This window comes from Ensifer adhaerens, assembly GCF_002007205.1.
Taxonomy (GTDB): domain Bacteria; phylum Pseudomonadota; class Alphaproteobacteria; order Rhizobiales; family Rhizobiaceae; genus Ensifer; species Ensifer adhaerens_D.
The window spans coordinates 54,504-111,577 of record NZ_LAZS01000005.1 but is presented as its reverse complement, the minus strand read 5'-3'; the positions used below and the strand labels follow the sequence as shown (position 1 = coordinate 111,577).

Here is a 57,074-nt window from a genome sequence, read left to right as displayed (position 1 = left end):
AGGTGACGGTGCGCACCGAAGCGCCGGCGATGTGCGGCGTCAGCGTCACGTTCGGAAGCTGCAGAAGCGGCCAGTCCTCCGGCACCGGCTCGACGGCGAAGGTTTCGAGCATCGCCGCTGCAAGATGGCCGCTCACTAGGTTGTCGTAGAGCGCGTCGTAGTCGCAGAGCGGTCCGCGCGCCGTGTTCACGAAGATCGCGCCGGACTTCATCTTCGCAAAGGTCTCGGCGTTCATCATGTTGCGCGTCTCCTCGGTCACGCGCGGATGCAAGGTCACGACGTCGGAACGGGAAAGCAGCGCGTCCAGCGAGACCTGCTCGACGCCGGCGTTGAGATCGTCGGCGGACAGCTGCACATAGGGATCATGTACGAGCACCTTGGTGCCGAAGGCGCGCAGCAGACGCACGACCTTGGTGCCGATATTGCCGTAGCCGATGACGCCGACGGTCATTTCGCAGAGCTCGCGGCCGGTGCGATCGGCGCGGTAGAGGTCGCCGCGCCATTCACCCTTGCGCAACGCCTCATGACCGGTGCGGATCAGTCGCGTCTCCGCGAGAATGGCGCCGAGCGTGAATTCGGCGACGGCGTTGGCGTTGCGGCCGGGCGTGTTGACGACGCGCACCCCGGCATCCCTTGCGGCGCCCATGTCGATGTTGACGGGCCCCCCGCGCGAGACGGCGACGAGCCTCAATCCGGGCAACGCCTCAAGCATTCCGCGCGACAGCGGCGCCAGTTGCGTCACCAGGATTTCGGCGTCACCGATGAAGTCGATAATGTCCTCGGGCTTGCCGAGATATTCCTTGAGACCGTCCATGCCCTCGACGGCATAGCCGTGCTCCATCGGCACATCCGGCCAGGGCAGTTCGAGCGTGCGAATGTCATGGCCGTTGCCGGTCGCCTCGACGATCTTGTCGCGGAAAACGTCCGGCAGCATGAACCGGTCGCCGATGATCGCTATCTTCTTCATTTCGGTCTTTCCTGTTGGTCTTCCGTGGCGGCACATTGGGAGAGTGCGTGCCAGACGGGTCTGAGCGCTGCGCGCGACTGCTGGTAGGCGGGGAAAAGTTCGTCGAAGCGGCGGGCAAGCGCCGGGTCGGGCACCTCCGCCGGCCTTTGGTAAGGGGTGACCCAGTCGCCGAGGCAATCGGCCATCGAGGGATAGATGCCGAGCGAGACGGCGGCGATCATCGCAGCACCGGCAGCCCCTGCCTCTTCCCGCTCGCTCGTCTGGACGCTGGCGCCAAGGGCAGCACCGAGGATGCGGCGGAGCGATGCGCTGCGGGCGGCACCGCCCGTCAGCCGGACGCGACCGGGAAGCGGCCCCATTTCGGCGTAACAATCGCGCGCGGCCATGGCGAGGCCGTCGAAGACCGCCTTCACCATGTCCGGAAAGCCATGGGTGACCGAGAGCCCGACGAAGGAGGCGCGCGCCGTGGCATCGACGAACGGTCCGCGCTCGCCGGCTTCCGAGATATAGGGTTGGAAGATCAGCGATGTGTCCCGGGCGTCGGCCAGCCAGCCGTCGACAAAAGCGAGCAACTCGCTCTTGGATTTCTCGACCCCCATGCCCTTCAAGAGGCCTGAGGCCAGCGACAGGATCCAGTCGATATTGAGCGTCGCCGCCATGTTCGACTGCATCTGCGCGTAGGCGCCCGGGATCGGCATGCACATGGTGTAGCCGGTCAAGTCCCGGTTGAGCCGCACATCGTCGGCGCCGTTGGCAAGCCGCATATGCATGCCGGTCGAGCCGATGATCGAGCAGCCGGTATCGGTGCCCGGATCGTAGAGCCCGGCGCCGAGCGCGGTGCAGACGACATCGACGTAACCGAGCACGATAGGCGTGCCCTCGGTAAGGCCGGTGATGCCGGCGGCCTCCGCCGAGAGCTGATGATGGGTCACCGCACCATCGACGATCTCCGGCAGCACGTGCTTGAGCTTTTCAAGACCGAGGAAAGCAATGACGTCGTCGTTGTAGCTGCGGGTGCGAAAATTGCCGAAGCTGAAATTCGCCTCGGACGGATCGGTCGCCCGCTTTCCCGTCAGCTTGAAATAGAGCCAGTCCTTGCAATGGAACGTGGTGGCGACGCCCGAGAGCATCTCGGGCGCATGGTCGCTCATCCAGCGCAACTGCGGCCCCTGCTGACAGGCGGCAAGGCCCGAACCGGTGCTTTCGAAGCGGGCGACATCGCCGCTGTCACCACGCAGCCGCTCGACGGTCTCGCCGGCGCGCGCATCGAGCCAGAGCCAGCCCTTGCCGACCGGCGCGCCGGCCTTGTCGATCATCCAGGTACCGTCGCCCTGCCCGGTCACCGCGATTGCGGCAACGCGGCCGGCGAGATTTTCTATCTTGTCCGAGAGCTGCTTCAGCGTCGTTGCCGCATCGGCCCAGGTGCGGTCGAGATCCTGCACGCTGCCGGCGCGGCCGACGGCCTCATAGGCGTTCGGCAGCGCCGCCGAGGCGAGCTGCCGGCCTGCGAGATCGAAGGCCACCGACTTGATGACCGACGTTCCCGCATCGATGCCGATGAGGATGTCCCGCATCAGGCAAGCTCCTGTCCATGGCTGATCGCCCGGCCGCTCTCGCCGTCGAAGACATGCAGGCTCGACGGGTCGAGGTGAATGCCGATCGGCTGGCCGACATCGAGCTCCGTGCGGTCATGCTCGACGAGCACCATCGTGCCGCCGGCGAAATCCGCGGCGATATGGGTCTGGTCGCCGAGCCACTGGTTGACCGCAACGCGGCCGGTGACGCCATCGGCACTGCGGCGCACCGAATAGGGCCGGATGCCGAGCACCACCTTCTGCCGTCTGATGAGTTCGTCGCGCACCGCATGCGAGAAATCCGAAGCCGCATATTCGAGCCGCACGCCATCCTTGAGGCCGAAGGCCATCCGGCTTTCCGAGCCGGTGACGCTGGCCTCGAAGACGTTCATCGGCGGCTCGCCGACGAAGGTGCCGGTGAACAGATTGGCCGGCCGCTCCTTGATCTTCTGCGGCGTGTCGAACTGCTGCAGCACGCCGCCTTCCATAACGGCGATCCGGTCGGCAAGCGCATTCGCCTCCGTCTGGTCGTGGGTGACGAGGATTGCCGTCAGCCCACGCTCCTTGATGAAATGCTTGATGCGGCCGCGAAGCAGTGCCCGAAGCTGCGGCTCGAGCTGCCCCATCGGCTCGTCGAGCAGGTGCAGGTTGGCATCGCGGATCAACGCCCGGCCAAGCGAGGCGCGCTGCTGCTGGCCGCCGGAAATCGAGCTTGGGTAACGGCCGAGAATGTCCTCGATCTCAAGCAGCTTGGCGATGCCAGCGACCTTCTCGTCGACGACACCCTGCGAGAGCTTCGAGGCCTTCAGCGCAAAGGCGATGTTTTCGCGCACCGTCAGCGGCGGGTAGAGCGAATAGCCCTCAAACGCCATGGCGACGTTGCGGCGCACCGGCGGCAGGGTCTGAACCTCTTTGCCAACAAGCGAGATTGTCCCGCGCGAAACCGCCTCGAAGCCGGCGATCATGCGCAGCGTCGAGGTCTTGCCGCAGCCCGACGAGCCGAGCAGCGCGATGATCTCGCCTTTGCGCACATCCATGTTCAGCTTCTTCACGGCATGCACGCCGTAGTCGACGGGACCGTAGAACTTGTCGACGTCCTTGATCAAAAGAGCGGTGTCGGTCATGCCGCTTCTCCATTGCGCTTGGCTGCAAGGTCGGCGCGCGGCAGAAGAGCGCCGCTCGTCTTGTCGAAGAGAAAGGCCTGCATGCCATTGACGGCAATATGGGCAGGTCCCGCGGTCGGACCAGGCGTACCGGCGGGGCGCGATACCAGGATTTCGCGGCCGCGGGCGGTCAGTGCCAGCGTCACGGTCTTTTCGTTGAGCGGCGTTTCCGCCTCGACCGTGACAGGGATCGCACCGGGTGCCGCAGCATCGACGAAGCTGATCGCCTCCGGCCTCAGCCCGAGCACGCACGGACTGCCGACAACATCGGCGCCGTAGTCGGCAAGCCGCACGCGAACGTTGGACAGCTCGACGAAAACGTCCCCGCCGCCGCGCTGCGGCGTGACATCGAGCAGGTTGATGGTGGGGTCACCGAAGAGCCGCCCGATCTCGATATCGGCGGGCGCGTTGTAGATCTCTTGCGGCGTGCCGATCTGGCGAATACGGCCGGCGGCCATGACGGCGATCCGGTCGCCGAGCGCCATCGCTTCCTTGTAATCCTGGGTGACGTAGACGACGGTGGCGCCCTGCGCCGCCAAGAGCCGCGGCAGTTCCAGCCGCATCTCGAAGCGGAGCTTCGCGTCGACGTTGCGCAAGGGATCGTCGAGCAGAAGCAGCGGCGGCGAGCCGACGAGCGCGCGGGCAAGCGCCGTTCTCTGCTTCTGGCCATTCGAAAGCGCCTTCGGGTGATGCGTCAGCACATGGTCGATCTTCAGGAGCTTGGCGACCTTCTGCACGCCGGCGGCAATCTTCTCCTTCGACGACTTCGTCGCCGTCAGCGGGCTGGCGATGTTGTCGAAGGCGCTCATATGCGGAAACAGCGCGAAGTTCTGGAAGGCCATGCCGACACCGCGGTGCTCGGCATCGACATCGGTCATGTCTTCGCCGCCGATCAGCACCCTGCCCTCGTCCGGTTCGATGACACCGGCCACCAGCCGAAGCAGCACGGTCTTGCCGGCGCCGGAGGGGCCGAAGAGCACCAGCCGCTCGCCATCTGCGACGTCGAGCGTCAGGTCGTCGAGCACAGTCTGGCTCTTGTAGCGCTTGACGATATTCCTCAGTTGCAGCGTGGTCATGAATTACCCTTTCACCGCGCCGAGCGACAGGCCTTCGACGAGGTAGCGCTGGGCGTAGAGTGCTAGTGCGAGCGTCGGCGTGACCGAGAGCACGATGGCCGCCGCGATCTGCCCGTATTGGATGCCCGAGGAGGTGACGAAGGCAAGCGCCCCCACTGTCACCGGCTGCTTGTCAGCGGACGCCAGCACCAGTGCGAAGACGAAGTTGTTCCAGGCGAAGATGAAGGCGAGCAGGCCGGCAGCGGCAATACCAGGTCCGGCCAGCGGCAGCGCGATCTTGCGGAAGGTCGCAAACCAGGAATGACCGGCGATGCGATAGGCATATTCGACATCGGCCGAGATATCCTCGAAGTAGCCGCGCACGATCCAGAGGATCAGCGGCAGGCAGATGAGCTGGTAGACCCAGATCAGCCCGAAGTAAGTGTTGGAAAGGCCGAGCCACTGGAAATACTGGGTCAGCGGCAGCAGCACCAAGAGCGGCGGCGCGAAGCGGAAGGACAAAAGCGTGAACGCGATGTCTTCCGATCCCTTGAACTTGTGGCGGGCGAAGGCGTAGGCGGCGGGCACGCCGAGCACCAGCGCTACCGCAACCGAGGCGACCGACAGGAAGATCGAGTTTCCAAGGTTGCGCATGAAGGCGATGTCGAGCGTTCCGGCGGCGGTCTGCAGCTTGCCGGTGATCAGCGCCGCGTAATTCGAGAGCGTCGGTGAGAACACGATCGACGGCGGGATCGCCAGGATCGTCTCGTTCGTCTGGAACGACATCAGGAAGATCCAGAAGATCGGGAACATGAAGAAGACGACGACGAGCGTGAGGGCAAGACCGCGCAGAACCCGTTCGAGCGGAGACATGGTGTCCATCGATCCCTCCCTTAAGCTTCGCCGCGAGCGCGTTCGCGCAGCCGCAGCCAGTTCTTGATGAAGACATTGGACAGCGTGTAGGTGATCGCCCACAGGATGATCAGAAGCGCTGCCGAACGGCCGACATTGGTCGACTGGAAGAAGTTGAGATAGGCCTCGACCTGGAACACCGTCAGCGTGTTGCCGGGGCCGCCTTGCGTCATCGCGTAGATGATGTCGAACTGCTGGATGCTGTCCAGCAGCCGGAAGAGCGTCGCCGTCAGGATATAGGGTGTGAGCATCGGAAGCGTGATGCGGAAGAAGACGAAGCTGCGCGGCACGCCGTCAAGGGCTGCGGCCTCGAAAGGCTGGGTCGGCAGTGAGCGCAGCCCGGCAAGCAGCAGGATCATGATGAAGGGCGTATAGACCCAGATATCGACGAGCACGACGGTCAAAAGCGCCGTATCCGGCGAGGACGCCCAGCGGAAGTCATGCAGCCCGATCAGGCTTGCGAGATAGCTGAGGATCCCGAAGCTCGGATTGGTCATCAGCTTCCACATCAAGGCGGCAAGCGCCGGCGCGATCATCAGCGGCAAGAGCAGCATGATCGAGATGAAGTTGTTGACCGTCGAGCGCCGCTGCAACAAGAGCGCAATGCCGAGGCCGAGCAGCAGTTCCAGCGTCACCGTGAGGCCGGCATAGAGCAGCGACACTTTTAGCGTGTTCCAGAAGGCCGGGTCGGTGATGAAGTTGAGATAGTTTTCGCCCCAGTTGAACTGGCGCGCCCAGGGCTGGCTCAGCCGGTAGCGCTGGAAGGAATAGATGACCGCCGTGAAGAACGGGATGAGGATGCCGATGCAGACGAGCAATGCCGGCAGGCTCAGCACATAGGGAAGCATCTTCCTGCTGATCCTGAAACCGGAGACCGGTCTGCGGAGGGTTTCTGTTGAAGCCATGTCGAGCTCCGTTCCTGAAGTCTTAAAGAGCACGCGGCACGCGGGAGCCTTTCAGGCGCCGCGCCAGTCCCTCGGCATCTCAGATTGATTTCGGCGCGATCTCAAACGGATCACCATGGGCCGGCTCTACCGGCATCTCGGGATCCCCGGCACTCGCAAGCGCCGGGGATCGCTTGGGAGGCCTATCAGCCGAGACCCGCCTCTTGGAGCTGGCGGTTGATGCTTTCTGCAAGCTGGTCGAGACCTTCATCGACCGGCACCTGCTTGGCGACCATCTTCTGCAGCGTCGACGCCCATTCGGTGGTCACGTCGAAGAACAGCGGCTGCGCGGTGAAGTGGATCTTGGCGCCCGGCGCCGAAACGTCGTGCATCTCCACATAACCGGGGTAGCTCTTGTTCAGCCGTTCGCGGAAGATTTCGTCCTTCCAGACCGAAGCACGGACCGGGTTGACGAAGTCCATCTTCGTCGCGCCGAAGATCGCGTGCTCGAGACCTGTCGCCCATTGCAGGAAGTACCAGGTCGCGTCCTTGTCCTTGGAAAAATTGGACATGGCGAGCGACCAGATCCAGATGTTCGGCGTCGGGGCGGACGCTGCCGGGTTGGCCGCAAACGGCGCATAGGCGAGCTTGCCGGCCATCTTGTTGTCGCCGCCGTTCATGAAATAGCCGAGGATGTCGGCGTCGTAGATCATGGCGGAGGCGCCGGCGCCGAGATCGGTGCCGACCTGGTACCAGGTATAGGTCGACCAGTCCTTCGGGCCGCTTTCCTGGATCATCGATACCCACTTGGCGTGGAAAGCCTTGGATTCGGCGGTGTTCATCGCCGCCGAAAGCTTGCCGTCGGCTCCGACGTTCAGGTCCTTCTGGCCGAAGTTGGCGTAGCCCGAGAGGAAGCCCGGATGGATCGTCGCCCAGGAGCGCGAGCCGCGCACGCCGATGCCGTAGACGCCACCACCGACATCCTTGGTGAGCTTGGCGGCAGCCGCTGAAAGCTCGTCGATGTTCTTCGGAACGGCAACGCCCGCCTTGTCGAACATCGCCTGGTTGAACGAGAGATTGTTCTGTTCGTAGCCCCACGGAATGCACCATTGCTTGGCGTCGTCGGAGCCGAGCGCCCCGCCCGGCTGGCCGTTCCAGGCGCAGGAATTCTTCACGCCCGGCAGAAAGTCGTCCCAGGCATATTGCGGGTTGGTCTTCGCCGGATCGTTGATCCATTCCTTGAGGTCGGTGATCCAGCCGGCCGGACCATAGGTCCAGGTCATGTAGGCGCCGGTCATGAAGGCGTCGTATTCGGCCGAGCCCGACGACAGCGCCGCCGTCACCTTGTCGAAATAGACGTCTTCCGGGAAGACGTCATAGGTGACGTCGATGCCGGTCAGATCCTTGAAGGTCTGCAGGTTGGCGATCATCGCATCGGCGTAAGGATGCTTGTTCAGAAGCAGCTTCAGCTTCTTGCCGGAATGCGCCTTCCAGTCGAAATCGGCGGCAAGCGTTTGCGTCGACATCATGTTGAACAATGTGCCGGCAGTGCCGACGGTCAGGCCTGCAGCGCCCAATCCCTTGAGCATGCCGCGGCGGTCCACCTCCCCACGCAGGAATGCGCTGATGAGGTCCTTCTCCTTCTCGTACATCCGTCTTCTCCTCCGTTGCGGGTATGATTGCGACTGCCGGCTACCCCACCGGTATTCCTCCCTTTAGGACCGCGGGCAGATCCTCCCTGCCCTCATGGTCCTGATGTGTCAGCGCCTCATGCGCCGTCGGCCGCAAGCGCCCGTGCCGTCCGCTCGTCGGTGATGAGCCCGCTCAAATGCCCGCTTGCCAGCACCGCCCGGATGGCCGAAACCTTGATCTTGCCACCGGCAACCGCGACCGTGCGGCGGTTCTTCAGGTCCTCGCGGCTCAGCGTAAACGTGCGGTCGGAAAGCGTGGTCTCGATCGGCCGGCCGTCTCTGTCGAAGAAGTGGCCGAGCAGTTCGCCCATCGCGCCACCCTTCTGGATGTCCTCGATCTCGCTGGTCTCGATCATGCCGGTTGAAACCAGCGACGCCTCGCGCACGGCGGTACCGATGCCGACCATCAAGAGATCGGCGGTCTTGGCGAGATCGAAGACCTCGCGCACGCCGCGCTGACTGAAGAGCACATCGCGGTCCTCGACCGTGTTGGCGAAGAACGGCACCGGCATGACATAGGCCTCCGCGCCGGTCCGTTCGGCAAGCCGGTGGATCACGTCATGCGGGTTGGCCGAAAACTTCCGGGTGAGCCCACCGAGCAGCGAGACGAAGCGGGTGTTGCCGCTCGTCATGCGCGGAAGATATTCGACGCAGGCCGCAAGCGTGCGGCCGTGACCGACGCCGACCAGTGCCGTTTCGCCGCGTTCGATCTCGCGCTTCAAAAACTGTGCGCCGGATATGCCGAGCGCCTTTAGCGGCAGATCGTCGGAATCGAAGTCCGGCACGACCTCGCAATAGTCGAGGCCATAGCGCCCCGAAAGCGTCTGCTCGAGCTCCACGCATTCGGAGACTTCGCCGTCGATATAGACCTTCACCAGCCCTTCCTGGTTGGCCTTCATGATCAGCCGGTGGGCCTTGAGCGAGGTAAGGCCGAGGCGCTTGGCGACCTCCGCCTGGGTCAGACCGCCGGCATAGTGCAGCCAGGCCGCCCGCGTCGCCATGCTGGTCTCGTCGTCACGAATGCCCGTCCCGCCAATCGTCATCGTCTCCACCCGGCTCTTGTTGCGGTGCATGATATTTTTTGCACCACGTGATATTTTTATCCGCTGATGAAAGAAATTTCATGACGTGAAAATTTTGTCAATAGCGTTTGGCAAATGAGCGATCACGTTTGTGAAGAGACGGTTGAGCAGCCGCGACGGTCGCACGCAAAGGCAGCAGCCGCCGGCGGGCGCCAGACGGCGTAGGCTTGTTGAAAGCGGAAAAGGGCAGCGCAGGCGGACGATCGAACCGACTGTTAGCGGTGCATGGATCGAGCGATTATTGCCCGAGGTTTCTCAGATAGAGCGACAGGAGCTGCGTCTGCGAGGAAATGCCGAGCTTACGATAGACGTTGCGGCGGTGGACCTTGACGGTACCGGTGGAGATGCCGAGCCTGAGGCCGATCGATTCTGACGAATGGCCCTGCAACACCAGTTCGATGATCGAGGATTCCCGGTCCGTCAGATTGAGGTGCTGCCAGACGCCGTCAGCGGGCGGGTGCGTCGCCTTGCGCCTGCTGCGCCCGGTTTTCGCGAGGGCCGCGTCAAACCGGCGAGCAAGCCCCGCCCAGTGGTGCCGCACCAGCGCGGCGACCAGCGGCTCGACCTTCTTCAACAGCGCAAACTCGGCAGCACTGAACGTGCCGGTCGCCTCCCGTCGCATCAGCGACAGAACCACGGTGATCTGCCCGTCGACCGGCACGAAGAAGCCAACCTCCTCCGCAAGCCCGGTCTGCACGTAGTAGGTGCGGTAATATTCCGAGGAAAAGAACCGGTCCGGCGCAAGCTCCCGCATCCGCCAGACGCCGGGCTCGCCCTTTATCGCCGCGTGATAGAAGGGGTCGAGCAGGTACGGACCCGCCTGATAGAGGCTGACGAAGAGCACATGATCCTTGGCGTTGAAGGTGCTGTAGAGGTCGATCGGCCGCTCCTTGCCGCGATAGGCAAAGACGACCACGTAGTCGAAGGTCATCAGCGTCGACATAAGCTGGCGATAGGCAGTGCCGACCGCCTCGTCCTCAAGCGGAGCACCCGCCACCAGCGGCGCCATGACCTGAAAAAATCCTTCGAGATCGACGCTCAATCCGCTCCCCCGGCCGATACCAACAGCTTCAAGGGTATACTCCTCACACAGAGCAATCTGCGTTGAAATACCTCTCTCGGGGTATATACCGGCAGGGCACGCGGTGACTAGGCTGCGTGTCAATGACGGTGGAGCGCCAGGGCGGGAGATTCCTGGCGACATCCGATAACAACCGCAGGGAACAGACGTGACATCCGCTTCGACGAACGACATCGAGTTCCGTTCGGTCGCCAAACGTTATGGCGCCGTGACGGCCGTTTCCGACATCAATCTTCAGGTGCCGCGCGGCGCCTTCATGGCGCTTCTCGGGCCATCGGGTTGCGGCAAGACCACGTGTCTGCGCATGATCGGCGGCTTCGAGCAGCCGAGCGAGGGCACGGTGTTCATCAGCGGCGAGCCGATGAACGGCGTTGCGGCCTACCGCCGCCCGGTCAATATGGTGTTCCAGCACTATGCGCTGTTCCCCCATCTCGATGTCGAGGCCAACGTCTCCTACGGCCTGAGGCAGATGCGGCCGCGCATCGCCGGATCGGAGATTTCCCGCCGCGCCCAGGAGGCACTGGAAATGGTGCGGCTCGGCAGCTTCGGCAAACGCCGCATCCACGAAATGTCCGGCGGCCAGCAGCAGCGCGTGGCGCTCGCCCGCGCCATCGTCAACAAGCCGAAGGTGCTTCTGCTCGACGAACCCTTGGCAGCCCTCGACAAGAAGCTGCGCACCGCCATGCAGATCGAGCTGCAGACGCTGCAGCGCGAACTCGGCATCACCTTCGTGCTCGTTACCCACGACCAGGAGGAAGCGCTGTCGATGAGCGATTTCGTCTGCGTCATGAATGCCGGCCGCATCGTCCAGGTCGGCCCGCCGCAGGAAATCTACGACCGGCCTGCAAGCCTCTTCGTCGCCGATTTCGTCGGCAAGACCAACCGCATCTCGGCGACCGTCGACGGCAACGCCTCGATCGAGCTCGCCAACGGCACGCGTTTTGCCGCCCCCGCGGTCAACGGCACACGTGGGGCGGCCATGGTGGCACTCCGGCCCGAGGCGATCCGCCTGACGCGCAACGGCGCGGCGACCGCCGAGACATTGGCCGGCACCGTCACCCACCGGATCTTCCTGGGGTCAGCGGTCGAATATTCCGTCGCGGTCGACGGTCTCGGCGACTTCCTCGTGACGGCCGACCGCCGCACGCTCGGCGACAGCGAGCTGGTCGAGCCTGGCGAAAAGGTCGGCCTCGCCTTCGATCCGAACGCGCTGCACATCTTTCCAGCCTGAAATCTCCCGGCCTTATCAAGCCGGTTCTGCCGCCTACGCATGAACGTCAAACGATAAAGGGAACAGCGTCATGAGCAAATGGTACAGAGAAAATGCCCCTATCACAGCCGATCAGCTCTCCGACGAACTGATGCGCCTGAAGCGCGGCTCGGTCACCCGCCGCCACTTCCTCGGCGTCACCGGCCTCGGTCTTGCGACCGCCGTGCTCGCGCGCCAGCCCGGCCTCTTCAATTCCACCGCCTTTGCCGGCGACCTCGGCACGCAGATGTCGATCGCCACCTGGCCGAACTACCATGATCCGGCGACCTTCGAGGCCTTCCAGGCCGCAACCGGCGTCGCCGTCGAGGTCAATGTCTTCGGCTCCAACGAAGAGATGCTGGCGAAACTCCAGGCGGGCGGCACCGGCTGGGATCTCTTCGTTCCCACCAACTACACGATCTCGACCTATGTGAAGCTCGGCCTCATCGACGAGCTCGATATGTCCAAGCTGCCGAACTACGACGCCGCGACCGAGACGGCCCGCTTCACCAACGAGGGCATCGTCGACGGCAAGACCTATGCCGTGCCGAAGAACTGGGGCACGACCGGCATCGCGGTCAACTCGGCGAAGATCAAGAAGCCGGTGACAAGCTGGAAGGAATTCTTCGAGATCGCCATGACCGAGGGCGACGGCCGCGCCATGGTGCACGACTACCAGCTCACCACCATCGGCAACGCGCTGGTCTCGCTCGGCTACTCCTTCAACTCGATCAAGCCGGACGAACTCGCCAAGGCCGAGGAACTGCTGATCAAGGTGAAGCCGCATCTCTACGCCATCAACAGCGACTACCAGCCGTCGATGCGCGCGACCGATGCCTGGATGACCATGTGCTGGACCAATGACGGCGCCCAGCTCAACCGCGACATGCCGGAAATCCAGTTCGTGCTCGGCAAGGATGGTGGCGAGATCTGGTCGGACTTCTACGCGATCCCGAAGAGTGCCGCCAACAAGGCCGCCGGCTACGCCCTGCTCAACTATCTGATGGCGCCGGAAAACGCCATGAAGGAGCACATTGCCAACGGCGCGCCGACGACCGACAGCCGCGTCATGAGGCTGCTTCCGGTCGACGTGACCGGAAACAAGATCGTCTATCCGGACGAAGCCGCGCTGACGCCGCTCGAATTCGGCGCCGCCGTGACGCTCACCGACCCCGGCCGCGCCGAGCTGATGGCGCGCTTCAAGTCGGCTTGATCTGGCATGTGACTGCCCCACGCGGTGACCCGCGCGGTCTGGGCATGGCCCCTCATCCGCCTGCCGGCACCTTCTCCCCGTTCTGACGGGGAGAAGGGACAAACGGCAGGCTCCCTGCCCCTCGCTTCTGCCGGAAGAGAGGGACCGAGCGGGCGCCACAAGTCCCCTTCGCCCCGCAAGCGGGGAGAAGGTGGCCGGCAGGCCGGATGAGGGGCTTCCCTTAGCGTGCGGATGGGGAGCTCACCTCACCGCGCGGATGACGGGCTCCCTCGCCGCCCTGAGGGAAAACCGAAATACAAGTGACACTCAAACGGATAACCACATGACCGCGGCGACGAACACGAAGAGAAACCTGGTGACGGCGGCGCTGGTGGCGCCGGCTGCCGCCTGGCTGATGATCTTCCTCGTGCTGCCCTTCATCGCCATGCTGGTCTTCGCCTTCGGCGAACGCGCACCGGAAGGCGGCTATCAGGCGGCCTTCACCTTTGCCCAGTTCGCCAACCTGCCGACGCGTGCGGCGGCTTTCTGGAACACGCTGATCCTCGCGCCGGTCGGCGCGTTCGCCTGCCTGATGATCGCCTATCCGGTCGCCTATTATCTGGCGGTCAAGGCGAACCCGCGCTACCGGCTGATCCTCGTGTCGCTCGTCGTCGTGCCCTTCTGGACGAGCCTGCTCGTGCGCACCTATGCCTGGATGTACATTCTTGGCTCGCGCGGGATCCCCAATCTGCTCTCGATGATCGGCATCGAGGACGTCAGGATGCTGAACACGCCGGGCGCCGTGCTTCTCGGCATCGTCTACGGCTACCTGCCGCTGATGATCATGCCGATCTATGTCAGCCTTGAAAAACTCGACCGCCGCCTGCTCGAAGCCTCCGCCGATCTCGGCGCCAAGCCGGTCTCGACCTTCTTCGGCGTCACCCTGCCGCTCTCCTTGCCCGGTGTCATGACCGGCGTGGCGCTGGTGACGATCCTGCTGCTCGGCGAATATCTGATCCCACAGCTCTTGGGCGGCGGCAAGGTCTTCTTCATCGGCAATGCGCTGGTCGATCTCTTCCTGCAATCGCGAAACTGGCCCTTCGGCTCGGCGATCGCCGTCACGCTGGTTGCCGTCGTCGTGGTGATCCTGATGGTGGCGATGCGCATCGCCTTCCGCGTCGCCGGCACAAGACAGGTGGATCTCGTCTGATGCGCGCCTTCATCTCCTCCGTCTATCTCTTCCTCTACGCCCCGATCGCGCTGGTCGTCCTGTTCTCCTTCAATGCGGGACGCAATGCGAGCGAGTTCACCGGGTTTTCGACCGCCTGGTACGGCAAGGCGCTTGGAAATACCTTCCTGGTTTCGGCGCTGCAGAACAGCCTGCTGATCGCCTTTACCAGCGCCACGCTCGCCGCAATCTTCGGCACCATGGCAGCCCTTGGCATGGAGCGGATGGCGCCGCGCAACCGGGCGATCTTCGATGCGCTGTTTGCAGCCGCAATCGTCGTGCCCGGCGTCGTCATCGGCATCGCGACGCTGGTCGCGCTCGTTGCCGTCTTCTCCTTCGTCAACCCGGCGCTGGCAACGATCTGGCCTGGCGACCAGCCGCCGCAGCTCGGCCTTGGCTACGGCTCGATCATCGCCGCTCACGGCCTGTTCTCGATGGCGCTGGTGACGATGATCGTGAAGGCCCGCATCGCCAGCCTCGGCCGCGATATCGTCGAGGCCTCGAGCGATCTCTACGCAACGCCGCTCACCACCTTCCGGCTGATCGTGTTGCCGCAAATCCTGCCGTCGATCCTTGCCGGCTTTCTTCTGGCCTTCACCTTCTCCTTCGACGATTTCATCATCGCCTTCTTCGTCGCGGGCTCGAAGACCACGCTGCCGATCTACGTCTTCGCCTCGATCCGCCGCGGCGTGACGCCCGAGATCAACGCGATCGCGACGCTGGTGCTCGTCGCCTCGCTGCTTCTGATCCTGACCGCCCGCATCCTGATGCGGGAAAAGAAAACGAAATCCGGGGAGTGAAACCATGATCCTGAAAGACCGGGTCGCGATCGTGACCGGAGCGGGCTCCGGGATCGGTCAGGCGGGTGCGGCCATCATGGCGCGCGAGGGCGCCCACGTCGTCGTCGTCGACCGCAGCCTTGCGGCAGCTGCAACCGCCGTCGAGGCGATCGCCGAAAAGGGCGGCAGCGCTGAGGCGCTCGCAATCGACGTCACGGATGACGCGGCTCTCTCCGATGGCGTCGCCGATATCCTCTATCGCCACGGCCGCATCGACATCCTGCACAATCATGCCGGTGCCCAGGTCGCGGGGGACCTGGAAGAGGTCGAGGTCGCCGGCTTCGACCGCTCCTGGAACCTCAATGTCCGCGCCCATTTCATGGCAGCGCGGCTGGTCATGCCGTCGATGCGCGCCGCCGGCCGCGGCGTCATCCTCAACACCTCCTCATCCTCGGGCGTGCTCTACGACCGCGAGATGATCGCCTATACGACCACCAAACACGCGGTCATCGCCATGACCAAGCAGATGGCCGGCGACTACGCCCGCCACGGCATCCGCGTCAACGCGCTTTGCCCCGGCTGGGTCGACACCCCCTTCAACGAACCCTTCATCGCCCAGATGGGCGGCCGCGGCGCAATCGAATCCTATATCCGCGAAAAAGTGCCGCTCGGCCGCTGGGCCAGCGTCGACGAGATCGCCGAGTCGATCCTCTTCCTCGTCTCCGACCGCTCCTCCTACATGACCGGCCAGATCCTGGTGGTGGATGGCGGCGAGACGGTGGTGTGATTGCCAGACTTTGGGAAGTTGATGACGAGCGCGCTGGGCATTCTTGCGATTGATTGAAAGCGATATCGGCACTATCGATCAGGTTGCACAGAAGGCGGTGCACATACGCGCAGCGACCTCCCCGTAACAACAAGGGTCTGACATGAAGATACTGTGCCTCTCGCTTGTGATCGCTGCCAGCAGCGCCACCAGTGTACTTGCTCGGGACATAGACTACCCACGCAGGAAACTTCCCGAAGACCAGTTCTTGTCATATCTGGGAACGGCAGCGGTCGCTGCTGCTGCCTGCCCAGGTTTGGCTGCCAATGAACAGTTTGCGAACGGATACGTGCGCGCGACTGGGGTTGCGCCTGAGTTTCATCGCGCATTTGGCGACTCTATGGAAAAGGCCCACGAAGAGATAAAGCGCGACCTCGACGGGTTCTGCGCTGCGGCTCGCACCTCGCTCTCTTTGCAAAGCAGAGAGGCCGCGGTCCCTCTGCTAATCGAAAGCTCCGATAAGGCGACCGCACCGCAGTGACGAACGATTGCCCTATCACACCCCGGGAACGACGCCCCGACAAGCCCAAGCCACCGCCGCAAACGACCGCGGGCCATCCGATTGGCCCGCCTGGTAGGCGGCCTTGACCGCCGCATCGAGCTTGGCCCGCAATCCCGCGTCCAGTGAGCCCACATATTTGCCGAGCGGTCCCTCGCCCGCCGCGATCGGCTGCCAGAAATCCTCGAACGACTGATAGTCCATGCGGATCATCAACGACGTTTGCACGATATCCACGAGGCCATGCGCCGCAAAGCTCTGTATCATCTCGCCCGGCCGCATCATCGGCTGGAAACAGTAGCGGCTGCGCACCTGCTCGGCATTGACGTCGAGCATGGTTGCCACATCGAGCACCATGCGCATGCCCGGCATGCCGCCGTAATGATCCCAGACGACGGCGGCAACCACCCCACCCGGCCTGGTGACCCGCCGCATTTCGGCAACGGCCTTTCCCGCCTCCGGCACGAAATGCAGCACCAGCATCGCCAGCGCCCGATCAAAGGACGCATCGGCAAAGGGCAGCGCACAGGCATCGGCCTGCTGGACCTTGATCCTGGGGTCGCTGTTAGCCTTGATCGTCGCCGCGACGAAGACAGGTGAAAAATCGATCGCGGTAATCTCGCTGAGGTTAGCCGCACGCGGCAGCGCAAATGTCAGGCTGCCCGTCCCGCAGCCGACGTCGAGCACCCGCTCGCCGTCGGCAATACCCGCAAAATCGATGAACAGCGGCGCCAGCTGCCGGCTCCACCGGCCCATCAACTGGTCATAGCCATCCGCACTCTGCACATTGAAGCTCGACGTCATGATCGCCTCCAGCCAGCAAAGGCGGCATATTAGCGCGCGGCGGGCCACGCACCAAACCACGCGCATCCGAAGCGAGTTCGTCAAGGGCTATGCGAGAGGAACGGCTGCCGGATCGTCTGCGAGAGCTGTCTGTTCCGCTGCGTTGCGTGAAACGGACCATCCGCGCCCCGATCTGAGAGTTCGCCCGAAAAGGCGGAGCGTTACCCTCCCTCATGTCTATGCTCGTCACAGAAATCCAGCCACGGCGCGTCCGCGCCGTGAATGAACTCTTCTGCTACGGTAACGGGTTCCTGGCGCCGCCGACGCGGCGCTGCTGGATTCCTGTGACAAGCACAGGAATGAGGTCTGTGAATGGGGCAACGCTGCTACACGCTGCTACACGCCCCGCACGCCAAGGCCCACAGGCACCAGCCCTAGACCTTCACATGCCCGATGCCCTTGGCGGCAATCTCCTCAAAACTATCTTCATAGCCGGCATCGGCATAGCGGATCACACCGAGAGACGTATCGTTGGTGAGCGCGTGGTCGAGCCGTTCGTCGGCCTCGACCGTGCCATCGGCAACGACCGTGACGCCGCAGCTTGTCATGTAGCCGGCATAGCCGCCACCGCCGGAATGGACGACGACGAGATCGGCCATCGACGAGCAGAGCAGCATGGCGTCGAGAAGCGGCCAGTCGGCGATCGCGTCCGACCCGTCCTTCATCCGCTCGGTCATGATATTTGGATGCGCCATGGCGCCGGCGTCGAGATGGTCGCGCGAAAAAGCAACCGGCCCCTTGAGCTCTCCTGTCGCCACCAGTTCGTTGACGCGCCGCGCCAAGGCCGTGCGCTCCCCGTGCCCGAGCCAGGCGATGCGCGCCGGCAGGCCTTCCAAGGGAATATGCTGACGCGCGAGCCTGATCCAGTTGGTGACGATCCTGTTGTGCGGAAATATGTCGAGCAGCAGGTCGTCGATGCGGGCGATGTCGCTCTCTTCACCGGAAAGCGCCATCCAGCGGAACGGACCGATGGCGCGGGCAAAGAGCGGGCGCAGATAGGCTTCGGTGAAGATCGGGATGTCGAAGGCATTGGTGACGCCGCCCTCGCGCGCCTGGGTGCGGATCAGGTTGCCGTTGTCGAAGACTTCCGCGCCCTTCGCCTGGAAGTCGAGCATCGCCTTGACGTGCTCGACGATCGAGGCGCGGCTTGCCGCCATCAACTGGCCCTGGCCGTCGTCGCGCAGCGACTTCACCTGGTCGAGGCTCATGCCCTTCGGCACATAGCCGTAGACAAGATCATGGGCCGAGGTCTGGTCGGTGACCACATGGGGCACGATGCCGCGCCGTGCGATTTCCGGATAGATTTCCGCCGCGTTGCCGACGAGGCCGACGGAGAGCGCCCGCTTCTCCTTGACCGCCGCGTCGATCATCGCCAGTGCCGCATCGAGGTCGGGCGCGATCTCCTGCAGATAGCCGATCTCCCGGCGCTTCTTCGCCCGCTCCGCGTCGATGTCGACACAGAGAATGGCAGCCCCCGCCATGCGGCCGGCAAGCGGCTGCGCGCCGCCCATGCCGCCGAGCCCCGCCGTCAGCACGAAACGGCCGGAGAGATCGCCGCCGAAACGGCGTTCGGCGATGCGCATGAAGATCTCGTAGGTGCCCTGGATCACCCCCTGGCTGCCGATATATTGCCAGGCGCCGGCCGTCAGCCCGCCCCAGCAGATCAGCCCCTTGCGCTGCAGCTCGTAGAACACCTCAGCCTTCGCCCATTGCCCGACGATGTTGCAATTGGCCATGATGACGAGCGGCGCCTTGGCATGGGTCTTCAAGAGCCCCACCGGCTTGCCGGACTGGATGAGCAGCGTCTGGTCCTCGTCCATCTCGATCAGCGTCTTGACGATGGCGCGATGCGCCGGCCAGTTGCGCGCCGCCTTGCCGAGGGCTGCATAGACGACGAGATTGTCCGGATCCTCGCCGACCGAAAGCACGTTTTCCAAGAGCCGCAGCAGCGCCTCCTGCCGCCAGCCCCTGGCACGCAGCTCCGGCCCGCCGGGAATGGGGAAACCAGGATGACGGGGATTGGCCTTGGGCATCGTCTCGTTCCTTGTTGTTGTGTTGGCGGGGTGGTTGCCCCAATCATTCACGGCGGCGGGAGGTCGCCGCCCTCACGTTTGTGGCGACGGGTGGCAAAGGCCCCTCACCCTAGCCCTCTCCCCGCAGGCGGGGAGAGGGGATGCGTTGTGCTTGCCGCGCCGGCCCAACCACCGTGGCATTTCCTCGTCCCGCGTCGGGCGAGAGAATGGCTCAGCGCTTGCCACATGCTCTGCGGCTGACCGCCAATCTCGTCCCCTCTCCCCGCAAGCGGGGAGAGGGTTAGGGTGAGGGGCAAACCACCAAACTCAAGCGTGAGGGCCAAACTTCGCAGCCCATCGCCGAGCCACCAATTCTCACTTCGGCGGCAGCGTCTCGACAAAGGCAATCGCGCCAGCGAGCAGCCGCTTGCGCAAGGCATCATCGCCATAGGCATCCGCCCCTGCCCGCACCCAGCCGTGCATCGCCCGCCCGTTCATCACCATCAGCTCGATATCGGGCAGAGCCAGCGCCCAGCCGTCATTGCCCTTGCCGAGCCGGACCAGCAGCGATCCCTCGCGCGCACCGAGCAGCAGGTTGCCGTGCAGCAGATAGGCCCAGCCGCCGAACATCGCCTTTTCCGAAAGCCCGGCGCGATCGCCGAGTTCTTCGCGGATCAGCTCTTCCAGTCCGGCATCGCGCGCCATCGTCCTCTCCCGTCAGTTCCGGCCGGAAAGCGCGTAGCGGGCAAGCTCGATGCCCATCGCCTTTTCGACCGACGGATAGACCGTCGGGTCGAGCACGCTGGACGAAAGCGGTATCACCGTCTTCGGCACATGCAGCACGAAGATCCTCATGCCCACCTGCAGCTGCCCGACACTCAAAGGCTCGCCCTCCGGCGACAGCGTGGTGATGACGTCGGGGAAGGTCGCAAGCCGCGTGCCTTCCCCAGAGTCAACCGCCATGTATTCGTTCATCACGTGCAATACCGTTGAGTCAGCGCCCTTCCCCAGCGTCACCGTGCCGATGTCGAATGCTTCCTTGGTATAGACGACCGATTTGTCGGTGATCGTGCCCTCGGCGAGGATCGCGCCATTGGTCGTCTTGACGATCGCGTCGATGATCGCGCTGCCGCCCTTCGCTTCCGCCGCGATGATCGCCTCGCCGAGCGCCAGCGCCAGCGAGATGCCGCCCAGCGCCGCATTGGCTTTCACGTAAGATGCCCTGACCGGATTGCGGCAGGAGGCAATGAAGCCGCCGGACATGTCGGAGGCGGTCCGCAAGACCGGCGAGACCTTGGCCGTGGCGCCGCGCACCACCAGCTCGATGTAGCGGTTCTCCTCGCGGTTTCCGCCGACCGCCGTCTGGATCATCGGCTCGGGCGAGCCGGCAAGGCCGATCGAGCCCATGTCGCCGGTCGGGTGCGCGCGGATGTCGCCGACCGCGTCGACCACCTTGGTGCCGAGGATCGCCGAGGGCAGCCAGCCGTTCAGCGTCGAGGACTTGCCGTTCTGGCCGATGATCAGCCCCGAAAGTTTCTCGCCGAGCGCCTCCTGCAGCAGTTGCACCGCCTTGACGTAGTCGACGCCGCGCATCTCCCAGGGCGTGGTCGATGCCGGCGCGCCGATCGCGGCCGCCGTCGCCACCCAGTCGTTGGCATCGAGCTCATCGATCGAGACGAGCTCCGGCTTGCCGATCGAGACCGCAGCGTATCCCAGCATGCGGCCGTGATCGGCCCATCCGCCGCCCCCGGCGGCATAGACGGAACCGCCCTTGACCGCTGCCTCGACGTCCTTTTCCTTCAGTATCCGGCCCATCTCACACCTTCTCCTGCAATTTCTTGTCGAGCCGCTTCACCGCATCGAAGAGAACGGCCGCGCCGAGCGCGATATCGTCGTTTTCTGCCCACTCCTCCGGCGCATGCGAGCGCCCTCCGAGGCAGGGAATGAAGATCATCGCCGAGCGGGTGATGCGTCCCATCCAGGCGGTGTCGTGGCCGGCACCGGAGGCCATGCGCCGGTGCTTGGCGCCGATCGCGTCACAGCTTTCTTCGAGCGTTGAAAGCAGGAGCGGATCGCCCGGCGTCGGGTGGTTGTCCGAGATTACATTGGCAGGCGCGATCGTCACATCAGATGCCTCGGCGACACCCTGGCAAAGGGAGCCAAGCGTTGCCAGGAACCGCTCCATTTGCGGACGCAGCTCGGCACGCGCATCGATCAGCAGCCGCACCCTCGACGGCACCACATTGGCCGCATTCGGCTCGATCGAAAACTCGCCGACGGTCGCGGTGAAGTGCCCGTCGCCGTGAGAAAATTCTGTCGCCAGCCGCTCGATCTCCAGCACCAGATGCGAGGCGGCAACCAGCGCATCGCGCCGATGCCCCATCGGAGTCGTACCGGCATGGTCCGCCTGGCCCTCGACGATGATCTCGATGCGGGTGATGCCCGAGATGGCGGTAACCACCCCGACATCGAGCCGCCCAGTCTCCAGTATGGGCCCCTGTTCAATGTGCAGTTCGAGGAAGGCCTTGATGTCGGAGCGTTTCGAGCCGGAAAGCCTGGAGGGGTCACCGCCCACCTCGACGATACCCTGCCTGAGGCTCAGATCCCCTTGCGTGCGGCTGAGCCACCCATCGGGCAGAACACCGGCCATGCCGCGGCTGCCGACGCAGGAAACGCCGAAGATCGACACTTCCTCGGCCAGGAAATCAACGATCTCCAGATCGTGGTCGAGGTCGATGCCGTTGTCGGAAAGCGCGCGCGCCACTTCAAGCGCCGCCGCCACGCCGGCGATGCCATCGAAGCGGCCGCCATCCGGCACCGTGTCGGAATGGGAGCCGAGCAGGATGGTGCCGAGCGCCGATTTTTTCCCCTTGCGCCGGCCGATCAGGTTGCCGGCGGCATCGATCCGGGTTTCGAGCCCTGCCGCGCGAAAACGCCGGTCGAGAAAGGCCCGGCCTTCGAGGAACAGCGGCGTGAAGGCGCGGCGCGTATAGGGCCGGTCCGGTTCGGTGATCCCCGCGAGACCGTTGACGATTCCTGCGATACGGCTGGCATTGACCGGCAGGTTGGCGGGAACCTTGTTGTGGGCACTTTTGCTCATCACGCTTCCTAGATCTCGACCCGGGATGCGGGCGGAAAACCGCTCTGCAGTACCAAGGTCGCAAGCGGCCGGACAAACTGTCCGGCGCCGGGCTCGGCCAAAACCTGACGACCATCGAAGGCGAGCCTGCCGCGCAGATAGGTCGCCGACACACGCCAGGGCAGCCGGATGCCGTTATAGGGCGACCAGCCGACGACGTTGTGACCGCTTGCCGACGCGTCATAGACATAGGGCTCGGGCGTCATGACGATGATATCGGCGTCCTTGCCGGCTTCGAGCGCACCCTTCTGGTGATCCAGGCGGAAATGCCGGGCCGGGTTCAGCGTCATCAGCTCCGCCGCCCGCGTCAGCGGGATGCCGCGTTCCAACGCGCCCTTGACGAAGAGCGGCACCATGACTTCGAGCCCCGGCACGCCCGAAGAATTGGCGAGCATATCCGGATTGGTCTTGCGGTCCTCCGACCAGCTCACGTGATCGGTCGAAACCATCGTCACCGTACCGTCCGCCACATGCCGCCAGAGCTTTTCCACCTCGGCGCGCGGGCGGATCGGCGGGTTGATCTTGGCCTTGCCGCCGAGACGGCGAACATCGTTTTCTTCGTCGAGCGTCAGGTAGTGGATGCAGCACTCGATCGTCGCTTTGTATCCCTGGGCGCGATAGGCGGCGGCAATCTCATAGCCGCGCCCGAGCGAGCAGTGCACCACATGCGCCGGGCAGCCGGTGGCGGCACCCGTCTCGTAGATCTGGTTGGTGGCAAGCAGTTCGGTGAGCGGCGGACGCGACAGCCCATGGGCGCGGTAGTCGGCAATGCCAGCCGCCTTGACCTTGTCGATCGCCGCGCGCACCGCCTCGTCGTCCTCGTTGTGCACGCCGGCGGCCAACCCGGTTGGCGCGATGGCGCGGAAGCAGTCTTCGAGAAGCGCTGCCGGAATGCGGGGAAAGCGCTTTGGATCGGTGCCGAAGGTCGAGAACTTGAAGGCGGCGACACCCGCCTCCACCATCTCGCCGATACGCGCCGGTCCCTCCTCCGGGTCCACGGTGCCATAGAGCGCGAAGTCGACGCGCGCCTGCGGTCCCGCATGGTCGATCTTGCGGCGAAGGGCTTCGGCAGAGCAGACGAGATTGCCCTCGTCATAGGGCATGTCGACGATGGTGGTGACCCCGCCGGCCGCCGCCGAGCGCGTCGACCAGATGAAATCCTCCTGGTTCTTCTGCGACAGCGAATGCACCTGTGCATCGACGGCACCCGGCAGGATCAGCGCATCGCCGAGATCGTGCCGATCGCGCGCCGCCGGTACCGCACCCTGGCCGACATGCACCACCTTGCCGTCGCGAACGGCAACATGGCCGCCTTCGACGATCCGGTGCGGGAGAACGACGGTGCCTTTCAGAACGAGATCGAAATCGGACATGCTGTTCTCCCTGGGGTGTCAGGTTTGGCTCACTTGCCCAGAATTATTTACCGAGCGCAAAGAAGTCGTCGAACTCCGGCATCGGCGCTGAAGCGACGAAGGAGCGCAACAGGTCGTGGCAGGTGAACGCATCCTGCAGCGCCTCGATCTCCTTCGAGAGCGGCCGATCCTTGAGATACATGGCGCTCACCGAGCGCGTCTGGTCATAGGCGCGCTTGACGACCCCTTCCGGCTGGTCGCCGACGAGATCGATCGCCTGGGCCGACAGCATCGCCTCGATGGCGGCAAGCTGGCGGAGATCCCGCACCTGCGTTTCCATGCGCTCGACGATCAGCGGCAGGAAGGTCGCCTCCTCTTCGAGCCCGCCGGCGACCACGATCGACTGGGCCGAGAGCGGAACGGCGAGCGACTGCACGCGCATGTAGAGTTCGACGGCGAGCTTCATCAGCGGCCCGAGCCCGGTCGCGACTTCCCCCGGCGCCACCAGGTTGACCGAGAGATTGCGGCGTCCGCCGTTGGAGAGAAGGATGCAGCGGTTCAAGACGTTGCGCGCCGCATGGGAAAAGGCGATCTGCGCCGCCTCGATGTAAAGCGTCGTCGTCAATGGCAGCGACGCGCCGGAGGAATGCACCTGCCCACCGATCACAACAGGATTGTCGTCGGAGAGATAGGTCTGCTCCACCAGCCGCCCGGCGGCGACCAGCAGCGTATCGACGACAGCGCCAAAGACCTGGGCGGTCATGCGCAGGCTGAGCGGATCATGAATCGCCGTCGGCACCGGCCAGTCGGCAACACCGGATTGGCCATAGAGCCAGGAGCCGACCAGCGCCTCGCCGCGGGTCGAGAGTGTCGCCGCCACCCGCCAGGGATCGGCCGAGGCGCCAAGCGCCAAAGAAGACATGACGCCGGTGACGAGCAACACCCGAATGGCGGACGCCGCCTCGCGCAGCACGTTGACCGCCGCCGCGAAGGAAATGGCGTTGACGCTGAGCGCCGCCAGCGCGTCGCGCGGCTGCATGACGAAGGGCTTCAGCCCCGCCTCCGCGAGCGCCGTCTCGGCCGAAACGAGGCGTCCCTGATAATAGGCCTCGCCGACGCCTGTCAGCACCGAGGCGATCTGCCCCATCAGGCCGATATCGGCGCAGCCCATCGAGCCGTGGCGGCGCACCGCCGGAATGATGTCGTGTTCGCTGAGCGCCAGAAACGCCCGGATCAGCTCCGGGCTGCAGCCTGTGTGGCCACGCATCGCAGTGTTGACGCGGATGGCGATCGCCATGCGCACGATCGCCGGCGCGAAGAATTCGCCGGTGCCGAAATGATGGGCTCTGACCAGCGCATTGTTGAACTCGGCAAGATCGTCCGCGGTCCACAGCCGGTCCTTCATCGAGCCGACGCCGGTGTTGGAGCCGTAGACGGGAAGCCCCATCGCGACACGATCGGCAACCACCTTGTGGGCGGCGGCCACCCGCTCGATGCCGCCCTCGTCCGCCACCGGTCGGACCCTGCCCGCCCCGATATCCTCGAGCGTCGCGAAATCCAGCGGTTTCCCGCAGAGAACGGTGGTTTTGACCTGGTGCAGCATGCCGATAGATACCCTTCCGCGCCGAGCGCGCTTCGGTTTCGAAACGGTGCGCGGATGCTCTGATGTCTCGCAACCGACGCTCGAAAATGCCGGGATGCTCCATGCATGCTATGCGCTTATCGCGCATCCGTGCTATATCCCAAATCCGGAACGGGTGATGCGGATTTCAGAACGCGCGGGGTGATGGTGCCGCGTCCGGAGTCATGGGAATGGATATGGCAACGATCGCCTTGGTCGATGCGGTGCTTCGCGAAGGTGGCGTTCGTCGCGCCGCAACCCTTTGCGGCCGAGCGCCGTCGAGTGTCAGCGCCGCGGTCAAGCGCTTCGAACAGGCGATTTCCATGCCGCTCTTCCGTCGGGAAGAAACGGCGCTGGTGGTGACGCTCGAAGCGCGTGCGCGCGCCGTCGACGTGCAGCAGGCGACCATGAAGATCACCGCCATTCTCGAAGAGGTCGGACAGGAGGCGACGGCCCCCGTACCGTCGATCGGTCTCGTCGCGCTCGACCGCTTCGTCCGCATCGCCCGCGCCGGCAGCATCCGCGCCACGGCCAAGGCGCTCGGTCTCGGCCAGCCGCAACTGACACGGCAGATGGCGGACCTCGAACGTCACCTTGGCTGCCGTCTGTTCGAGCGCTCGCATGGCGGCATCCTTTGCACGCCAACCGCCGAACGGGTCATCCCGCTGACCGAGGCCCTGCTCGATATCTGGGCGCGGCTGACCCACGCCTCCGCCGATCGCTTTCGCCGCGACGTCGCCACCTGGCGGCTCGGCGCGGTCATGCCGCTCGGCCCGGAAAGCGAAATCGCCCGTATGCTCGCGACCCTGACGGCGAACTGGCACCGCACCCGCCCGCGCCAGCCGCTGTTCATCTCCAGCACCACTGCCGACGAACTGCTCGCCGGTCTCCGCAGCCGCCGCTTCGATGCCGCCCTGCTCGATGTCGCCGAGATCCCCTTGGATTGTGACGGCCGGCTGGTGTCGCAAACGCCGCTGGTGCTCGCCGGCCCGGCATCCGCCCTTTCCGAACACGGCGGCGACCTGCCGCGGCTGCTTGCCGCCTGCCCGATCGCGGTGCCGAGCGTCAGGAGCGGGCTTCGGCGCGAAGCCGCGCGCTTCCTCGACGACACGCTGAGCGAGACCGAACGGCGGCGCATCACCCTCGTCGAGGTCGATTCCATCCCCGTGATCATCAACCTCGTTTGCCAGCACGGCTATCTCTCGGTGCTGCCGCACTCTTCGCTCGCTCGCGTGCACTTCCCGCCGGCGATGATCCGGCTCGGCCCAGCCTACCGGCAATCGCTCACCCTCGTCTGGCCGCGCGGCGCCTTTGCCGGGGAGATCGGCGAACTGATGATTGCGATGATGAAGATGAGCGCACCGATTTGACGCTTTGTCGGGTCATTCAGGCCACGGCAAAAAATTTCGTGAGTGAGACTCCTCCCTTACCCTCATTCCTGTGCTTGTCACAGGAATCTAGCCAGCCCAAGTCCTTGGGCTGAAAAGAGCCTTTTCGACGCGCCGACGCGCCTCGACTGGATTCCTGTGACAAGCACAGGAATGACGGAGGAAGGGACACAGGCCAAAGCAACAAGCTCCGTATCTTGCGCACCGGCATCGGAATCAGTTCCTGATCATCCGCCCCCAACCGTCTGAAACGACTCTGTGAATCACCATCTGATTCACCACTTGAAGCGCGCATTCAACCCTTCAGCTTCAGCCGTCGCCTGGTCTCGCTCGGGCTTTCGCGATAGTGCGCCCGGTAGCTGCGGGAGAAGGAGGATGACGAGTTGAAGCCGGAGATTGCGGCGATGTCGGCAAATTCCATCCGCGTCTCGATCACCTTGCGCCGCGCCGCATTGAGACGGAGCGCCAGGTAGTGCTCATGCGGTGCAACCCCCATCGTGTCGCGAAAGAGGTCCTGAAGATGCCGGGTGCTGACGCCGATGCGGCGAGCAAGCCTTGCCAGCGTCAGCGGCAACTCCACCGTTTCCTCCATCAGCTTGACAGCAGCACCCACGCGCGGATCGAGGATGCGCATGTTGCCGATCGCCGGCATTTGCAGGAGGTCGCCGCGGGTCCGCTCCTGCTCGTAGATGAACAGGCGCGACACTTCGAGCGCCAGCGAATAGCCATGCGCCCGGCGAATGAGCTCCAGCATCAGGTCGAGCGTCGGCAGCGAGCCGCCTGTCGTGATGCGCTTGCCGTCGATGACGAAGCGCTCGCGCACCATCGTCACCTGCGGGTAGGTGGCGGTGAAATCCTCGAAATCCTCCCAATGTGTGGTGGCCTTGGACGTGTCGAGCAGGCTGGTTTCGGCCAGCAGCCAGGAGCCGGATTCGATGCCCGCCATCATCTCGCGGTGCCGGGCGGTCTGGGACAGCATCATCTTCAATTGCGAAGTGGCGCTGCGCCGCCAGTTGTAGCTCGAGAGGATGAAAAGCGGCGACGTCTCGCGCTGCGGCCGGAAGGCGCCTGAGACCGGAATGGGGATGCCGCTCTTCGTTTCGATCGGCGCGCCATCAGGGCTGAAGATCGTCCAGTCGTAGAGCGGGCGCCCGGCGATGCGGTTGGCCGCGCGCATCGGCTCGATGACGGAGGCGACGAGGATCAGATTGGTTTCCGGCAGGACCAGGATATCGACGTGCTGCACCTGCGAAACGTTCTGATCCATGTCCAAACTTCTCCGCCTTGTCGCCGATAATGTATAAGATGAAGCCGATAATGAAAAGCAGAGAGACCTTTCTTGGCTCGTAATGAGCGCAATAAAAGGGAGACAGCAATGCCGCTCAGCATGAACCGCGAGGTATTCATCACCTGTGCCGTCACCGGCTCGGGAGACACCGTTTCAAAGTCCAGCCACGTTCCGATCACGCCGAAGCAGATCGCCGAAGCGGCGGTCGAGGCGGCCAAGGCCGGCGCTGCCGTCGTCCATTGCCACGTTCGTGATCCGGAGACCGGCGCGCCGGCCCGCAGGCTCGATCTCTACAGGGAAGTGACCGATCGCATCCGCTCGGCCGATATCGACATCGTACTGAACCTGACCGCCGGCATGGGCGGTGACCTCATCTTCGGCAATGTCGAAAGTCCGCTTCCGCTCAACGAGAAGGGCACCGACATGGCTGGCGCCACCGAGCGCGTCGCCCATGTGGCAGAGTGCCTGCCCGAGATCTGCACGCTCGACTGCGGCACCATGAACTTCTCGCTCGGCGACTACGTCATGACCAACACGCCGTCTATGCTGCGGGAAATGGCCCGGCAGATGACCGCGCTCGGCGTTCGCCCCGAGATCGAGGCCTTCGACACCGGCCACCTCTGGTTCGCCAAGCAGCTGGTCGAGGAAGGGCTGATCGAAGACCCGGTCTTGATCCAGCTCTGCATGGGCATTCCGTGGGGCGCGCCTGACGACCTCAACACCTTCATGGCCATGGTCAACAACGTGCCCGCCAACTGGACCTTCTCGGCCTTCTCCATCGGCCGCAACGCGCTCGCCTATCCGGCGGCAGCCATCCTTGCCGGCGGCAACGTTCGCGTCGGTCTCGAAGACAACCTCTACATCGGCAAGGGCCAGCTTGCGACCAACGGCCAGCTCGTCGAGAAAGCCGTCGGCGTCATCGAGGGCATGGGCGCCAAGATCATCGGACCGAAAGAGGTCCGCGAGAAACTGAAGCTGACGAAGCGCTGAAGTGATCGAGGGGAGCGCCCCTTATCCTCACGGTGAGGGGAATCGCCCCTCATCCGCCTGCCGGCACCTTCTCCCCGCAAGACGGGGAGAAGGCAGCAAGCCGAAGGCGCTCAGCCCCCTCTCCCCGCCTGCGGGGAGAGGGTTAGGGTGAGGGGCAGTTTTGCAATTTTAGAAGTCGAGGTGAGGAATGACCGAAATCAAAAAAGCAGCCTGTGTCGGTGGCGGCGTCATCGGCGGCGCCTGGGTGGCGCGCTTCGCGCTCGCCGGCATCGACGTGAAGATCTTCGACCCGCATCCGGAAGCCGAACGCATCATCGGCGAAGTCATGGCCAATGCCGAGCGCGCCTATGCCATGCTGACCATGGCGCCGCTGCCGCCGAAGGGCAAACTCACCTTCTGCAAGAGCATCGAGGAAGCGGTCGAAGGTGCTGACTGGATTCAGGAAAGCGTGCCGGAACGGCTGGAGCTGAAGCGCGGCGTCATCACCAAGATCGATGCGGCAGCGCGCCCCGATGCGCTGATCGGCTCCTCCACCTCGGGCCTTCTTCCCTCCGACCTGCAGTCCGAGATGCACCACCCCGAGCGCATGTTCGTGGCGCATCCCTATAACCCCGTCTACCTGCTGCCGCTGGTCGAACTCGTCGGCGGCAAGAAGACGTCGAAGGCGACGATCGAGCGCGCCATGTTGGGCGTCGAGCAGATCGGCATGAAGGGCGTCGTCATCGCCAAGGAGATCGAGGCCTTCGTCGGCGACCGGCTGCTCGAAGCGCTCTGGCGCGAGGCGCTGTGGCTAATCCAGGACGACATCTGCGATACCGAAACGCTCGACAACGTCATGCGCTACTCCTTCGGCATGCGCTGGGCGCAGATGGGCCTGTTCGAGACCTATCGCATCGCCGGCGGCGAGGCCGGCATGCGCCACTTCCTCGCCCAGTTCGGCCCGTGTCTCAAATGGCCCTGGACGAAGTTCACCGACGTCGTCGACCTCGACGATGCGTTGGTCGAAAAGATCGGCGCCCAATCGGACGCGCAGGCCGCCGGTCGCTCGATCCGCGAGCTCGAGCGCATCCGCGACGAAAATCTCGTCGGCATCATGCATGCACTGAAATCCGGTAATGGCGGCGAAGGCTGGGGTGCGGGCAAGCTGCTTGCCGATTTCGAGGCCAAGCTCTGGGCCAACGCGAAGAAGCCGGAAGCGAACCTCGGCGACGTCAAGCCGCTGCGCATCCTCGACACCAAGGTCAGCGCCGCCTGGGTGGACTATAACGGCCACATGACCGAGCACCGCTATCTCCAGGTCTTCGGCGACACCTCCGACGGCGTGCTGCGTCTGATCGGCGTCGACCTCGACTATGTCCGCGACGGCCACAGCTACTATACGGTCGAGACCCATATCCGGAACCTCGGCGAAGCCAAGCTCGGCGAGGCGCTCTATTCGACATGCCAGATCCTGTCGTCGGACGAAAAGCGCCTGCACATCTTCTCGACGATCTACAACGCGGCCACCAACGAGGCCGTGGCGACCGCCGAACAGATGATGCTGCATGTCGATAGCAAGGCCGGCAAGGCGGTGGCGGCACCCGAGGCGGTGCTGAGCAAGCTCCGCGCGATCACGCAAGCGCATGCACAGCTGCCGACGCCGGATGGTGCCGGACGCTTCGTCGGCCAGAAGCGTTGACTGCGCCAAAGCGGGCAATGTCGGGCGAAGGCCCCTCATCCCGCTGCCGCAACCTTCTCCCCGCAAGCGGGGAGAAGGGACAAGCGGTGACCGCTCGTTCCTCCAAAGGTCGCAGCGGTTTTAGGGCCGCAGCGTTGCGCTGCATGAGAGGCGTCCCCTCTCCCCGCCTGCGGGGAGAGGGCTAGGGTGAGGGGCAAGACAAGCACGCCAATGGTCGATGGGGAGATCGGCCACCAGGCAGGCAGACAGAAAAGCGAGGGAGAACAATGAATTTCGCACTGACCGAAGAACAGCAGATGATCGTCGATACGGTCCGGAGCTTCGTCGAAACCGAAATCTATCCGCATGAGGACGAGGTCGAGCGCACCGGTGTGGTGCCGCGCGAGCTCGGCCAGGAGATCGCCCGCAAATGCAAGGAGATCGGCTTCTTTGGCTGCAATTTCCCTGAGGAAGTGGGCGGCGCCGGCCTCGATCACACGTCCTTCACGCTGGTCGAGCGCGAACTTGGCCGCGGCTCCATGGGCCTCACCGTCTTCTTCGGTCGCCCCTCGGGCATCCTGATGGGCTGCAATGCCGAGCAGCGCGAAAAGTATCTGATCCCGGCGGTCAAGGGCGACAAGTTCGACGCGCTCGCGATGACCGAGCCGGATGCCGGCTCGGACGTCCGCGGCATGAAATGCTTTGCCCGCAAGGACGGCGACGACTGGATCGTCAACGGCACCAAGCACTTCATCAGCCATGCAGACATCGCCGATTTCGTCATCGTCTTCATCGCGACCGGCGAGGAAGACACGCCGCGCGGGCCCAAGAAGAAGATCACCTGCTTCCTCGTCGACCGCGGCACGCCGGGCTTCGAGATCCGCAAGGGCTACAACTCGGTCTCGCACCGCGGCTACAACAACTGCATCCTGACCTTCGACGATTGCCGCCTGCCCTCCTCCCAGATCCTCGGCGAAGTGCACAAGGGCTTCGACGTCGCCAATGACTGGCTCTACGCCACCCGCCTGACGGTGGCCGCGACCTCTGTCGGCCGGGCGCGCCGCGCCTTCGACTATGCGCTGAACTATGCTGCCGATCGCAAGCAGTTCGGCAAGCCGATCGGCGCCAACCAGGGCGTCTCCTTCAAGCTCGCCGACATGATCACCGACATCGACGCCGCCGACCTGCTGACGCTGTCGGCCGCCTGGCGGCTAGACAACGGCCTGCCGTCGAACCGCGAGATCGCCTCGGCCAAGGTTTTTGCCACCGAGATGCTCGCCCGCGTCACCGACGAGGCGATCCAGATCTTCGGCGGCATGGGCCTGATGGACGACCTGCCCCTCGCCCGCTTCTGGCGCGACGCCCGCGTCGAGCGCATCTGGGACGGCACCTCTGAAATCCAGCGCCACATCATCAGCCGCGACTTGCTTCGGCCGCTGGGGGCGTGACGGGATGGGTCGTTTTGAGCGAGTTACCCCCCTCTGCCCTGCCGGGCATCTCCCCCACAAGGGGGGAGATCGGCCAGATGCACCCACGCCGGTTTCCCTCGATCGTCGCGTCCCGGCAGATCGGAAGCGCGACGACGGAGCAACCACCGCCGGCGATCCCAACCATCCCGCAGATAGCAGCGGCGTCCGGGGCCGCCACCATCGCAACCCGGTGCGCTTCGGCATCTCGTCCACCATCCGCCGCTTGAAAATGTCTGCTTCCTCGACGACCAATGCTTGGCGACCACAGCGCCCCATCCAATCTCCCCCCTTGTGGGGGAGATGCCCGGCAGGGCAGAGGGGGGTATCCGCGGCCCCGCAAACCCGCATCGCCTTCGCGGGAGGCGCCGCATGACCCGCCCCCTCGACCGCCTGATCCGCCCGCGCACCATCGCCGTCTTCGGCGGCAAGGAAGCCCGGCGCGTGATCGAACAATGCGACAAGATGGGTTTTACCGGCGAGATCTGGCCGGTGCACCCGCGCGAGGCGGAGATCCTCGGCCGCAAATGCTACCGCTCCGTGGCGGAACTGCCGCGTGCGCCGGATGCCTCCTTCGTCGGCGTCAACCGGCAACTGACGATCGACATCATCCGCGATCTTGCCGCCCGCGGCGCCGGCGGCGCCGTCTGCTACGCCTCGGGCTTTCGCGAGGCGGCGAGCGAGCTTGACGACGGCAACGACATGCAGGAGGCGCTGGTGGCGGCTGCCGGCGACATGCCGATTGTCGGGCCGAATTGCTACGGCTTCATCAACATGCTCGACGGCGCCCTGCTCTGGCCGGACCAGCACGGCATGCTGCGCATCGAAAAGGGCGTCGCGATCCTGACGCAGTCCTCCAACATCGCCTGCAACATCTCGATGCAGACGCGCGGCCTGCCGCTCGCCTATGTCATGACCGCCGGCAACCAGGCGCAGACGGGCTTGTCCGACATCGCCTGCGCCGTGCTCGAGGATCCGCGCGTCACCGCCGTCGGCCTGCATATCGAAGGCTTCGACAGCGTGGCAGCACTCGAACGGCTGGCCACCCGCGCCCGAGAACTCGGCAAACCGGTCGTCACGCTCAAGGTCGGCAAGTCGGAAGCAGCCCAGCTGGCGACCGTGTCGCACACCGCATCGCTTGCCGGCAACGACCGCGTCTCCTCCGCCCTTCTTGCCCGTCTCGGCATCGGCCGCGTCGACACCCTGCCGGCACTCTTGGAAACGCTGAAGCTCCTGCATGTCGCAGGCCCGCTCGCGAGCCGCGACATCTCCTCGATGAGCTGCTCCGGCGGCGAGGCCTCGCTGATGGCGGATGCCGGCGAGCGTTACCGGGTGAACTACCGCCCCTTGCGCGACGAGCAGAAGAAGCCGCTCAAGGACGCGCTCGGCGAGATGGTTACGATCGCCAACCCGCTCGACTACCACACCTTCGTCTGGGGCAATCGCGAGAAGCAGACGACCGCCTTTGCCGCCATGATGAAGGGCGGTTATGCGATCAATCTGCTCGTGCTCGACTTCCCGCGGCTCGACCGCTGCGATCCGGCCGACTGGGAGACCACCTGTCATGCGGTGATCGACGCGGCACGGGCGACCGGCGCCCGCGCCGGCATCGTCGCCAGCCTTGGCGAGAACATGCCCGAAGCCACCGCCCTCTTCCTGATGAAGGCCGGCGTCGTGCCCTTCTTCGGCATCGAGGAGGCGCTGGACGCCATCGAGACCGCCGCCGACATCGGTGCCGCCTGGGCAAAGCCGGCCCCGCCCCGTCTGCTGGAAGTCGTTGGTGATGCCGGTGACGCGATCACGCTCAGCGAACATGAGGCCAAGCTGGAGCTTGCCACGTCAGGCCTGAAGGTGCCCGAAGGAAGGACAGCCACGACCGCCGAAGAAGCCGCAAATGCGGCCGAAGCACTCGGTTTCCCCGTGGTGCTCAAGGGTCTCGGCGTCGCCCACAAGACGGAAGCCGGCGCGGTGAAGCTCAACCTTGCGAGCCGCGACGAGGTCCATGCCGCGGCAAAGGCCATGGCCGCGGTTGCCTCGGGCTACCTCGTCGAGAAGATGGTGGGCAAGCCCGTCGCCGAACTCATCATCGGTGCCATGCGCGACCCGGTCGCCGGACCTGTTCTGACCATCGGCGCTGGCGGCATCCTGGTGGAACTGCTCGACGATTCCGCCATCCTGACGCTGCCGACGACATCAGAAGCAATCCGTGAGGCGATCGGCGGACTGAAGATCCGCAAGCTGCTGGACGGCTATCGTGGCGCGCCAACCGCCGATTATGCAGCATTGACCGAGGCTGTCGCCGCAGCGGCATCCTATGTCGTTGCAAACGCTTCGAAACTCGAAGAACTGGATATCAATCCATTGATGGTGTTGCCGAACGGCCAGGGTGCCGTTGCCGCCGACGCCCTGATCCGCCGGAGGAAATGACTGATATGACCGGACCGATCCGCACCCGCCGCGAAGGCGGCATCCTCGAAGTCACCATCGACCGGCCGAAGGCCAATGCGATCGATCTGGCGACCAGCCGGGTCATGGGCGAGATCTTCCGAGATTTCCGCGACGACGACACGTTGCGCGTCGCGATCGTAACCGGCGCCGGCGAAAAGTTCTTTTGTCCGGGGTGGGACCTGAAAGCAGCCGCTGCGGGTGACGCAGTCGACGGCGACTATGGCGTCGGCGGTTTCGGCGGCATGCAGGAACTGCGCGACCTCAACAAGCCGATCATTGCGGCGATCAACGGCATCTGCTGTGGCGGCGGCCTCGAAATCGCGCTCTCGACCGACCTGATCCTTGCCGCCGAGCATGCGACCTTCGCCCTGCCCGAGATCCGCTCCGGCACCGTCGCCGACGCCGCCTCGATCAAACTGCCGAAACGCATCCCCTACCACATCGCCATGGACATGCTTCTGACCGGCCGCTGGCTCGATGCGGTCGAGGCCCACCGCTGGGGTTTCGCCAACGAGATCCTGCCGGCGAACAAACTTATGGAACGCGCCTGGGAACTCGCCCGCCTGCTCGAAAGCGGCCCGCCCCTGGTCTACGCCTCGATCAAGGAAGTGGTCCGCGCCGCCGAGGGCGAGACCTTCCAGACGACGATGAACAAGATCACCAAGCGGCAGTTCAAGAGCGTCGACATCCTCTATTCGAGCGAAGACCAGCTGGAAGGCGTGCGCGCCTTCGCCGAGAAGCGCGACCCCGTCTGGAAGGGCCGCTGAGCGGGATGAAAGGTGTGGGCGGTTTTCCCCCGCATCCCGCTTGAACAGCGCCGGCCAAGCCTTGGCGGCGCAGGTAACAGAGCCGGACGACCGGCACCGGAACGTGACGAGACGCGCGGGCGAAACCGCGCGCCATCAAACGCGCATCCATAAGCCAAGCTTATGGAAATAAATTGTAATTTAGGGCGTTACAACAAGAGTTCCAGCGATTACGCTTATCGATCTGAAAGAAGACGCCCGGTCCGAAGGAAGGAGAAACAAGAACCCGGAAGAACAAGAAGCGGCCGCTTTGGGCCGGTCCGAAGCCATCGATACAATCTCTACCAACCACAACGAACGGCGAATGCCGACGAGAAAAGGGAACAGGGGAATGAGCGATTACAAGGATTACCTCACACGACAGGTCATGCTCGGCAAGATGAACCGGCGCGAGTTTTTGGGCCGCGCGGCGGCTGCCGGCATTCTCGCCTCGACGGCCGGCACTTTGTTTGCCACCAGCGCTGCAGCGCAGGAGCCCAAGCGCGGCGGTCACCTGAAACTGGGTCTCGAAGGTGCGGCGGCAACCGACTCGAAGGATCCGGCCAAGGCGCTCTCGCAATTCATGTTCGTCGTCGGCCGCAACTGGGGCGACATGCTGGTCGAAAGCCATCCGACGACAGGCTCGCCGGTGCCGGCATTGGCCGAATCCTGGGAGCCGTCAGCCGACGCATCGACCTGGACCTTTACCATCCGCAAGGGCGTGAAGTTCCATGACGGCAAGGAGCTGACGCTCGACGACGTCATCAAGACCCTGCAGCGCCACACCGACGAGAAGTCGGAATCCGGCGCGCTCGGCGTGATGAAGTCGATCAAGGAGATCAAGGCCGACGGCGACAAGCTGGTGCTCACGCTGACGGAAGGCAATGCCGACCTGCCGCTGCTTCTCACCGACTACCACCTGATCATCCAGCCGGGCGGCGGCATCGACGCGCCCGACGCAATGATCGGCACCGGCCCCTTCAAGGTCACGAGCTTCGAGGCCGGCGTCCGCGCCACCTTCGAGAAGAATGCCGACGACTGGCGCACGGATCGCGGCTACGTGGATTCGGTCGAACTGATCGCCATGAACGATGCGACGGCCCGCATCGCGGCCCTTTCCTCCGGCCAGGTGCACTACATCAACCGAGTCGACCCGAAGACGGTCAACCTTCTGAAGAAGGCGCCGACGGTCGAGATCCTGAACACGTCCGGCCGCGGCCACTACGTGTTCATCATGCATTGCAACACCGCGCCCTTCGACAACAACGACCTGCGCATGGCGCTGAAATACGCGATGGACCGCGAGACCATGGTCCAGCGCATCCTCGGCGGCTACGGCAAGGTCGGCAACGACTTCCCGATCAACGAAACCTACGCCCTCTTCCCCGGGGGCATCGAGCAGCGCGCCTATGATCCGGACAAGGCCGCCTTCCACTACAAGAAGTCGGGCCACAGCGGTCCGGTGCTCTTGCGCACCTCCGACGTCGCCTTCCCGGGTGCTGTCGACGCGGCCGTGCTCTACCAGGAAAGTGCCAAGAAGGCCGGCATCGAGATCGAGGTCAAGCGCGAGCCGGGCGACGGCTACTGGACCAATGTCTGGAACGTCCAGCCCTTCTCCACCTCCTACTGGGGCGGCCGCCCGACCCAGGACCAGATGTACTCGACGGCTTACCACTCCGGCGCGGACTGGAACGACACCCGCTTCCTGCGCAAGGACTTCGACAAGATCCTGCTCGAGGCCCGCGCCGAACTCGACGAGGCCAAGCGCAAGGACATGTACCGCACCATGGCCATGATGGTGCGTGACGAAGGCGGCCTGATCCTGCCGATGTTCAACGACTTCGTGAACGCCTCCACCAAGCAGGTGAAGGGCTACGTGCACGATATCGGCAACGACATGTCGAACGGTTATGTCGCAACTCGGGTATGGCTGGACGCATGATGATGGAAAGCGGACCGCTCACTGGTCCGGTTCCGACGGACGGGAGCGCGGATGGAACCCATCCGCGCCCTGCCGAACTTTCCGGAGTACCAGCAAAACCCAACCCTGGCACCGCCAACCCCTCGAACGGCGATATTGACGGCACATTCTGGCGCCGCTTCACCTTCCGTCGCCCGCTCGTGGCGCTGATCCTGCAGCGCCTGGGCTTGAGCGTCGGGCTGCTCTTTGCCGTATCGCTGATGATATCTGGCGGCATCGAAGCACTCCCCGGCGATTTCGCCACCACCTATCTCGGTCAGTCGGCAACGCCGCAGGCGGTCGAAAACATCCGCAAGGATCTCGGCCTCGACAAGCCCTGGAGCGAACGTTACCTCTCCTGGCTCGGCGGCGCCGTTCAGGGCGACTTCGGCACCTCCTGGGCGAGCAAGAACTCGGTTGGCGAACAGATCAGCAAGCGCCTCGGCAATTCGCTGTTCCTCGCCTTCTTCGCGGCCCTCGTCTCCGTGCCGCTCGCCGTCGGTCTCGGCATGCTGGCAGTGCAGTTCCGCAATAGGCTGCCGGACAAGATCATCAACGTCGTCTCGCTCGCGGCGATCTCGCTGCCCGAATTCTTCGTCGGCTATCTCCTGATCATGTTCTTTGCCGTCCAATACGGCGTCGCGACCTTCCCCGCGACCGTCTATGACAGCATGACCCTCACCGAACGGCTCTCGGCGATCGCCCTTCCGGTCGCGACCCTCGTCCTCGTCGTGCTCGCCCATATGATGCGCATGACCCGGGCTGCCATCCTCAACGTCATGTCGTCGGCCTATGTCGAGACGGCGGAGCTGAAGGGGCTCAGCATGTTCCGCATCATCGCGCGCCATGCCGCTCCCAACGCCGTGGCGCCCGTCATCAACGTCATTGCGCTCAATCTTGCCTATCTCGTCGTCGGCGTCGTCGTGGTCGAAGTGGTCTTCGTCTATCCGGGCATGGGGCAATACATGGTGGATGCGGTGACCGTGCGCGACATGCCGGTCGTTCAGGCCTGCGGCCTGATCTTTGCCGCCTTCTACATCTTCCTGAACATGGCGGCCGACATTCTGGCAATCATCGCCAACCCCAGACTGAGGCATCCGCGATGAACCTGAGATCCATCCCCTTCAGCGCCTGGATCGGCATCGCCGGCATTGCGATCGCGATCTTCTGCGCGCTCTTCGCGCCCATGATTGCTCCCTTCGGCGAACGCGACGTCGTCGGCGACGTCTGGCTTCCGCCCGGTGGCGACTTCCTGCTCGGCACCGACAATCTCGGCCGCGACCTGCTCTCGCGTCTGATCTATGGCGCCCGCACCACCATCTTCGTGGCGCTGGCGGCAACCGTGCTTTCGTTCTCGCTGGGCATGCTCCTGAGCTTCACCGCCGCCGTCGTCGGCGGTTTCACCGACCAGCTCTTCTCCCGCTTCAACGACCTGATGATGGCGATCCCGACACTGATCTTCGCCCTCGTCGTTCTCGCCGTGCTGCCGCAGCATCTGTGGATCCTGATCCTCGTGATGGCGGTGCTCGATAGTACCCGCGTCTTCCGCATCGGCCGCGCCGTCGCCCTTGATGTCGCGGTCATGGAGTTCGTCGAAGCGGCAAGGCTGCGCGGCGAAGGTTCGCTCTGGATCATCTTCCGCGAGATCCTGCCGAACACGCTGTCGCCGCTCTTGGCCGAATTCGGCCTGCGCTTCGCCTTCTCGATCCTGTTTCTTTCCACCCTCTCCTTCCTCGGCCTCGGCATCCAGCCGCCGGCAGCCGACTGGGGCGGCATGGTCAAGGACAACAAGGACGGCATCATCTTCGGTATCTCGGCAGCGCTCGTCCCGGGTGCGGCGATCGCCACGCTCGCGATCTGCGTCAACCTCGTCGTCGACTGGCTGATGAAACGAACCTCCAGCCTCAAGGGAGGACGCGGCGATGCCTGAGATGCTCTCCGTCAAGAACCTGAAGATCGAAGCGACGAGCTACCCGCCGGGCGAACCGCCCAAGGTCGTCACCCTCGTCGAGGGCGTCTCGTTCACGGTGCAAAAAGGCAAGGTGCTCGGCCTCATCGGCGAGTCCGGCGCCGGCAAGTCGACCATCGGCCTTTCGGCGCTCGCTTACGGCCGCGGCGGCGTGCGCATCACCGGCGGTGAGGTCCTGCTCGACGGCAAGGACATCCTGACGCTCGACAAGAACGGCATCCGCTCGATCCGCGGTGCCCGCGTCTGCTACGTCGCGCAATCGGCCGCCGCCGCCTTCAACCCGGCGCACCGGCTCGGAGACCAGGTGATCGAGGCGTCGCTCCGCCACGGCATCATGAGCCGCGAGGAGGCTAAGAAGCGGGCGCTCTATCTCTTCCGCGTGCTCGGCCTGCCCAATCCGGAAACCTTTGGCGAGCGCTATCCGCACCAGGTCTCCGGCGGCCAGTTGCAGCGCGCCATGACCGCCATGGCGCTCTGCCCCAACCCGGAACTGATCGTCTTCGACGAGCCGACGACCGCGCTCGACGTGACGACCCAGATCGACGTGCTTGCCGCAATCAAGCATGCGATCGAGGAGACGCACACGGCGGCGCTCTACATCACCCACGATCTCGCGGTCGTCGCCCAGATCTCCGACGACATCATGGTGCTGCGCCATGGCAAGACGGTGGAATACGGCTCGACGAAGCAGATCATCGAGGCGCCGCGGGAGGATTACACCCGCGCACTCGTCAGCGTCCGCCAGACCAAGCGCGACGAGGCGGCCGACCAGACCGGCGCGCAGCTGAAGATCGAGCACATCAGCGCCGGCTATGCCAACGGCTTCAAGGTGCTGCACGATGTCTCGATGCATCTGCCGAAGGGCCAGACTCTGGCGATCGTCGGCGAAAGCGGCTCGGGCAAGTCGACGCTTGCCCGCGTCATCACCGGCCTTCTGCCGCCGAGCGAAGGCCGCATCACCTTTGAGGGCAAGGAGCTGCCGCCGGCCCTCAAGGGCCGCAGCAACGACGAGCTCCGCCGCATCCAGATGATCTACCAGATGGCGGACACGGCGATGAACCCGCGCCAGACGGTGCGCGAAATCGTCGGCCGTCCGCTCTCCTTCTACTTCGGCCTGCACGGCCAGAAGAAGACGGAGCGGGTCAACGAGCTGCTCGACCAGATCGAAATGGGAACGCGTTTCCTCGATCGTTATCCGGCCGAACTTTCGGGCGGCCAGAAGCAGCGCGTGGCGATCGCAAGGGCGCTCGCAGCCAAACCGGAGCTGATCCTCTGCGACGAGCCGACCTCCGCACTTGATCCCCTCGTGGCCGAAGGCATCCTGAATCTGCTTTTGAAGCTTCAGGAGGAAACCGCTGTTTCCTATGTCTTTATCACCCACGACATCGCCATCGTCCGGGCGATCGCCGACAGCGTCGCGGTCATGCATCGAGGCCGCCTCGTGCGCTTCGGGCCGAAGTCGAAGGTGCTGTCGCCGCCCTTCGACGACTACACGGACCTGCTTCTGAAGTCGGTTCCGGAGATGGAAATCGGCTGGCTGGAGCGGGTGCTGAAGACACGCCGGATGGAAAGCGCCGGCAACTGAAAAACGAGACGGCGGCACGATCGCGCGCCGCCGTCTCCCATCTTCCTTCGCAACGTCAGCGTTGCCAGAAGGCCTTGTTAGTCTCCGCGCGAACCTGCGCGCGGGTCAGTCCGATATCCCTCAGCCGCTCCGGATATTGATCAGCCATCAACTGCAGTTGTTCGCGGACACGAATGCGATCATCCCATATGAAAAGGATCCGGAAAGGATCGTGGCGGCCGAGGCTGTCGGCGAGATGTTTGGCCGGTTGGCGCAGATCCAGCCGGACGGCGTGATAGAATTCGGACATTCCGGAAAGCAGGCTGCTCATCGCCGTTCCCACCTCTTCTTGCCCGTCAGGGCGTTGAAACACTGTCGGAACTCTAGGCACGTGGCACGCGTTCCACATCGCGCAGTTGCTGTGTTTTCCTCTCCTGCATTTGTAGTATTTTGCCGGAAGCACCGCGCGCGCCGTTGGACGCGCAAGGGGCGCTGTGGCACCTTGCCGTATGTCGCCATTGAAAACGGCCCGGTCAGATGGCAGGAAGCAGCCATGAACCGTATCCCGACACCACAGGTCGTCACCGAAGCCTTGTCAGACCGCGAGCGCGCCGTGGCCGAGCGTTTTGCCGCCGGCCTGACCTATCGCCAAATCGGAAAGGCGCTGTTTATCGCGCCGTCGACCGTGCGCACGCATCTTGCGACGATCTACGGCAAGCTCGGTGTTCGCAACAAGATCGAGCTCGCCTCCTGGGTCGCGCAGATGGTGGCCGGCAGAACGGCAAGCGAAGCCGCAGCACCGTCGCGGGTGGCCGAGCCGGCCTCGCCAACGCTCGCGGTCTTTCCCATTGAAAGCCTCAACCCGGAGGAACGCTGGCGCCGCTTTGCCGATGGCCTGTCGTCCGATATCTGCGTCGACCTCGCGCGCTTCGCCGACATCCCGGTGATCGCTTTCCATACGATGAAGCTGCTCGGCAACCGGCCGGAAAGCTTCGAGGACCATGTCCAGGCGGTCGGCGCCACCTATGCCATCACCGGGCAGCTGCGCGCGGACGACCGGCGGGTCCGCCTGACGATCCAGCTTTCCGATACGCGCACCGGCATGACGCTCTGGAGCGAGCGCTACGAGCGCACGATGGAGGACGTGCTGACGCTGCAGGACAGCCTCACCGAAAGCGTCATCAACGTGCTCGCCGGCTGCTTCGGCACGCTGGCCGCCATCGGCCGCAAGGCGAGCCGGCAAAAGCCGCCGGGCAGCCTGCAAGCTTATGACTACTTCCTGCTGGGCGTCGAACAGCACAATCGCTTCAGCCCGGATGGCAACGCCGCCGCCATGCAATTGCTGACGCGCTCGATCGAGCTCGATCCGGGGCGGGCGCGCGCCTGGACCGAACTTGCCTATGCCCACTCCATCCAGGCGGCGAACGGCTTCGGCGACGACCTCGAAAGCGCAAGAAAGAACTGGCGCAGCGCCGCCGAGGAGGCGCTGCGGCTCGATCCGACGGATCCGGCCGGCCATACCTGTATCGGCGATTTCAAAGCCTGCATCGGTGATCTGGCGGGTGCCGCCGAGGCCCACGCCCGGGCGCTCGACTATGGCAGGAACAACGCCGATACGCTGGCGCTGCTCGCGGGAGCCAAGGCCCTGATCGTCGGCGATCCCGCCGATGGGGTTCCCTTCATCGAGCGCGCCCTCTCGCTCAACCCGCTCGGCCCGCCCTGGTACTATGGCATGTTCGCGCGCGTTCTCTTCGTCGTCGGGCGCTATCGCGAGTGCCTGTCCGCGCTTGAAAAGAGTTCGCAGGAATCGCCCAACACACTGATGTTCCAGGCGATGGCGCACGCGTACCTTGGCGAGATGGATGAGGCGGCAGAGGTCGTGTCGCGGCTGCGAACCCAGTTCCCGTCGTTCACGGTCGACGGCTTCATTGCCGGCTATCCTATCTCCAATCCGCCGGCGCTTTCAGCCGTTCGGGAGGGTGCCCGGTTGGCGAGGCTTGGTTTCCCCGACCCCGCTTCGACGGCATGAAGCCCAAGCAAACGCTATGGAGCCACCTTTCGTGCCAGCTTTTTGCGCTGCTCGACAAGAAAGTCCATGAGCGCACGGGTCTTGGCGGGCATCTGGGCGCGCGATGGCACGTAAAGAAAGAAGGCGGGGCGGGGATGAACCCACGGGAGAAGGACACGCACCAACGTGCCGTCCTCCAAATACGGACGTATGCACAAGTCGAGATGCTGCACCAGTCCGACGCCCTGTAGTGCCGCACGCAACATGCTGTCGTCGTCGTTGAAGATGGCGTTGCCCTGGGGTTCGTAGACCACCGCGCGCGCCTCTGCGTCAGGTGTGAGGAAGGTCCAGCGATCGATGATGCCGCTCGAGGTGAAGCGATAGGACAGGCAGTTGTGGTGCTTCAGCTCCTGGGGCGTCTCGGGAACACCGTGGTGTTCGAAATACGCGGGCGAGCCGACGATCGCCATCTCCAGCGGCGGCGTGATGGGCACCGCAACCACGTGCTCGTCGAGACTTTCACCCAAGCGAATGCCGGCGTCGAGCCCTTCGGCCACGATGTTGGAGAAGCCGTCGTCGGTCACCAGTTCCAGCCGCAGCTTCGGATAGCGTGCCAGAAACTCCGCCATATGCGGCTCGATCAGCGATCGGGCGGCGACGCGCGAGACGGATAGCCGGATCGTGCCCGATGGCTCCGCGCCGCTTTCTCCGAGGTCCGTGACAGCGGCTTCGATCGCGGCAAATGCGGGCTGCAGCACATCGAACAGACGCTGGCCTTCCTCGGTCAGAGACATGTCGCGCGTCGTACGGTGCAGCAGCCGCACGTTCAGGTGCCGCTCCAGCGACTTCAGGTGCTGCGACACAGTCGCGCGCGTCACTTCCATTTCCGTGGCGGCCTTGGTGAAGCTGCGGCGGCGGGCCACGTGAACGAACCACGCCATGGCGGGAAGCAGAGAGGGATCAAGGGACATATTGTCAGTTATCACTTAACACTGATGTCATGTCCAAGTGGTTTATCCGACCCATTTCCCCGCTAAAATCAGCCCATACCCGCCGACATCACGTCTCGGCACGCCGATACGGTCGAGGTGCGGCATCTTCGGGCAGACAAAGGAGTGTTGTTATGACCGGAATTTCCAAGGAAAGAATGCAGAAGGCTCGGGAGCAGGAAAAAACCATCTCCCCGGAAGATCACGCCAAGGTCAAGGCGCTGGCCGGCATGGTCAAGATGCCGCGCAGCTTCATCTTCAAGAACCCCGACGAGTACGGCATGGAAGGATGGTACGACCTGTCCATCCCGTCGGACGACGGCACGCCTCTCGAAGCCTGGTACATCCCGGCCAAGGGTGGAGAGAGCAACAAACTCGTGATCTTCAACCACGCTCTCCCGATGTGCCGCGCCGGCTATCCAGGCCATATGGGCGAGCCGTGGAGCAACTTCATCGAACCGGTCGAGATCGACTTCGTCATTCAGTACAAGCACCTGACCGATGCGGGCTACAACGTCCTGACCTACGACTTCCGCAATCACGGGCAGAGTGGCGCTGCCAACGGCGGGGTCTGCGGCGTCGGCCAATGGGAATGGCGCGACTGCGTCGGCGTGAAGAAGTTCGTCGATGCCCATCCGCGCCTGAGCAAGATGGACGTTGCCCTGTTCAGTCAGTGCCTGGGTGGGGTTTCGCAATATGCGGCGATCACCAGGCGCCCCGAACTGTTCGAGAACGTCAAGTGCCTGCTCAGCCCGCTGGTTCCCAACATGACGTCGGTCTTCGCCAAGCTCTCGGGCTACCAAGGCATCGCGCAGTACCAGGAACTGATCGACCTGGAGCTTCTCAAGCTGGGCGGTTTTGCCGCCGCTGACATGTCGGGCAGATTGTGGGCTCCGAACGTCAAGCTGCCGGTCCTGATGTGGCAGGTGCTCGACGATGCCGTGATCAACAATCCGAGCGACGCGCAGAGCACGTTTGACGCCCTGGCCAGCACCGACAAGGAACTCTACTGGATCGAGGGTACGACCAAGCGCTTCGAGGACGGCTACAACTGGTTCGGCCGCCACCCCGAGAAGGTGCTGTCGTATCTTGCCAAGTACATGAACTGACGCCCTGAGGCGGAGCCGGGGCGGCTGCTTTGGCGAAAGCCAGTGGGCCCTCCGGCTCGTTCAGTCGGAATGGACATGTGAAGTCGCGTGGCGCAGAAGGATCTTCTAGAGAGGGCTGGAAAACCGTCATTTCTGCCGGCAATCGACGTCGCCGACCCTCTGCGCCGCCTCGCCTTCGAAGGTCACCGTCGCCTCGCCCTTGGCGGAGCAATCGCCCTTTTTGCCGCTGCCGGCGCGAAAATGCACCACCGGCTGGCCTTCGACCATGATGCTCGGCACCACCTCGTAGAGTTCCGGCGGGCAATTGGCGACGTCGGACAATCTCAGCGCCGGCTGGCCGCCGATCATTACGCTGGAAGCACCCGAAAGCGCGCAGGTCGGGATCGGTGCGCGCGCCTCCTCGGCCATTGCCGCTGACAACGGCAAGGCCATGCAAACGCAGGCGATGGCGGCCACAACAGATTTCATGATCCCTCCTTCATCGTTCCGTTTCGGCGAAACCTATCACATGGCCGCGCCGGCTCAATATTCGGTCGGCACGGTCAAAAGTTCTGCATCGGGCGTATCGAGGAAGGCTCGCACCGTCTGCGGCAAATTCCGCGAGCCGAAGGAAAGTACGCCGCAGCGCGACAGCATCTGCCGGAGATCCGGTTGCCCCCCAAGCGAGCGCCAGATCATCCGCGACGCGTAGGGCAGGTTTTCCTTGCGCCAGGAGACACCCATGGTGGTGCCGCGCAGATAAACCCGCTGGTGCACTTCGAACGGCAACAGGATCGTCTGCGCCAGCATCGGCTCGCGCCCGATGCTGCGCTCGGCGATGAAGATGCGGTTTCGCCAGAAGGTGACAAGGCCGACATATTTCGAGAACTGCTGGATCTCGTTTGCGGGATCGCGGATGCGCTCGATCGACTTGACCCGGACCGAGCCTGCTTCCTCGTAGATCCTTGCGCAGGAGCAGACCACGAGGCCCGGCCAGGAGGGCGACACGTGATAGGTCTGGTAGTAGCCGATGTGCCGCCTGAGGCCGGCGATGTCACCGGGAAAGCCTTCGAGCAACAGGCCGGCATCCGACCGATCGTGGTCCGGGCGGGTCATGCGCATTTCGAACTGCTTTGCCGGCAGCGAGAAATCCTGCGCCTGCAGCCCGAAGAAGCGGGCGATGCGCGCCACGTTGTGCGGCGAAGGCCGCGCCTCGCCGCCGATATAGCGGTTGAACTGCTGGCGGTTGATGCCGATCTCGCGGCAGATCTGCGAGATCGAGCGTCGCGTCGCACAGGCGAAACGAAGATTGGCGGCAAAGTTTTCGATGTCCTGCACGGTGCTTTCCGGCCCTCATTCAACGCGCCACTGGCTCTGTCCGATCGAAGCGCTCAAACAGCGTAAAAGAGCGTAAAGAAGCGTCAAGTCGCGAAATTGTGCGCTGGCCGGCAAGCGCTAGGTTTTCCTTAACAAGCATCACTCCAAAGGGAACCTTGAGATGACCGAATTTACGAAGCGCCCCGACGGCCTCCTCGTTCCGGCAGGCATGGCCTCGGCCGGCCTCAGCCGGCGCGGCTTCCTGGCCGGCACCGCAGCATTGGGCCTTGCGGCCGGTTTCGGCGGCACGCTCGCCGCCACCGACGCAAGGGCTCAGGAACCGAAGCGCGGCGGCCATCTGAAGCTCGGTCTCAAGGGCGGCGCCACCACGGACTCGCTCGATCCGGCCGCCTATAGCGGTTCCGTCTCCTTCGTCATCGGCCATCTCTGGGGCGACACGCTGGTCGAATCCGACCCGAAGACCGGCGCGCCGCTGCCGGCCCTTGCCGAATCCTGGACCCCTTCGGCCGACGCGTCTGAGTGGACCTTCAAGATCCGCAGCGACGTCAGCTTCCATGACGGCAGCAAGCTGACGATTGCCGACGTCGTCGCGACACTGAAGCGCCACGCGGACGAAGGCTCCAAGTCCGGCGCGCTCGGGCTGATGCGCTCGATCAAGACGATCGAGGAAAAGGCAGGCAGCCTGGTGCTGACCTTGACCGAGGGCAATGCCGACCTGCCGCTGCTTCTGACCGACTATCACCTGATCATCCAGCCGAAGGGCGGCGTCGACAATCCGGCCTCGCCCATCGGCACCGGTCCTTACAAGCTTGCAAGCTACGAGGCGGGCCTGCGCGCCACCTTCGAGAAGAACGCCGATGACTGGCGCTCCGACCGCGGCTTCGTCGACAGTGTCGAGATCATCGTGATGAACGACACGACGGCGCGCATCGCAGCCCTTTCCTCCGGTCAGGTCCATTTCATCAACAACATCGACCCGAAGACCGTGCCGCTTCTGAAGCGGGCGCCGCGCGTCGAAATCCTGAGAACCGCCGGCAAGGGCTTCTATAGCTTCCTGATGCATTGCGACACCGCACCCTTCGACAACAACGATCTGAGGCTGGCGCTGAAATATGCGGTCGATCGCCAGGCGATCCTCGACCGGGTGCTCGGCGGCTTCGGCACGCTCGGCAACGACTATCCGGTCAACGGCAACTACGCGCTCGCTCCGGAAGGCATCGAGCAGCGGGCCTATGATCCCGATAAGGCCGCCTTCCACTTCAAGAAGTCCGGCCACGACCGGCCGATCCTGCTGCGCACCTCCGACGCCGCCTTCCCGGGTGCTGCCGACGCCGCGGTGCTCTTCCAGGAAAGCGCCAGGAAGGCGGGCATCGAGATCGAAGTGCGCCGCGAGCCGGAAGACGGCTACTGGACCAATGTCTGGAACGTGCAGCCCTTCTGTGCCTCCTATTGGGGCGGCCGGCCGACGCAGGATTCGCGCTACTCGACCTCCTATCTCTCGACCGCCGAATGGAACGACACGCGCTTCAAGCGCGAGGATTTCGACAAGCTGCTGCTTCAGGCCCGCTCCGAGCTCGACGATGCAAAGCGCAAGGAGATGTACCACACCATGGCATTGACGGTGCGCGACGAAGGCGGCCTGATCCTGCCGGTTTTCAACGACTACGTGAACGCCGCCTCGGCATCGCTCAAGGGCTTCGTCGACGACATCGGCAACGACCTCTCGAACGGCTACGTCGGCAGCCGCGTCTGGTTCGACAGCTAAGCGATTGCGACGAAAGCCGGACGCAGGTTCGCGTCCGGCACTTCCCGAGAAAACAAAGAGATCGTTAGAACCACATGTCAGAACGCGAATTCACAGTCATCGAAAACGAATGGATCCGGCTGAAGGACGGCACCGTGCTTGCCGCCCGCATCTGGATGCCGGATGGCGCCAATAGCGAGCCGGTCCCGGCCGTGCTCGAATATCTGCCCTACCGCAAGCAGGGCGGCACCAGCCTGCGTGACGAATCCACCTATCCGGTCTTTGCCGCCGCCGGCATTGCCGGTGTGCGCGTCGACATCCGCGGTTCCGGCGAAAGCGAGGGCGTGATCGACGGCGAATATACGCCGCGTGAGCTTTCCGACGGCTGCGAGATCATCGAATGGATCGCCGCCCAGCCCTGGTCGAATGGCAAGGTCGGGATGATGGGCATCTCCTGGGGCGGCTTCAACTGCCTGCAGGTCGCGGCCCTGAAGCCGCCAGCGCTCAAAGCCGTCATCTCCATCGCGTCCACCGTCGACCGCTACAACGACGACATCCACTACAAGAACGGCTGCCACCTCTCCGCCCAGCTTTCCTGGGCAGCGACGATGCTTGCCTACCAGTCGCGCTCACCCGATCCCGATATCGTCGGCGACCGCTGGAAGGCGATGTGGATGGAGCGGCTGGAGAACGAACCCTACTTCATGGAGGAGTGGCTGGAGCACCAGCGCCGCGACGCCTTCTGGCAGCACGGCTCGATCTCAGAAGATTTCGACAAGGTCGAGATCCCGGCCCTGGTCATTGCCGGCTGGGCCGACGGCTACCGCAACACGCCCTTGAAGGCGGTCGAGGGCCTTGGCAACAAGGCCAAGGCGCTGATCGGCCCCTGGGTGCACAAGTATCCGCATTTCGCCTTCCCCAAGCCCCGCGCCGATTTTCATGGCGAGGCGATCCGCTGGTGGAACCGCTGGCTGCGCGACGACGAAAACGGCGCCGAGAAAGGGCCGCAGGTCCGCGCCTACATCCTCGACGGTCCGCGCCCGTCGCTGAGACGTGACAGCGATCCCGGCCGCTGGGTGGCGAAGGACGCCTGGGCAACGCCGGAAATGCAGCTCTTCGGCGTTTCGCATGACAACAGGCTGACGCCGTCGGCCGGTGGCACTGGCATCGGCGAGATCTATCTGAAATCGCCGCTCGATACCGGCACCGCATCCGGCGAGTATTTCACGCTGAAGCCCGATGCCGAAATGGCCGGCGACCAGCGCATCGATGATGTCGGTTCGCTTACGTTTGAGACGGCGCCGCTGCTGGCTGCTGCCGACTATCTCGGCCAGCCGACGCTGACGGTTGACGTCACCTGCCAGGCGGCAAACGCCAATCTTGCCGTCCGCCTCGTCGACGTGCATCCGGATGGCACGGCGACCCGCGTCGCCTTCGGCGTACTCAACCTTTCGCACCGCGACGGCAATGCCAGCCCTCGGGCGATGGAACCCGGCCGCAGGACGCGGATCACGCTTACGCTCGACGCCTGCGGCTACCGCTTCCGCGCGGGCAACCGCATCCGCGTGTCGCTGTCGACCGCCTACTGGCCGCTGATCCTGCCTCAGCCGACCGATCCCGGCCTTTCGATCGATACGGCGAGCCTGTCGCTTGCACTTCCGCTGCTCGGCGCCCATCGGGAGATCGTCGTACCCGAGCCGGAAAACCCGGATCCCCTGCCGAAGTACCGCGAACTGGCGCGCGGCAACACCAGCCGCACCGTCGAGCGCGACCTGACCCACGGCATGACCCACTACCGGATCTATGAGGATACCGGCCTTTCGGAACACCCCGACACCGGCCTTGCCACCCAGGACATCCGCGACGAAACCTGGTCGATCGCGCCCGACGATCCACTGTCGATGATCGGCACCTCGACCTGGACCTGCATCGCCCGGCGCGAAGGCTGGTCGGTGCGCACGGTCTCGACCGCAACGTTGCGCTGCACCGCAGCCGAGTGGGTCACCGAGGCCGAAGTCGTCGCCTATGAAGGCGAAACGCGGATCTTCGAGAAGCACTTCGAAAGGCGCATCCCTCGCGACTTCATGTAGGGCATAGCCTCGGTACGGCCGGGCGGATTGGCAACGTCCTCTCCGCCCGGCGCCCTTCGCTTGACTTTCGCGTAAACGCGCTGTACCAATCGGTAAACACTTTACCGATTGGTACACAAATGCGCCACTTCTTCTCGCGTCACCAGCCTCCCGTCCATATCAATCGCGGCCTGATCGCCGGCATAGGTGGTGTTGTCGCCATCGCCGCCGTCGGCGCGCTGACCAACCTCGTTGGCCATCCCATGCTGATGGCCCCCTTTGGCGCCAGCTGCGTGCTGATCTTCTCGGTCGCATCAAGCCCGCTGTCGCAACCGGCCAATGTCGTCGGCGGCCATGTCGTCGCCACCCTCGTCGGCCTGATCCTGCGCGCGCTCTTTCCCAACGAATGGTGGGCGGTCGCCATTGCCGTTGGCGCGGCGATCGCGCTGATGGCGGCGCTGCGCATCACCCATCCGCCGGCAGGCGCCAATCCGCTCGTCGTCTTCTCGGCCGATCCCGGCTTCGAGTTCCTGCTCTTCCCGGTGCTGACCGGCTCGCTGATCCTCGTCGCTGTCGGTGCCCTCTTTCACCGTTTTGCCAGGGTGGAGTATCCGCTGGTGAGGAAGCCCGCATGAGCCGCATTGTCACTGAGCGAAAGGACGTCATCGCAACGCTCGCGGAAACCTTCCGCGAACATGGCTATGACGGCACCAGCCTCAGCCTGATCACAGAAAAAACCGGCCTTGGCAAAGGCAGCCTCTACCACTTCTTCCCCGGCGGAAAGGAGGAGATGGCAGAGGCGGTGCTTGCCGACATCTCTGCCTGGTTCCGCGCCCATATTTTCGACGCGCTGCGCGAAGGCGAAGACCCGGTAGAAGCTATCGAAGCGATGTTTGCCAGCGTGGACAGCTACTTTCGCCAGGGCCGCAGGCTTTGCCTCATGGGCGTGATTGCCGCAAGCGGCGCCCATGACCGCTTCGCCCGCGAGCTCAACGGCTACTTCACCGATTGGCGCACGGAACTCGCCGCGACGCTCGAACGCGCAGGCGCCCCGGCGGCAGAATGCAGCGCCCTTGCCGAGGAAATCGTCGGCGGCATCCAGGGCGCGTTGATCCTCGCCCGCAGCCTCGAGGATCCGGCAGCCTTCGGCCGGGTGCTTTCCCGCCTCAAGGCGCGCTGCTCGATGGCCCCGGCCAGCTAGGCGGGCCGCGCGCCTTCTTTCCCGTCCCTCTCCAGACCTGACAAAAATCAGGTCGAGGCCTCTGCGTGCCTTGACAAGCTCCGTTGCGCGCAGATATTAACCGATAAGTTAAATAACTCTAAGGTTAAAGACTGGGCGCATCGGGGCGCCCGGAGGAGGAGGCATTGATGCAAGCGGCAACCGCAAACGCGACGCGCAAGGATATCAGCCTGGAAATCGTCCGCGACTTCGACGCGCCGGTGAGCCTGGTCTTCAAGGTCTGGTCGACACCGGAGCATCTGCTGCGCTGGTGGGGGCCGCGGGATTTCACGCCGCATTCGGTCAGCATGGACTTTCGTCCGGGCGGCGCCTGGCGCGCCTGCATCCGTTCGCCCGAGGGCCAGGACTATTGGATGAGCGGCCTGTATCGCGAGGTGCGCGAACCGGAGAAACTGGTCTTCACCTTCGCCTGGGACGAAGAGGGTGAGCCCGGCGCCGACACGCTGATCACCGTTTCCCTCGCCGATATCGGCGGCAGGACGCGGCTCACCTTCCAGCAAACACCATTCGAGACCGCCGAAGAGCGCGACTCGCACCAGGAAGGCTGGGGCGAGTGCCTCGAGCGGCTCAGGGATTATGTCGACCATGTCTGAGATCGCAAACCTTGAAACCGAAAATGCGCCCGGTCCGAAGGCGACCCGGCGCGAATGGATCGGGCTCGCCGTGCTGGCGCTGCCCTGCATGCTCTATTCCATGGACCTGACCGTGCTGAACCTTGCGGTTCCGCAACTGGCCGAACAACTCAAGCCCTCGGCCTCCCAGCTTCTCTGGATCATCGACGTCTACGGCTTCATGGTCGCGGGCTCCTTGATCACCATGGGCACGCTCGGCGACCGCATCGGCCGCCGTCGTCTGCTGATGATCGGCTCGATCGCCTTCGGCCTTGCATCGATCTTCGCCGCCTTTGCCTGGAATGCCGAAACGCTGATCATCGCGCGCGCCGTGCTTGGCGTGGCCGCAGCCACGCTTGCGCCGTCCACGCTCTCGCTCATCCGCAACATGTTCCTCGACGATCGCCAGCGCACCTTCGCGATCGGCGTCTGGATCGCCAGCTTCTCGGCCGGCGGCGCCATCGGCCCCGTGGTTGGCGGCCTCATGCTCTCGCAGTTCTGGTGGGGCTCGGTCTTCCTGCTGGCGGTGCCGGTCATGGTGTTGATTCTCATCCTCGGCCCGATCCTCCTGCCGGAATTCCGCGACCCCGAGGCCGGACGGATCGACCTCATCAGCGCCGCCCAGTCGCTCGTCGCTGTACTTTCGGTGATCTACGGCATGAAGCACATCGCCGAGGCGGGATCCGATACGATTGCGGTGTTCTTCATCCTGCTCGGCATCGTCGTCGCGATCCTGTTTGCGCGGCGCCAGCTTCGCCTCGCCGATCCGCTGATCGACCTGTCGCTGTTCAAGACGCCCGCCTTCAGCGCCGCCCTTGGCGTCAACATCCTCGGCCTCTTCGTCGGCTTCGGCGCCTTCCTGTTCGTGGCGCAGTACCTGCAGCTGGTGCTCGGGCTCTCGCCCTTCGTCGCCGGCCTCTGGTCGGTGCCGACGGGTGTCGCCATGGTCGTCGCCTCGATGACGGTGCCGATGCTCGCCACTCGGTTTGCCGCCTCCAACCTGATTGCCGCGGGCTTCGTGCTGACGGCGATCGGCTTTGCCATCTGCACCCAGGTCGGCACGTCGAGCAGTCCCCTCCTCGTCACGACCGGCCTCGTCGTGCTCTGCCTCGGCTTTGCCCCGGTCGGCACCTTGACGACCGACATGATCGTCGGCTCGGCGCCGCCGGAACGCGCCGGTGCCGCCTCGGCGATTTCGGAGACCAGCTTCGAGTTCGGCGGCGCGCTCGGCATCGCCGTGCTCGGCAGCCTTTTGACCTCGGCCTATCGCGGCCGCATGGACCAACTGGCTGTCAGCGGCCTGCCGGAAGAACAGATCGCGGTGGCGCGCCAGACGCTCGGCGGTGCGGTTGCGGTCGCCGCCGACCTGCCCCCGGCGGAGGCCGAGCGGCTGCTGACCGCCGCCCGCGATGTCTTCACCCAGTCCTTCACCTTCACGGCGTCGATCTGCGTGCTCCTGTCGCTGGTGACGGCCCTCATCGCCTATTTGCTTCTGCGCAAGGCGAAGGATGATGGCGAGGGCACGGACCCGGTCATTGCCGATCGCCCGGCAACGACCGGAACGGTCGGATAGGGCAACGCGCGCGCCGCGATTTCCCGTCCGAACCGCGTCACGTGAGATGAGCAAGCGGCGCGAGGCGCCGGAACGAAAGCCGTCAGCGGCACAGCTCATCGACGCCGGCCCTCCGGCCGGCGAACGGTGAAACCTGTCAAACTTCAGGGAGGAACTGATGAAGAAGCTCTATCGCGGCAGCTGCCATTGCCAGGCCGTCACCTTCGAATGCCAACTCGACCTTGCCGAGGGCATCCGCCGCTGCAACTGTTCCTTCTGCGCCAAGACGCGCATGCAGAAGGCCTTCGCGCTGCGCGAGGAGTTCGAGATCACCGCCGGCAAGGAGAAGCTCACGAGCTACCGGGCCGACAATTCGAGCTGGATCGTCGGCGACGTCGATCACTATTTCTGCAGCCGCTGCGGCGTCCGGCCCTTTTCGCGCGGCTACCACAAGGATTTCATCGGCCATTTCTTCGCGGTCAACGTCGCCTGCCTCGATAGCGTCAGCGATGCCGAATTCGCCGAGGCGCCGATCATCTACGAAAACGGCCGCGACGACGATCATTTCAACCCGCCCGCCGATACGCGCTTCATGTAAGCGCGCGGCCAGTCAGGCGACGGTCAGCGCCCGCAGAGCGTCAAGCGCGCGCTCGGCGTCCGCTTCCGGCACGAAGATGTGGTCGTGGTAGTAGGCGGCGATCACATTGGCGCTGATGCCCTCGCGGGTCAGCGCGGCCGAAACGGCCGCTGTCAGGCCCACGGCTTCGAGCGCCGAATGCACGTTGAGCGTGATACGGCGAAGCAGCGGCCCGTAGGCGAGCCCCGCCTCGTCGGCGGCCGCGCGGGTAACGACCAGCGTCAGCCCCTCGTCCTCGCGATAGGTGGCGAGCGCCTCCAGTGCCTGATAGCGCGCGGCATCGCGATAGGCGACGGTGCAATAGACATAGGTCTGCGGAAACAGCACCGGGTTCATCGCCGCCAGGAGCTTTGCGAGATCCGTTTCTCCGGCCATGTCATTCCCCCGTTTCGAATGCTTCTCCTTGGAAAGTGGTAGCGGATCGTCACGTTGGCGTGAAGCACGCGATCGCGATTTGACCGTTGCCATTCCCATGAAAACATGAGGTCATCGAACGCCCGGCGTCGGAGCCGGGCGATGGGAGGACGCGATGGCGCGCAGCAAGTCGGCACAGAGTTCTGACAGACCCCTCACGAGAATGGCCGCGGCCCTGATCGCGCTGCTGGCGTCGGCGCCGATCGTCGCCGCTGAGGAACCGGCCGTCGTCATCCCGCCGCCCTCGCTCGACGAGAAGTCATCCGCATCGACGGAAATCGCCGTCTTTGCCGGCGGCTGTTTCTGGGGCGTGCAGGGCGTCTTCCAGCATCTCAAGGGCGTGAAGAAGGCCGTCTCGGGTTACTCCGGCGGCACTGCTGCGACCGCCGATTACGAAACGGTGAGCGGCGGCAAAACCGGTCATGCGGAATCCGTCGAAGTGACCTTCGACCCACGCGAGGTGAGCTATGGCCAGCTCCTGCAGGTCTTCTTCTCCGTCGCCCACAACCCGACGCAGCTCAACTACCAGGGGCCAGATCACGGCACGCAGTATCGCTCAGCTCTTTTCGCCGTCACGGACGAGCAGAAGAAGATCGCCGATACCTATATCGCCGAACTCGGAAAATCCGGTGCCTTTCCCTCAAAGATCGTTACACAGGTCTCGCCCTTCAAAGGCTTCTACGCGGCCGAGGACTACCACCAGGATTTCCTGACGCGAAACCCGACGCACCCCTACATCGTCTATAACGACCTGCCGAAGATCGAGAACCTCCGGGCGCTTTTCCCGCAGAGCTTCCGCGCAAACCCGGTGCTGGTGTTCAAGGCGAAGAGCTAGCACAAAAGGACCGCCTCCCCGCTTTGAATGGGCGGCGTGCCCGACAGCGCTTCAGCGTGTCCCGACGAGAACGGCCACACCCTCCGCCAGCCGCCGAAAGCCTTCGCGCGCGCCCTCGCTCATATGCCGCGCCCTGAGCCAGGCATGGATCATCTGTGGTTCCTCGCGGAAGGTGACGTTGACGCCGGCGGCGGCAAGGCGGGCTGCATAGGTACGGGCATCGTCGCGCAAGGGATCGAAGAAGGCGCCGGTGATGTAGCTCGGCGGCAGGCCCGTGAGATCCGTTTCGGCAAGCGGTGCGGCGAAGGGATTACCCATCGGCGCCTTGAGGATGTCACGATAGTAGCCGACATCGGCCGTCGTCAGCCCCGGAGCCTCGGCCATGTCGGCATAAGACCCCGAGACGAGATCGCCGCCGAGGCCGGGATAGATCAGCACCTGGCCGACGATGCCGGTGATGCCTTCGGCTCGCGCCTTCAAGATGATGCCCGCCGTGAGATTGCCGCCGGCGCTGTCGCCGGCAACGATGACCGGGCGACCATCGGACAACAATTCCTGAAGCACGGCATAGCTGTCGTCGAAGGCCGCCGGCCAGACGTGCTCCGGCGCCAGGCGATAATCGACCGAGACCAGCTCGGCCTGGGCGAAATCCGCAAGCTCGGCACAGATCGCGTCATGGCTGTCGAGAGAGCCGACGACGAAGCCGCCGCCGTGGATGTAGTAGATGCGGATTTCGGTCGAGACCTTAGCCGGCCGGTAGCGCCGGATCGGAATACAGCCGTCGACAAGCGTATCCTCTCGCGTCAGCCCTGCCGGGCTCGGCGCATCGAATTCGGCGCAGAGCGCGTCATACCATTTGCGCTGCTGTTCGATCGACGCATCGACCGCATCGGCAGGATAGAAGTCCTCGCAGCGGCGGTGAAAGGCAAGGATCCCCTCCTCCGTCGGCATCGGCCGCTTGGTCACCTGATCCATGATCCTCTTCCCTCCCATCCCGCTTTCGCGCCAGCTTAGCACCGGCTTCCCGGCTCCCTGTCCGAAAACCGACATGACCGGAAATAATCACCGGCCGATGCGGAAGCACTTCACCCCGCTTGCCAGCCCCGCCCCGCACCTATTAACTCGCGCCATGGCCTTCACGTTCAGACAGTTGCAGTATTTCGTCGCCGTCGCCGAACAGGGATCGATCACCCGTGCGGCGCAGAACTTGTCGATCTCGCAATCCTCGATCACCGAGGCGATCAAGGAGCTTGAAGGCGATCTCGGCGTCGAGCTCTTCGACCGCCATCCGCGCGGCCTGTCGATCACCCATAACGGCCACCAGTTCCTGCGCCATGCGACGAAAATCCTCGCCAACGTCTCCGACGCGAGACGCAGTTTTTCGGACAGCCGCGAGGAGACAGGCGGCAAGCTCAATCTCGGCGTCACTTCGCTGGTCGCCGGCTACGTGCTTTCCGACCTGCTCGCCCGCTATCGCCGCGCCTGCCCCGGCGTCGAGGTCAGCGCCATCGAGGACAACGGATCCTATCTCGAACATCTGCTGATCGGCGGCGAACTCGACGTCGCCGTCATGGTCATCTCCAACCTGCGCGACCGCATGGCGCTGCAGGCGGAAATCCTCGAAACCTCGCCCTACCGCCTGTGGCTGCCGATCGGCCATCCCTTGGTCAGCGCCGACATCATCTCCGTCAGCGATATCGCCAAGGAGCCGCTGATCATGCTGACGGTCGATGAAATCGAGGAGAATACCGGCAAGCTTTTGTCCGCACTCGGCGCCCGCCCGCATGTGGCCTTCCGCACCCGCTCGGTCGAGGCGGTGCGCAGCCTGGTCGCGACCGGTGCGGGAATCGCGCTTCTGCCCGATCTTGTCTACCGCCCCTGGTCG

The 57,074-nt window shown here is 64.3% G+C and carries 50 protein-coding genes (2 of these 50 cut by a window edge); 27 read left to right on the top strand and 23 right to left on the bottom strand.

What is annotated here, in order from left to right:
- The 9 genes from XB14_RS04250 to XB14_RS04210 form a co-directional block, all read right to left on the bottom strand.
- On the bottom strand, positions 1-967 hold the 5' portion of the coding sequence (locus tag XB14_RS04250) for a 2-hydroxyacid dehydrogenase (protein ID WP_077960429.1). 71 nt of this gene lie to the left of the window's left edge; the window shows 967 of its 1,038 coding nt (coding positions 1-967); its start codon is at positions 965-967; its stop codon lies off the left edge, out of view.
- Positions 964-2,541 (bottom strand): FGGY-family carbohydrate kinase, encoded by a 1,578-nt coding sequence (locus XB14_RS04245; RefSeq protein WP_077960426.1) that lies wholly within the window; start codon positions 2,539-2,541, stop codon positions 964-966. The genes XB14_RS04250 and XB14_RS04245 overlap by 4 nt, the downstream gene beginning before the upstream one ends.
- On the bottom strand, positions 2,541-3,665 hold the full coding sequence (locus XB14_RS04240; RefSeq protein WP_077960425.1) for an ABC transporter ATP-binding protein: 1,125 nt from the start codon (positions 3,663-3,665) through the stop codon (positions 2,541-2,543). Before XB14_RS04240 ends, XB14_RS04245 begins: the two co-directional genes overlap by 1 nt.
- Entirely contained in the window at positions 3,662-4,780 is a 1,119-nt protein-coding gene (locus XB14_RS04235; protein ID WP_077960424.1) for an ABC transporter ATP-binding protein, read from the bottom strand. Before XB14_RS04235 ends, XB14_RS04240 begins: the two co-directional genes overlap by 4 nt.
- 3 nt (positions 4,781-4,783) lie before the next feature.
- A complete protein-coding gene (locus XB14_RS04230) occupies positions 4,784-5,641 on the bottom strand; it encodes a carbohydrate ABC transporter permease (protein WP_077960422.1) in 858 nt (285 codons plus the stop codon).
- A gap of 11 nt (positions 5,642-5,652) precedes the next feature.
- Positions 5,653-6,576, bottom strand: coding sequence for a carbohydrate ABC transporter permease (locus tag XB14_RS04225; RefSeq protein WP_077960418.1), 924 nt, complete (start codon positions 6,574-6,576; stop codon positions 5,653-5,655).
- Positions 6,577-6,761: 185 nt separating this feature from the next.
- On the bottom strand, positions 6,762-8,207 hold the full coding sequence (locus tag XB14_RS04220) for an ABC transporter substrate-binding protein (protein ID WP_077960417.1): 1,446 nt from the start codon (positions 8,205-8,207) through the stop codon (positions 6,762-6,764).
- A 116-nt stretch (positions 8,208-8,323) separates the two neighbouring features.
- Positions 8,324-9,289, bottom strand: coding sequence for a sugar-binding transcriptional regulator (locus tag XB14_RS04215; protein ID WP_077961870.1), 966 nt, complete (start codon positions 9,287-9,289; stop codon positions 8,324-8,326).
- A gap of 277 nt (positions 9,290-9,566) precedes the next feature.
- Positions 9,567-10,337 (bottom strand): helix-turn-helix transcriptional regulator, encoded by a 771-nt coding sequence (locus tag XB14_RS04210; protein WP_419178574.1) that lies wholly within the window; start codon positions 10,335-10,337, stop codon positions 9,567-9,569.
- Positions 10,338-10,557: 220 nt separating this feature from the next.
- Between XB14_RS04210 and XB14_RS04205 the strand changes: the two genes are divergently transcribed.
- The 6 genes from XB14_RS04205 (at position 10,558) to XB14_RS04180 (ending at position 16,164) form a co-directional block, all read left to right on the top strand.
- On the top strand, positions 10,558-11,640 hold the full coding sequence (locus XB14_RS04205; RefSeq protein ID WP_077960415.1) for an ABC transporter ATP-binding protein: 1,083 nt from the start codon (positions 10,558-10,560) through the stop codon (positions 11,638-11,640).
- A gap of 70 nt (positions 11,641-11,710) precedes the next feature.
- On the top strand, positions 11,711-12,871 hold the full coding sequence (locus tag XB14_RS04200) for a polyamine ABC transporter substrate-binding protein (protein WP_077960414.1): 1,161 nt from the start codon (positions 11,711-11,713) through the stop codon (positions 12,869-12,871).
- Between the two features lie 322 nt (positions 12,872-13,193).
- On the top strand, positions 13,194-14,060 hold the full coding sequence (locus tag XB14_RS04195) for an ABC transporter permease (RefSeq protein WP_077960413.1): 867 nt from the start codon (positions 13,194-13,196) through the stop codon (positions 14,058-14,060).
- Positions 14,060-14,878, top strand: coding sequence for an ABC transporter permease (locus XB14_RS04190; RefSeq protein ID WP_029742634.1), 819 nt, complete (start codon positions 14,060-14,062; stop codon positions 14,876-14,878). The genes XB14_RS04195 and XB14_RS04190 overlap by 1 nt, the downstream gene beginning before the upstream one ends.
- A 4-nt stretch (positions 14,879-14,882) precedes the next feature.
- A complete protein-coding gene (locus XB14_RS04185) occupies positions 14,883-15,644 on the top strand; it encodes an SDR family NAD(P)-dependent oxidoreductase (protein WP_077960412.1) in 762 nt (253 codons plus the stop codon).
- 142 nt (positions 15,645-15,786) lie between these two features.
- Positions 15,787-16,164, top strand: coding sequence for a hypothetical protein (locus XB14_RS04180; protein WP_077960411.1), 378 nt, complete (start codon positions 15,787-15,789; stop codon positions 16,162-16,164).
- A 15-nt stretch (positions 16,165-16,179) separates the two neighbouring features.
- Here XB14_RS04180 and XB14_RS04175 read toward each other — a convergent pair whose 3' ends face one another.
- The 7 genes from XB14_RS04175 to XB14_RS04145 form a co-directional block, all read right to left on the bottom strand.
- On the bottom strand, positions 16,180-16,986 hold the full coding sequence (locus tag XB14_RS04175) for a class I SAM-dependent methyltransferase (protein ID WP_077960410.1): 807 nt from the start codon (positions 16,984-16,986) through the stop codon (positions 16,180-16,182).
- A 413-nt stretch (positions 16,987-17,399) separates the two neighbouring features.
- On the bottom strand, positions 17,400-19,058 hold the full coding sequence (locus XB14_RS04170) for a urocanate hydratase (RefSeq protein WP_077960409.1): 1,659 nt from the start codon (positions 19,056-19,058) through the stop codon (positions 17,400-17,402).
- A 354-nt stretch (positions 19,059-19,412) separates the two neighbouring features.
- The gene (locus XB14_RS04165; protein ID WP_077960404.1) at positions 19,413-19,742 is read right to left on the bottom strand and encodes a TfoX/Sxy family protein; all 330 of its coding nucleotides are present in this window, start codon (positions 19,740-19,742) and stop codon (positions 19,413-19,415) included.
- A 12-nt stretch (positions 19,743-19,754) separates the two neighbouring features.
- Entirely contained in the window at positions 19,755-20,852 is a 1,098-nt protein-coding gene (locus XB14_RS04160; RefSeq protein WP_077960402.1) for a DUF917 domain-containing protein, read from the bottom strand.
- Position 20,853: 1 nt separating this feature from the next.
- Entirely contained in the window at positions 20,854-22,137 is a 1,284-nt protein-coding gene (locus XB14_RS04155) for a Zn-dependent hydrolase (RefSeq protein ID WP_077960400.1), read from the bottom strand.
- 8 nt (positions 22,138-22,145) lie between these two features.
- Positions 22,146-23,549: a dihydroorotase gene (locus XB14_RS04150; RefSeq protein ID WP_077960399.1), complete on the bottom strand. Its 1,404-nt coding sequence runs from the start codon at positions 23,547-23,549 to the stop codon at positions 22,146-22,148.
- 43 nt (positions 23,550-23,592) lie between these two features.
- On the bottom strand, positions 23,593-25,131 hold the full coding sequence (locus XB14_RS04145; protein WP_077960397.1) for an aromatic amino acid lyase: 1,539 nt from the start codon (positions 25,129-25,131) through the stop codon (positions 23,593-23,595).
- Positions 25,132-25,340: 209 nt separating this feature from the next.
- Here XB14_RS04145 and XB14_RS04140 point away from each other — a divergent pair, with 209 nt between their 5' ends.
- Positions 25,341-26,519: a LysR family transcriptional regulator gene (locus XB14_RS04140; RefSeq protein WP_179119524.1), complete on the top strand. Its 1,179-nt coding sequence runs from the start codon at positions 25,341-25,343 to the stop codon at positions 26,517-26,519.
- Positions 26,520-26,832: 313 nt separating this feature from the next.
- Here the strand turns inward: XB14_RS04140 and XB14_RS04130 are convergent, their stop codons facing one another.
- The gene (locus XB14_RS04130; RefSeq protein WP_077960394.1) at positions 26,833-27,804 is read right to left on the bottom strand and encodes a GlxA family transcriptional regulator; all 972 of its coding nucleotides are present in this window, start codon (positions 27,802-27,804) and stop codon (positions 26,833-26,835) included.
- Between the two features lie 108 nt (positions 27,805-27,912).
- Between XB14_RS04130 and XB14_RS04125 the strand changes: the two genes are divergently transcribed.
- From XB14_RS04125 to XB14_RS04085, 9 genes are all read left to right on the top strand, one after another.
- A complete protein-coding gene (locus XB14_RS04125) occupies positions 27,913-28,815 on the top strand; it encodes a 3-keto-5-aminohexanoate cleavage protein (RefSeq protein ID WP_077960393.1) in 903 nt (300 codons plus the stop codon).
- Positions 28,816-29,002: 187 nt separating this feature from the next.
- Entirely contained in the window at positions 29,003-30,493 is a 1,491-nt protein-coding gene (locus XB14_RS04120; protein ID WP_077960392.1) for a carnitine 3-dehydrogenase, read from the top strand.
- Positions 30,494-30,759: 266 nt separating this feature from the next.
- Positions 30,760-31,920, top strand: coding sequence for an acyl-CoA dehydrogenase family protein (locus XB14_RS04115; RefSeq protein ID WP_077960391.1), 1,161 nt, complete (start codon positions 30,760-30,762; stop codon positions 31,918-31,920).
- A gap of 390 nt (positions 31,921-32,310) precedes the next feature.
- Positions 32,311-34,365: an acetate--CoA ligase family protein gene (locus XB14_RS04110; protein ID WP_077960390.1), complete on the top strand. Its 2,055-nt coding sequence runs from the start codon at positions 32,311-32,313 to the stop codon at positions 34,363-34,365.
- A 5-nt stretch (positions 34,366-34,370) separates the two neighbouring features.
- The gene (locus XB14_RS04105) at positions 34,371-35,153 is read left to right on the top strand and encodes a carnitinyl-CoA dehydratase (RefSeq protein WP_077960389.1); all 783 of its coding nucleotides are present in this window, start codon (positions 34,371-34,373) and stop codon (positions 35,151-35,153) included.
- 370 nt (positions 35,154-35,523) lie between these two features.
- Positions 35,524-37,113, top strand: a complete 1,590-nt coding sequence (locus tag XB14_RS04100; RefSeq protein WP_077960388.1) for an ABC transporter substrate-binding protein — start codon at positions 35,524-35,526, stop codon at positions 37,111-37,113.
- Complete coding sequence (locus XB14_RS04095) at positions 37,098-38,237, top strand: ABC transporter permease (RefSeq protein WP_077960386.1); 1,140 nt, start codon at positions 37,098-37,100, stop codon at positions 38,235-38,237. Before XB14_RS04100 ends, XB14_RS04095 begins: the two co-directional genes overlap by 16 nt.
- A complete protein-coding gene (locus tag XB14_RS04090; protein ID WP_077960384.1) occupies positions 38,234-39,061 on the top strand; it encodes an ABC transporter permease in 828 nt (275 codons plus the stop codon). The genes XB14_RS04095 and XB14_RS04090 overlap by 4 nt, the downstream gene beginning before the upstream one ends.
- Positions 39,054-40,685 (top strand): ABC transporter ATP-binding protein, encoded by a 1,632-nt coding sequence (locus XB14_RS04085; protein ID WP_077960383.1) that lies wholly within the window; start codon positions 39,054-39,056, stop codon positions 40,683-40,685. The genes XB14_RS04090 and XB14_RS04085 overlap by 8 nt, the downstream gene beginning before the upstream one ends.
- A gap of 55 nt (positions 40,686-40,740) precedes the next feature.
- On the opposite strand, the gene XB14_RS04080 is transcribed toward XB14_RS04085, so the two are convergent.
- Positions 40,741-40,995 carry a DUF1127 domain-containing protein gene (locus XB14_RS04080; RefSeq protein ID WP_077960381.1) on the bottom strand — a complete coding sequence of 85 codons (255 nt, stop codon included), beginning with the start codon at positions 40,993-40,995 and terminating at the stop codon, positions 40,741-40,743.
- A gap of 222 nt (positions 40,996-41,217) precedes the next feature.
- Between XB14_RS04080 and XB14_RS04075 the strand changes: the two genes are divergently transcribed.
- The gene (locus XB14_RS04075; protein ID WP_077960380.1) at positions 41,218-42,693 is read left to right on the top strand and encodes a LuxR C-terminal-related transcriptional regulator; all 1,476 of its coding nucleotides are present in this window, start codon (positions 41,218-41,220) and stop codon (positions 42,691-42,693) included.
- 14 nt (positions 42,694-42,707) lie between these two features.
- On the opposite strand, the gene XB14_RS04070 is transcribed toward XB14_RS04075, so the two are convergent.
- Positions 42,708-43,643 (bottom strand): LysR family transcriptional regulator, encoded by a 936-nt coding sequence (locus tag XB14_RS04070; RefSeq protein ID WP_077960379.1) that lies wholly within the window; start codon positions 43,641-43,643, stop codon positions 42,708-42,710.
- Positions 43,644-43,795: 152 nt separating this feature from the next.
- On the opposite strand from XB14_RS04070, the gene XB14_RS04065 reads away from it, so the two are divergent.
- Complete coding sequence (locus XB14_RS04065) at positions 43,796-44,770, top strand: alpha/beta hydrolase family protein (protein ID WP_077960377.1); 975 nt, start codon at positions 43,796-43,798, stop codon at positions 44,768-44,770.
- A gap of 126 nt (positions 44,771-44,896) precedes the next feature.
- On the opposite strand, the gene XB14_RS04060 is transcribed toward XB14_RS04065, so the two are convergent.
- Both XB14_RS04060 and XB14_RS04055 read right to left on the bottom strand, forming a co-directional pair.
- The gene (locus tag XB14_RS04060) at positions 44,897-45,238 is read right to left on the bottom strand and encodes a PAAR domain-containing protein (RefSeq protein ID WP_077960375.1); all 342 of its coding nucleotides are present in this window, start codon (positions 45,236-45,238) and stop codon (positions 44,897-44,899) included.
- Between the two features lie 54 nt (positions 45,239-45,292).
- Positions 45,293-46,078, bottom strand: a complete 786-nt coding sequence (locus XB14_RS04055; protein ID WP_419178573.1) for a helix-turn-helix domain-containing protein — start codon at positions 46,076-46,078, stop codon at positions 45,293-45,295.
- Between the two features lie 217 nt (positions 46,079-46,295).
- On the opposite strand from XB14_RS04055, the gene XB14_RS04050 reads away from it, so the two are divergent.
- The 7 genes from XB14_RS04050 to XB14_RS04020 all read left to right on the top strand — a co-directional run bounded on the left by XB14_RS04050 (position 46,296) and on the right by XB14_RS04020 (position 53,901).
- A complete protein-coding gene (locus XB14_RS04050; protein ID WP_077961868.1) occupies positions 46,296-47,852 on the top strand; it encodes an ABC transporter substrate-binding protein in 1,557 nt (518 codons plus the stop codon).
- A 74-nt stretch (positions 47,853-47,926) separates the two neighbouring features.
- Positions 47,927-49,921: a CocE/NonD family hydrolase gene (locus tag XB14_RS04045; protein WP_077960372.1), complete on the top strand. Its 1,995-nt coding sequence runs from the start codon at positions 47,927-47,929 to the stop codon at positions 49,919-49,921.
- A 119-nt stretch (positions 49,922-50,040) separates the two neighbouring features.
- Entirely contained in the window at positions 50,041-50,535 is a 495-nt protein-coding gene (locus XB14_RS04040; protein WP_077960366.1) for an HPP family protein, read from the top strand.
- On the top strand, positions 50,532-51,101 hold the full coding sequence (locus tag XB14_RS04035; protein WP_077960364.1) for a TetR/AcrR family transcriptional regulator: 570 nt from the start codon (positions 50,532-50,534) through the stop codon (positions 51,099-51,101). The genes XB14_RS04040 and XB14_RS04035 overlap by 4 nt, the downstream gene beginning before the upstream one ends.
- 167 nt (positions 51,102-51,268) lie before the next feature.
- Entirely contained in the window at positions 51,269-51,733 is a 465-nt protein-coding gene (locus XB14_RS04030; protein WP_077960362.1) for an SRPBCC family protein, read from the top strand.
- Positions 51,726-53,324, top strand: a complete 1,599-nt coding sequence (locus XB14_RS04025; RefSeq protein ID WP_077961867.1) for an MFS transporter — start codon at positions 51,726-51,728, stop codon at positions 53,322-53,324. Before XB14_RS04030 ends, XB14_RS04025 begins: the two co-directional genes overlap by 8 nt.
- Before the next feature lie 157 nt (positions 53,325-53,481).
- Positions 53,482-53,901: a GFA family protein gene (locus tag XB14_RS04020; RefSeq protein ID WP_077960360.1), complete on the top strand. Its 420-nt coding sequence runs from the start codon at positions 53,482-53,484 to the stop codon at positions 53,899-53,901.
- Positions 53,902-53,913: 12 nt separating this feature from the next.
- Here the strand turns inward: XB14_RS04020 and XB14_RS04015 are convergent, their stop codons facing one another.
- A complete protein-coding gene (locus tag XB14_RS04015; protein ID WP_077960357.1) occupies positions 53,914-54,315 on the bottom strand; it encodes an ACT domain-containing protein in 402 nt (133 codons plus the stop codon).
- Positions 54,316-54,517: 202 nt separating this feature from the next.
- Between XB14_RS04015 and msrA the strand changes: the two genes are divergently transcribed.
- Positions 54,518-55,189, top strand: coding sequence for a peptide-methionine (S)-S-oxide reductase MsrA (msrA, locus tag XB14_RS04010; protein ID WP_077960355.1), 672 nt, complete (start codon positions 54,518-54,520; stop codon positions 55,187-55,189).
- Positions 55,190-55,240: 51 nt separating this feature from the next.
- On the opposite strand, the gene XB14_RS04005 is transcribed toward msrA, so the two are convergent.
- The gene (locus tag XB14_RS04005) at positions 55,241-56,164 is read right to left on the bottom strand and encodes an alpha/beta hydrolase (RefSeq protein ID WP_077960353.1); all 924 of its coding nucleotides are present in this window, start codon (positions 56,162-56,164) and stop codon (positions 55,241-55,243) included.
- Between the two features lie 154 nt (positions 56,165-56,318).
- Between XB14_RS04005 and XB14_RS04000 the strand changes: the two genes are divergently transcribed.
- Positions 56,319-57,074, top strand: partial view of a LysR family transcriptional regulator gene (locus XB14_RS04000; RefSeq protein WP_077960351.1) — the 5' portion only. Its footprint extends 153 nt past the window's final position; the window shows 756 of its 909 coding nt (coding positions 1-756); the start codon lies at positions 56,319-56,321; the stop codon falls past the right edge of the window.

Bases quoted from the DNA above. Each gene is read 5' to 3' on its own strand.
- XB14_RS04040 (WP_077960366.1), top strand. From the start codon at position 50,041: ATGCGCCACTTCTTCTCGCGTCACCAGCCTCCCGTCCATATCAATCGC.
- XB14_RS04210 (WP_419178574.1), bottom strand. From the start codon at position 10,337: ATGGCGCCGCTGGTGGCGGGTGCTCCGCTTGAGGACGAGGCGGTCGGC.
- XB14_RS04190 (WP_029742634.1), top strand. From the start codon at position 14,060: ATGCGCGCCTTCATCTCCTCCGTCTATCTCTTCCTCTACGCCCCGATC.
- XB14_RS04230 (WP_077960422.1), bottom strand. From the start codon at position 5,641: ATGGACACCATGTCTCCGCTCGAACGGGTTCTGCGCGGTCTTGCCCTC.
- XB14_RS04070 (WP_077960379.1), bottom strand. From the start codon at position 43,643: ATGTCCCTTGATCCCTCTCTGCTTCCCGCCATGGCGTGGTTCGTTCAC.
- XB14_RS04140 (WP_179119524.1), top strand. From the start codon at position 25,341: ATGGATATGGCAACGATCGCCTTGGTCGATGCGGTGCTTCGCGAAGGT.
- XB14_RS04125 (WP_077960393.1), top strand. From the start codon at position 27,913: ATGCCGCTCAGCATGAACCGCGAGGTATTCATCACCTGTGCCGTCACC.
- XB14_RS04160 (WP_077960402.1), bottom strand. From the start codon at position 20,852: ATGGGCCGGATACTGAAGGAAAAGGACGTCGAGGCAGCGGTCAAGGGC.
- XB14_RS04110 (WP_077960390.1), top strand. From the start codon at position 32,311: ATGACCCGCCCCCTCGACCGCCTGATCCGCCCGCGCACCATCGCCGTC.
- XB14_RS04035 (WP_077960364.1), top strand. From the start codon at position 50,532: ATGAGCCGCATTGTCACTGAGCGAAAGGACGTCATCGCAACGCTCGCG.
- XB14_RS04200 (WP_077960414.1), top strand. From the start codon at position 11,711: ATGAGCAAATGGTACAGAGAAAATGCCCCTATCACAGCCGATCAGCTC.
- XB14_RS04120 (WP_077960392.1), top strand. From the start codon at position 29,003: ATGACCGAAATCAAAAAAGCAGCCTGTGTCGGTGGCGGCGTCATCGGC.
- XB14_RS04115 (WP_077960391.1), top strand. From the start codon at position 30,760: ATGAATTTCGCACTGACCGAAGAACAGCAGATGATCGTCGATACGGTC.
- XB14_RS04220 (WP_077960417.1), bottom strand. From the start codon at position 8,207: ATGTACGAGAAGGAGAAGGACCTCATCAGCGCATTCCTGCGTGGGGAG.
- XB14_RS04180 (WP_077960411.1), top strand. From the start codon at position 15,787: ATGAAGATACTGTGCCTCTCGCTTGTGATCGCTGCCAGCAGCGCCACC.
- XB14_RS04080 (WP_077960381.1), bottom strand. From the start codon at position 40,995: ATGAGCAGCCTGCTTTCCGGAATGTCCGAATTCTATCACGCCGTCCGG.
- XB14_RS04085 (WP_077960383.1), top strand. From the start codon at position 39,054: ATGCCTGAGATGCTCTCCGTCAAGAACCTGAAGATCGAAGCGACGAGC.
- XB14_RS04090 (WP_077960384.1), top strand. From the start codon at position 38,234: ATGAACCTGAGATCCATCCCCTTCAGCGCCTGGATCGGCATCGCCGGC.
- XB14_RS04150 (WP_077960399.1), bottom strand. From the start codon at position 23,549: ATGTCCGATTTCGATCTCGTTCTGAAAGGCACCGTCGTTCTCCCGCAC.
- XB14_RS04155 (WP_077960400.1), bottom strand. From the start codon at position 22,137: ATGAGCAAAAGTGCCCACAACAAGGTTCCCGCCAACCTGCCGGTCAAT.
- XB14_RS04025 (WP_077961867.1), top strand. From the start codon at position 51,726: ATGTCTGAGATCGCAAACCTTGAAACCGAAAATGCGCCCGGTCCGAAG.
- XB14_RS04005 (WP_077960353.1), bottom strand. From the start codon at position 56,164: ATGGATCAGGTGACCAAGCGGCCGATGCCGACGGAGGAGGGGATCCTT.
- XB14_RS04175 (WP_077960410.1), bottom strand. From the start codon at position 16,986: ATGACGTCGAGCTTCAATGTGCAGAGTGCGGATGGCTATGACCAGTTG.
- XB14_RS04020 (WP_077960360.1), top strand. From the start codon at position 53,482: ATGAAGAAGCTCTATCGCGGCAGCTGCCATTGCCAGGCCGTCACCTTC.
- XB14_RS04030 (WP_077960362.1), top strand. From the start codon at position 51,269: ATGCAAGCGGCAACCGCAAACGCGACGCGCAAGGATATCAGCCTGGAA.
- XB14_RS04165 (WP_077960404.1), bottom strand. From the start codon at position 19,742: ATGGCGCGCGATGCCGGACTGGAAGAGCTGATCCGCGAAGAACTCGGC.
- XB14_RS04130 (WP_077960394.1), bottom strand. From the start codon at position 27,804: ATGGATCAGAACGTTTCGCAGGTGCAGCACGTCGATATCCTGGTCCTG.
- XB14_RS04195 (WP_077960413.1), top strand. From the start codon at position 13,194: ATGACCGCGGCGACGAACACGAAGAGAAACCTGGTGACGGCGGCGCTG.
- XB14_RS04245 (WP_077960426.1), bottom strand. From the start codon at position 2,541: ATGCGGGACATCCTCATCGGCATCGATGCGGGAACGTCGGTCATCAAG.
- XB14_RS04215 (WP_077961870.1), bottom strand. From the start codon at position 9,289: ATGACGATTGGCGGGACGGGCATTCGTGACGACGAGACCAGCATGGCG.
- XB14_RS04100 (WP_077960388.1), top strand. From the start codon at position 35,524: ATGAGCGATTACAAGGATTACCTCACACGACAGGTCATGCTCGGCAAG.
- XB14_RS04185 (WP_077960412.1), top strand. From the start codon at position 14,883: ATGATCCTGAAAGACCGGGTCGCGATCGTGACCGGAGCGGGCTCCGGG.
- XB14_RS04045 (WP_077960372.1), top strand. From the start codon at position 47,927: ATGTCAGAACGCGAATTCACAGTCATCGAAAACGAATGGATCCGGCTG.
- msrA (WP_077960355.1), top strand. From the start codon at position 54,518: ATGGCCGCGGCCCTGATCGCGCTGCTGGCGTCGGCGCCGATCGTCGCC.
- XB14_RS04075 (WP_077960380.1), top strand. From the start codon at position 41,218: ATGAACCGTATCCCGACACCACAGGTCGTCACCGAAGCCTTGTCAGAC.
- XB14_RS04235 (WP_077960424.1), bottom strand. From the start codon at position 4,780: ATGACCACGCTGCAACTGAGGAATATCGTCAAGCGCTACAAGAGCCAG.
- XB14_RS04060 (WP_077960375.1), bottom strand. From the start codon at position 45,238: ATGAAATCTGTTGTGGCCGCCATCGCCTGCGTTTGCATGGCCTTGCCG.
- XB14_RS04095 (WP_077960386.1), top strand. From the start codon at position 37,098: ATGGCTGGACGCATGATGATGGAAAGCGGACCGCTCACTGGTCCGGTT.
- XB14_RS04225 (WP_077960418.1), bottom strand. From the start codon at position 6,576: ATGGCTTCAACAGAAACCCTCCGCAGACCGGTCTCCGGTTTCAGGATC.
- XB14_RS04170 (WP_077960409.1), bottom strand. From the start codon at position 19,058: ATGCCCAAGGCCAATCCCCGTCATCCTGGTTTCCCCATTCCCGGCGGG.
- XB14_RS04105 (WP_077960389.1), top strand. From the start codon at position 34,371: ATGACCGGACCGATCCGCACCCGCCGCGAAGGCGGCATCCTCGAAGTC.
- XB14_RS04015 (WP_077960357.1), bottom strand. From the start codon at position 54,315: ATGGCCGGAGAAACGGATCTCGCAAAGCTCCTGGCGGCGATGAACCCG.
- XB14_RS04065 (WP_077960377.1), top strand. From the start codon at position 43,796: ATGACCGGAATTTCCAAGGAAAGAATGCAGAAGGCTCGGGAGCAGGAA.
- XB14_RS04050 (WP_077961868.1), top strand. From the start codon at position 46,296: ATGGCCTCGGCCGGCCTCAGCCGGCGCGGCTTCCTGGCCGGCACCGCA.
- XB14_RS04240 (WP_077960425.1), bottom strand. From the start codon at position 3,665: ATGACCGACACCGCTCTTTTGATCAAGGACGTCGACAAGTTCTACGGT.
- XB14_RS04145 (WP_077960397.1), bottom strand. From the start codon at position 25,131: ATGCTGCACCAGGTCAAAACCACCGTTCTCTGCGGGAAACCGCTGGAT.